Source organism: Streptomyces sp. JN8, assembly GCF_055808075.1.
This window is the reverse complement of record NZ_CM147852.1, coordinates 7944564-8002234: the sequence shown is the minus strand read 5'-3', so window position 1 is coordinate 8002234 and position 57671 is coordinate 7944564. Positions and strand designations below refer to the sequence as shown.

Genomic DNA, 57671 nt, shown 5'->3' with positions numbered 1-57671 from the left:
CACCAACCCCACCTGCACCGCCACAATCCCCACCTGCGCACACCTCGTCGAGTCGAGGAGGTGTGCCGATATGCCGAACAGCAGGTCCGTCAGCGGTACGTCGAGATGGCCGGCGAGCAGGGAGGCGCACTCGTCGAGTGCCGCCCGGAACACGGGCTCGGTCTTGTACAGGCCCTGGGCCATGCCCGCGTACTGCGAGCCCTGGCCGGTGAACATGAAGACCACCGGCGCCGACTTCCGACCGCTCCGGCGAGCCACCGGAGACGCTCCGGAGGCGATGTCCCGCAGCGCGACGGCGAGTTCACCCGCGTCGCCGCCCGAGACGACCGTGCCGAAGCGGTGCTCGGCGCGACCTGTGTTGGCGGTGTAGGCGAAGTCGCCGAGTCGGTCGTCGTCGACCTCGGCAAGCCGGTCGGCATAGGCGTCGGCGAGTGCGCGGACGGAGATCTCGTCCGCCGCGTCCACCCGCACCAGATACGACTCCTGCCCCACCACCTCACGAGCAGCAACCGCAGGGGCCTCCTCCAGGATGACGTGGGCGTTGACCCCACCCATCCCGAACGCGCTCACCGCACCCCGACGCGGACCATCCACCGGACGCGGCCACACAGACACCCGATCCGCCAGGAAGAACGGAGTCCCCTCGAAACGGATGTGATCATTCGGCCGCACCACATGCAACGACGGAGGAACCACACCCCGCTCCATCGACAACAACACCTTCACCAACCCCGCAAGACCCGCAGCCGGCTCCAGATGCCCCACATTCCCCTTCAACGAACCCAACGCACAGAACTGCGAACGAGACGTCACACCCCGCCACGCACGCGTCAAACCCTCCACCTCGATCGGATCACCCAGACTCGTCCCCGTCCCATGCGCCTCCACCAGACCGATCGACTCCACCGACACACCCGCATCCACCAACGCAGCCGAAATCACCGACTCCTGCGCAGCACTGCTCGGCACCGTCAAACCACTCGTACGACCCCCGTGATTCACCGCCGAACCCTTCACCACACCCCGCACCCGATCACCATCACGCAACGCCGCACGCAACGGCTTCAACACCACCGTCACCACCCCCTCCCCCGGCACGAACCCATCCGCACCCGCATCGAACGGCCGCAGGGCGTTGGACGGGGAGAAGGAGCGGAGGCGGGAGCCGAGCTGGAAGTACTGGGGGGACATGCCCAGGTGCACGCCGGCGACGACGGCCTGCTCGCACTCCCCGGAGCGGATGCTCCGCACCGCGGTGTGCAGCGCCACCAGCGACGACGAGCACAGCGTGTCGATCGTCATGCTCGGACCGTGCAGGTCCAGGAAGAAACTCACCCGGTTCGCCAGGATCGCGTTGTGGTTGCCCAGGCCGGCGGGTGTCTGGACGACGTCCCCGACCACGGTGTCGCGGTAGTGCTGGTAGCTGGCGCCCACGAACACGCCGGTGGTCGGCTGCGTCCTGCCCGCGATGCCCGCGTCCTCCAGGGCGCGCCAGGCCGACTGGACGAGGTGGCGCTGCTGCGGGTCGATCCACTCGGCCTCGGCGGGCGAGAGCCGGAAGAAGCCGGGGTCGAAGTCGGTGAGGCCGTCGACGAAGCCGGCGCGCCGCAGGTAGACGGTGCCGGGGGCGCCGTCCGTCCCGTAGTAGGCGTCGATGTCCCAGCGGGAGGCCGGGACCTCGGTCAGGCAGTCCTCGCCCTCCACCAAGACGCGCCACAGCTCGTCCAGGTTCGCGGCGTTGGGGAACACGCCGTCGATGCCGATGACGGCGATGTCGTGCGTGTCGTCGTCCGTGTCGTCGTCCGCGGCGGAAGCGACGGCGGTGGAAGCCGCGGGCACCGGGGCGGGAGCCGCGGGCACCGGGGCGGGAGCCGCGGGCGCGGGCCCGGTGGGGGCCGCCGCGGGAACCACGGGGACCGGCGGGGTGGACCCGTTCGGCTCGGGGGCCGGGGCCGGCGGGTGTGCCGGCCCTTCGCCCGTGACGGCCGGGCCTTCCGAGCCGCCCGACCCCGCGCCGGCCGGGAGGTCGGTCGCGTCGGCGGGCGGGGCCGTGACGCCGTACTCGTCCCGCAGTTCCTCCGCGAGGCGGTCGACCGTGCCGACCTCCAGGACGAGGGTCACCGGGATGTCGACGCCGAGCCGGGACCGGATGTCCTGGGCCAGGGAGACCGCGAGCATCGAGTCGAGGCCCTGCTCCTGGAGCGGGCGGTCGGTTTCCAGTTCGGCGGCGTCCAGCTCCAGGGCCTCGGCCACCCAGTCGGCCAGCGCCGCCTCGAGCGAGCGGCCCGGAAGGCCGCCGGGCAGGTGACCGTTGGAGGCGGGCACGGCCGCCGGGGCGCGCACCGGAGCCGGTGCGGGAACGGGGGCCGGGGACGCGGCCGGGGCCGGGCGGTGGCCGTGGCCCGTGTCACCGGCGGCGCCCGGACCGGACGGCGCCGAGGACAGCCGCTTCCAGGTGATGCCCCGCGCCTCCAGCACGGGCTCGTCGCCGTCGAGGACGACCAGGCTGGCGGTCAGCAGGCCGGCGTCCGGCCCCGCGTCCCGGTCACGCCGGGCGTACACACGGGCGGTGGCGGGAAGCCGGCCGAGGACGGTGAGCCGTTCGACGGTGAAGGGGACGTACAGCCCCTGCGCGCCGCAGGCCGCGAGCGCGATCTGGAAGGCGCCGTCCAGGAGACGGGCGTCCACGGTCCCGGCGGTGTCGCCGCGCAGGACTCCCAGCGCCTCCCCCGGGGCGACCGTCAGGGACGCCACGGTGCGGAAGCCGGTGCCGTAGTCCAGACCGGCGCGGGCGAACGCCGCGTACATCGCGTCCAGTCCGACCTCGCTGAAGCGGTGCGAGGCGGGCGGGACGGTGAGGGCCGGCTGCTCGGGCGTCGTCAGCGTCGTGGTGCACACCAGGGCGCCGGAGCCGTCGCGGAAGGCGAGGGCGTCGCCGTCGCGTGCGGCCGTGAGCGTCGCGGGGGCCTCGACGGCCGCCCGGAAGGTGAGGTCGCGCAGACCGAAGCGGTCCCGGCCGAGGAAGTCGGCGACCTTGGCCGGGTAACCGGCACCCGGCAGGGTGGGCCGGCCGAGGACGAGGTGCTCGGCCGCCTCCGGATGCTCCGTCCACGTGCTGCGGGTGCGCGTGGGAGCGGGCGGGGGCGTCTGCTCCTGCTGGGGTTCGAGCCACAGGTACTTCTCGGCGTGCGGGGCGGTCGGGAAGCGGACCCCGGCCCGGCGGCGCGGCCCGGCGGCGAGGTCGGTTCCCGCGACGAACGCCTCCGCCGCGGCGGCGAGTTCGCCGCGGCTCGCGGGCGCTGCGGTGGGCAGCCCGTGAGGACTCGCCGCGGTGGCCGCGACGCCCACGTGGAGGGAGCGCACCTCCTCGACGCCGGCCAGGAACAGCTGGAGCTTGTCCTGGAGTTGTTCGGCGCTGTCGGCGACGCACGCCAGTCGGTGCACGCCGGCCGGGCGCAGCCGGCTCGCCTCGGCCAGGGCCTCCAGGGAGGGGCAGTAGGCGGAGCGCAGCATGAGCACGAGTCGGCGGGCGAGGGTGCGCAGCGCGTCGTCGGAGCCGGCCGAGAGGACCAGCAGCTGGGGACCGGAGTCCGTGCCGTCCTGCTCCGTGCCCGGTGCGGCCTCGACCACGACGTGGGCGTTCGCGCCGCCGAAGCCGAAGCTGCTGACGCCCGCGACGCGCGGGCCGGGGCCCCACGGCAGGAGGCGGTCGGCCACGTACAGCGGGGAGCCCTCGAAGTCGAACGACCTGTTCGGCGTCTCGTAGTTCAGGGACGGCGGGATGTGGGCCGCCTGGAGCGCCAGCACCGTCTTGATGAGGCCGGCGATGCCCGCGGCGGGCTCCAGGTGGCCGAGGTTGGTCTTGACGGAGCCCACCGCGACCGGGGTGCGGCCGGCGGGCTCGCCGAGGACCGCGTGGAGGGCCTCCAGCTCGATGAGGTCGCCGAGCTGCGTCCCGGTGCCGTGCGCCTCGACGTAGCCGATGTCGGCGGCGGTGCGCCCGGAGCGGGCCAGGGCCCGGCGCAGTACGGCTTCCTGGGCGGGCCGGCTGGGCGCGGTGAGGAAGCCGGCGCTGCCGCCGGTGTGGTTCACGGCGGTGCCTCGGACGACGGCGAGGACCGGGTCCCCGTCGCGTTCGGCGTCGGACAGCCGCTTGAGGATGAGGGCGCCGGCGCCCTCGCCGCGCACGTAGCCGTCGGCGGCGTCGTCGAAGGCGCGGCAGGCGCCCTGCGGGGAGAGCATGCCGTTACGGGTGAAGGAGCGGGTCTTGGCCGGGGTGAGCACCAGGTTGGCGGCGGCCACGACGGCGGCGTCGATCTCGCCGGCCCGCAGGTGCATGGCGGCCTCGTGGAGGGCGACGAGGGACGACGAGCAGGCCGTGTCGACGGCGAAGCTCGGGCCGGACCAGTCGAAGACGTGGGAGAGGCGGTTGGCCACCATGGAGGGGGCGGTGCCGGTCGCCACGTGCGGGTCGGAGTGACCGATGCTCCGGGCGACGATCTCCGGGAAGTCGCTGGCGATGGCGCCGACGAAGACGCCGGTGTCGGCTCCGAGCGAGTGGTGGTCGCGTCCGGCGCTCTCCATGGCCTCGGAGGTGACGCTGAGCAGCATCCGCTGGAGCGGGTCCATGCGGCGCGCTTCGCGGTCGGTGAGGCCGAAGCGGGCGGCGTCGAAGTACTCGACGCCGTCGAGCCAGCCCATCCGCACGTCGTCGGAGGCCGCCTCGGACCACAGGTGGGCCCAGCCGCGCTTGCCCTCGGGGGCGGCGCCGATGCTGGACACGCCGGCGACGAGGTTCTGCCAGAGCTCGTCGGGGGTGCCGGCCCCGGGGAACCGGCACGCCATGCCGATGACGGCGAGGGCGCCGTCGTCGACGGGCCGCGCCGAGGAGGCCCCGGACGGGGTGGCGGCGGGTACGGCCGCGGCGGCCGGCGTGGCCGCGGGGCCGGGAGTGCCCGCGGCGGCGGGGGCGGGCGCGGTGCCGTGCGCGGCCGGCGCGGCAGCGGTGTCGGTCACCGCGTCCGCCGGTGCCGGTACGGTCCCGGCGACGGGGGCCGTGTCCTGGTCCCGCAGGGTGACGACGCCCTCGGCGCCCAGGAGGCGGGCCAGCTTGACGGGGGTGCCCGAGGCGAAGATGGCGGGGGCGGTCACCGAGGCGCCCAGCTCGCCGCCCAGGCGTGCGGCGGCGACGGTGACGTTCACCGAGTCGCCGCCCAGGTCGAAGTAGTTGGCGTGGACGTCGAAGTCGGGGTGGTCCAGGGTGGTGGCGAAGACGCGTGCGATGGACCGGGCCAGTTCGTCCTCGGTCATGCCGGCGTCGGCGGTCGCGCCGGACCCTGAGGGCACGGCGGTGTCCCCGTCCGTCGTCTCCGGAGCCGGCTCCGCGGCCGCCGCGAGGGTCGCGGGCTCGGGTGCCGCCGTACGGGGCTCGGCCTCGGGGCTCGTCGTCGGCTGGGCGGCGGCGGGCTCCTGCTCCTCACCGGAGCGCAGGATGGTGTCGCGCGTGGGCAGCGGGAGCGCGGCGCGGGCCACCTTGCCGTTGTCGGTGAGCGGCAGGACGTCGAGGTTCACGTAGGCGTCCGGCACCATGTAGGCGGGAAGGGCGGCGGCGACCAGTGCGTCGAGCCGCGCCTTGCCGGGCATGGCGTCGCCCACCAGATAGGCGGTGAGCCGCAGTTCGCCGCGGCCCTCGAAGCGCGCCGCGACGACGACGGCGGCCGTGACGCCGTCGATCCTCTCCAGGATCCGCTCGATCTCGGCGGGCTCGATGCGGTGGCCCCGCACCTTGACCTGGGCGTCGGACCGGCCGAGCCATTCGACCGCGCCCGTCTCGTGCAGGCGGACCTCGTCGCCGGTGCGGTAGAGCCGCGTGCCGGTGACGGGGTGCTCGACGAAGACCTCCCGCGTCAGGTCCGGGCGTCCGGCGTATCCGCGGGCCAGTCCGGTGCCGGAGAGGTACAGCTCGCCGGTGGTCCCGGGCTCGCTCGGGTTCAGGTCCGTGTCCAGGACGTGCAGTTCCATGTGCGGCAGGGGTTCGCCGAGCGGGAGGAACGTGCCGACGGACTCGACCCGGTGGGCCGCGGCCCAGATCGTCGCCTCGGTGGGGCCGTACAGGTTCCACAGGGCGCGGGCGGGCTCGTGCAGGCGCTCGGCGGTGGCGGGCGACAGGGCCTCGCCGCCGGAGAGGACGGTCAGCCCGGCGTGCGGGGTCCAGTCGGCCCCCAGCAGCAGGCGCCAGAGGCTGGGGGTTGCCTGGGCGACGGTGACGCCGCTCGCCACCTCGGCCAGCCGGTACGGGTCGGCCGCGGTCTCGCGGGAGGCGAGGACGACCGTGGCGCCGACCGTGAGCGGCAGCAGCAGCTCCAGGAGGGAGATGTCGAAGGCGACCGTGGTGTGGGCGAGGACGGTGTCGTCCGCGGTGACGCCGAGGCGTCCGCCGATGCCGGTGAGGAAGTCGGCGAGGGCTCCGTGACCGATCTCGACGCCCTTGGGGTCGCCGGTGGAGCCGCTGGTGAAGAGGGTGTACGCGAGGTCGTCGGCGGTCACCCGCGGAGGTACGGCCTGGGCCGCTCCGTCCGCGACGGGCACCTGTCGAGCGGGGCCCAGGGACGCGCCCAGCGCGTGGGTGCGGGCGTCGGTGAGGATGAGTTCGCAGCGCGAGACGTCCACGTACCGCCGCAGCCGGTCCTCGGGGTAGCCCGGGTCCAGGGGCAGGAACGACGCGCCGGCCCGCAGGATGCCGAGCATCGCGGGGAGCAGCGCGGTGTCGCGCTCCAGGAGGACGCCGACCACGGCGCCCTGCTCGACGCCCTCGTCGTGCAGGCGGGCCGCGACGGCGTCCGCCCAGGCGTCGAGACCGGCGTAGTCGAGCGTGCGCTTCCCGGCGCGGACGGCGACGGCTCCGGGCCGCTCCGCGGCCGCGGCGGCGAAAAGGTCGAGCACGGTCGGGCCGCCGGTCTGCTCGCCGGGCTCCCCGGCGTCGGCTTCCGCGCCGTCCCCGGTGGGCTCCCCCGGAGGGGCGGAGGAGGGCGCTGCGGTGCCGGAGTCGCCGGAGCGTGCGGAGTCGGTGGACTCGGTCGGCGGCTCGTCGCCCTGGAGCAGCGCGGCCATGGCCAGGTCCTCGACGCGCTCCACGAAGTCCAGCGCCTCGTCCTCGTCCATGGCGGTCTCCCGCACGAAGATCGTGGGCGGGCCGTCGTTCAGGCACAGCAGGGCGATCTCGGTGTGGGGGTCGGCGGAGGCCTCCTCGCCGGAGTCCCGTTCCAGCACCATGACGCGGGTGAAGCTCGGCTCGTCGGTGCCGAGGGGCCGTCCGGCGAGCCCGAGGCGGACTTCGAGGTCCCCGGCGTAGCCCTGGCGGGCGGCGGCCTCGTCGAGCCTCTGCCGCAGCGAGCGGGCGGTCCCGCCGTCGTAGCGGACGGGGAAGCGGGCGGCCGTCAGCCCGTGCGTGCGGTCCGCGAGGACGCGGGCGGTCGACGGGGACCAGGCGAAGTCGAAGACCTCGTCGCCGGCGCGTTCGGCGACGGCGGCGAGGAAGGCGCGGAGGACGGCGACGCTCTCGTCCCGCGAGGCGGGGACGTACGCCAGCTCGTAGTGCCCGTAGTGGGCGGTGGCCGCGGAGAAGTCGTCGGCCGCCAGCGGGACCGGGCGCACGTCCTCCAGGCGGGCGCGCCACCACGGCTCGTGGGGGCGCAGGCGCTTCTGGGCCTCGGCGATGTCGGCCAGGCGCTCTTCCGAGACGGCCGGGAGGGCGGCACCGGCGGCGATGCCGAGGCGCTGGGCGGCGGCCTGGCCGCTGAGCGTGCTGCCGTCGACGGCCCGCCAGTCGCTGAGGACGAGGTCGGCGTCGGGCGCGGCCAGGGTGATGGCCGTGGTGGTGACGGACAGGACGGTGGTCGCGGTGCGCGGTTCGTCGCGGGGGATCAGCCGGGCCTGCCGGGTGTAGACCGCGCCGAGTTCGGTGACGAGGGCGGGCACGCCGAGCGGGTTGGGGAAGGAGCCGTGGTCCAGGGCCCTGACGAGGCGTACGGCCTCGGCGGCGGTGGTGCCGGCGTGGATGACGCCGCCCCCCGCCATGCGCGCGGACCGGCGGTAGAAGCGGCGCTCGCGGCCGCTCGTGTCGAGGATCTCGGGCAGGGTCCGGCGGGCGATGTGCGGGACGAGGTCGGCGAACAGCTCGATGCCCGTCTCGGCGGCCTCGTACGTGAGGGAGAGGGCGGTGGCGTGGTCGCGTACCGGGAACCAGCGCTCCAGGAGCACACCGCCGGCGTCGACGGCCTCGGTCATCAGGTGCCAGGTGGCCGCGTGCCGCGGGGCTCCCTCGTACAGGGCCCAGGCGGGGACGTGGCTGCCGGAGTAGCGGGGCAGCGGGCCGTCGTGGAAGTTGATCGCGGCGATCTTCGGCAGGTCGAGGACGGCTCCGGGCAGGATCCGGAAGTTGACCATGCTGAACAGGTAGTCGAACGGCCGCTCCGACAGGAGCGCCGTGAGGTCGCCGGCCGGGTCGTGCACGGGCACGTCGTGGGCGTCGGCCCAGGCGACGACGGCGGGGTCGCGGCTGAGGACGCCCTCGATCGTCACACCGGCGTCGAGGAGTCGGGTGCCGCACTGGGTGAGGACGCGGGTGCCGCCGATCAGGTAGCAGTTGGCTGTCGTGCTCACCGCTCCGCCTTTCCGGATTCGGCGGCCTCGTCGTTCTCGGCGGCGGAGGGGGCGGCCGAGGCGGTCGCGGCGCCCCCGGCGCCGTCCTCGCTGCCGGCGCTCCCGGCCTCGGGTGCGTCGGCGGTCTCGCGGACGACCCAGGCGTCGATCTGGGCCACGACCTCCTCGTCGTACGAGAGCTGGCCGGGCGTCCACAGCGGGTTGGAGAGGCCGCGGTGGGTCCGCTCGCACATCTCCCAGTCCTCGTAGTTGGCCTTGTCCCACAGCGCGAAGACGTCCTCGTGCGAGAAGTCGCTCTTGGCGGTCTCGCTGGGGTGGAACAGCCAGAAGTGGCGGACGAAGCAGGTGCCGGGACTCTCCGGCCAGACCCACTGCATCATCACGTAGTCGGCGGTGAACCCGAAGAGCAGGTTGGGCAGGATGGTGATCCAGTTGATCTTCTGGAGGTCGCCCTCGGGGACGTTCGGCATCGGCGTACGCCCACTGCGTCCCGTGACGGAGACGGAGTTGTAGCCGGTACGGATCGACTGCCAGGCGCCGACGATGTCGCCCCGGAGGCCGTAGGTGCCCGCGTCGTCGAAGTCGGTGATGCGGTGCAGGTCCTTGTGGGCGGTCGGGAAGTGGAGGCTCTCGTTGACGTTGTGCGCGACGAGCTTCCAGTTCGAGGCGACCGGGTAGTCCTTGGCCTCGACGCACTCCAGGTCGGCGAGGTCGTAGACCTTGGCGAACTCCCCGAACTCGCCGAGCGACTCGTCGAGGTCCGGGGCGTCGTCGGAGAGCGCCACGAAGACCACGCCGAAGCGGACCTCGGTCCGCACGGGCAGCAGACCGTTCTTCTCCTTGTCGAAGAAGTGGTCCATGTACGTGCCGTTGAGGCTCTTGAGCTTGCCGTTCCGGTCGTAGACCCAGCAGTGGTACAGGCAGACGAGGCTCTGGCGCTTGCCGGTGGCCTCCTCGACGAGCTTGTAGCCGCGGTGCCGGCAGTAGTTGTGGTAGCCCTGGATCCCGTTGTCGCCGTGGATGAGCAGGATGGATCCGGAGCCGATGTTGAGGGTGCTGTAGGCGCCCTTCTCCTTCAGCCGGGAGACGTGGTCGACCGGGAGCCAGCGCCGGCCGTAGATGCGGGCCATCTCCCGGCGGAACTGCTCCTCGCCGGTGTAGAACGCGTGCGACCTGCCGATGCCGCCGGTCTCGAAGTAGGGCCTGTCCTCATCCTGGTCACTGATGAGGTCGAACATGCTGGACGCACGCGTCATCTGCGGGACTCCCTCGAAGGCAAAGCGCATGGAGTGGTGCCGTGCCGGCGCGGCCGTGGTCCGGGGCCCGTGAGGACGGGCCGCGCCGGGCCACGCGCGCCTGGACGGCGGGTGACGTGGGGTGCTGCTGGAGAAGGGGAAAGAGCGGTGGTCGTCCGGGCGTGGCCCGGGTCGCCCGGACGGGTACGGCGCACCGGGGCGAGGAGACGGGCCGGTCGTCGGTGCCCCCGTGGTCCGCGGGAGGCACCGACGCCGGAGGAACCCTCCGGCACGGGGGCACCGGAGGGGGCGGAGCGGTCGCGGGACACCGCCGCCGGTCGGGGTGGCGGTCACCGGTCCGGAGGGATCGGTGCGCGACGGGGCCGGCGCCTCGGGGCCGCGCAGGCGTCGGCGCGGAGGCGGCACGGAGCCGCGCCCGGCGCTCGACGGTGAGGCACTGCTCCGGGGCCCGTGACCGGTCGTCCGCGAGCGCCCGGCGTCGGGCGAGCCCCGGGGTGGTGTGGCGCCGGGTGCGGCGACCGGCGGCGGGCCGCGGTCAGCCGGCGGCGGGGTCGTAGATCCGCTCGGACTCCGGTACGCCGGCGTCGTCGTACAGCCGCTCCAGGGCGTCCGGTGCGTAGATCTCGTAGTCCGGGACGATGCCGCCGATCAGGCCCAGCATCTTGTTCGTCCACTCCTGGGACTTGCTCATCGCGCTCATCGTCGCCTTGAAGAACGGCGGCAGTTCGGTGAGTTCACCGAGCGTCGTCGTGAAGTCGTAGACGCCGGCGCTCTCCTCGTCGCGGAGCTTGTTGTACTCGGCCAGCGCCTCCTCCATGGGCCGCTCGCCCGCGAGGCCCTGGTGGATGCGCTCGGCGAGGAGCTCGCCGTGCAGGAAGGAGTCGGTGATGCCCCAGCCGGTGTAGGGGTCCTTGTGGTAGCCGGCGTCACCGACCAGCGCCCAGCCCGGGCCGTACGCGCGGCGGTAGTAGTTGTCCGGGTAGCGCATGGGGCGGAAGTCCTCCACGCGGGTGCCCAGGTCGCGCAGCTGCTCGCCCATCTCCGGGGAGACGTCGTCGATGACGGCCTGGAAGTTGGCCTCGACGTCCTGGCGGAACTCCTTGAGGTGCCGCTTGGCACCGATGATGGCGACCATGCTGACGTCGCCGTTGGTCGGCCAGGTGCCGAACCACTTCTCGTTGAAGCCGTTCTTGTGGTGCAGGCCCCACGACTCGAGGCCGCTGTAGTACGAGTAGTAGACGAACCCGGCAGCGGGGCGCACGTTGTACAGCTCCGCACCGACCTTCTTGGCCACGGTGGAGTGGAAGCCGTCGGCTCCGACGACGATCGTCGCGCTGAACTCGTTCTCCGGGCCGTCTCCTTCGCGGCCGCGGATGCCCGTGACGCGTCCCTCGGAGACGACCACGTCGGTCACGGTGAAGCCCTCGATGACCTCCGCGCCGGCGCGGCGGGCGGCGTTGACGAGTATCTCGTCCAGCACGGTGCGGCGGGGGCAGTAGACGGCGTCGACGCCGTCGACGGGCTCCGCGAAGCCGTTGAGCTCGATGCCCCGGTAGGAGTAGTGCATCTTGCGGAGGGCGGGCGTCTTGGCCGCGATGATCTCGTCGAGCAGACCCCACTCCTTCAGGCGCAGCAGTCCGGCCTGGTGGATGTAGTGGGTGGAGACCGTGTCGCTGGGGAAGGAGGCCCGGTCTACCACGAGGACCCGGTGGCCCTGGCGCGCCAGCTGCATGGCGAGCGGCGATCCTGCGCACCGGCCGCCCACAACGATGACGTCATACATAGATTCCCCCTGCTTGGTCGACTTAACGGCCTGAAGCTCGGCCTGGTCAGAACGCGAGCGCGAAACGGAGGCTATGCAAGGGGTAGATCCAGGTCAAGCGCGCACCACGGGAAGGTAATGCGAGAGGGTCGACATTCGGTCGCCGGAATTCAGCACTCCACGCCACTATGGGCTCGGATGGGCGATTTGACCGAAGCAAATGAGCCGAAAATGAAGCCTCCAGAGCACCCCAAGGAAGGGTAAAGAAGAAGCCATTCCGCTTATTCACATAACCGGATGCACACTGCATTAATTCCAGTCTGCACAACTATTGCGAGGAGGCTTCGCGCAGGGGGCTCTAAACCTCGCCGATACGGGCTTTTGATCGATCAAACCGAGCGCTCACCGGAACTACCGGGGCGGCGTGCCAGCCCGGACACCGCCCCGGGGCCCGGCCGCCCCGGGGAATCCGGACGCTCGGGCGCAGCCGGTCACCCGAAGCAGCGAGGAGGGTGTCCGCTCCAGAAGGACGTGCTGATCTCATCGAACGTCATCGACGCCCCCGCTCACACCGTCACGGCGGACCGGTCGGTCGATCTCTTCGGCGGAGGCGGCGGCGAGGCGGTGGATGCCGTGGAGGCTCGACGGCCGCATCAGGCGCCCGCCCTCGACGTGCTTGAGCCGTCGCTCCCCCGTGCGAGAGGTGTACGTCAACCGCTCCAGCAGTTCCCCGGGAACGACCGTGTCGAAGCTGAGCGGGGCTCCGGGAGGCCCGATGAGCACTTCGGTGACGCATCCCGCCTTCAACGGACGCCAGCCCAGCACCTTCACGTAGTCGTCGTCGTGAAGCGCCGACCCGGCACTCTCGTAGGGGACGCGACGTGCCACCTCCAGCGCCCCCAGCACAGAGAGGCTCGTGCGGTGAACCCGCACCGGATGGACGCGGTCGCCGGGCCGCACTCCCGCGTGCTCGAAGCTCGGCAGCGACCGATGCGGTCCGCCGAACAGCATCGTCAGCCGCTGCCCCGCGTAGCCGGACCGCTCAAGCTCCCGGCACAAGCCGTTGGTCCACGTCACCGTAAAGGAGTTCGACACAGGAGGACCGTAGCCGGGTCCACTGACAGCTTCCGGTGGTCGACGCCCTCACCGGACACCCCTTGGTACGACCTGCGGACTTGTCCACCTACCGAGTCCGCATCCGCGTCGTCCGGGCCCCGTGCCGACGGCGGGCCGCGACGGGCCGGCACACGTCCGGTGGCTCAAGGGGTACCTTGGTGGTAGCCGTTGGCGATTCCCGCGCCGCCGCGTCCCCCGTGGAGGGGGCGCTTCGGGTACGGACCTCCTCGACGCGCGGCCCCTCTGGCCGCGCACTTCCACTCCCTCGTACCGGAGTGGCGGAGGGCTCCGACCCCCAGGACGGGCACCCATGGAACTCCACCGCACGTCGGCAACCCCTGCTGAGCACAAAGCCGTTCAGACGCCGGAGGCGCCGGGGCTCAGCGTCCAGCTGCTTGCCGGGCCCCCGGGCACCCGCGTCCTCGTCCTGACGGGCGAGGCCGACAGCGACACCGCCCCGGTCCTCGCCCGCGCCCTGGACGCGGCCCTCGACGAGCCGCCCGCCCCGGAGGTCCTCGTCGTCGACTGCTCCGGCCTTCAGTTCTGCGCGTGCGCCGGACTCAACGAGTTCCTCCGAGCCCGCCTCTCCGCAGTCCGCGCCGAGATCCGCCTGGCGCTCGCGGCCCTCACTCCGCAGGTCGCCCGACTCCTCGACCTCACCGGCACCGACACCGTGTTCGAGATCCTGCCCGAGGCGCCGCCCGTGGCGGCCCCGAAGCCGCCCGTCGCGGCCCCCGTGCGGCCCTCCCTTCCCATCCCACCGCAGGCGACCGCGCCCACCGGTACGGGCATGGGCGCGCAGGCGGCCGCCCTCTCCGCGCAGGCCGAGCGGCAGACCAGCGCGGACGAATGGGACCTCTCCGCGGCCGGCGCGGCCCTGGCCCGGACAACGGCCACCCAGCTCGGTGAGACCGTCGGCCCCGCCCACGTGCAGGAGGCGCTTCCGGGGATCGAACGTCTGGAACGCCTGCGGGAGGCCCTCGCCGTCCTGACGATCGGCACGGCCCACACCCATGGGCAACTCGCCTGGTTCCTCTCCAGCGCCACCGTCGCACTGACCCCCGTGCTCCGATGGCGCGCCCTGGTCGCCGAGGACCGGCAGGCCTTCGGCACCGTCGTCCCGACGCAGGAGGAGTTCACGGACGCGGAGAACGCGGTCCGCCACCTGAGGACGGCTCTGACGCACATCACCGCGCGCGACCAGGAACTGGACCCCGTACTCCCCGAGGCCGCCGCACGAGACCTCCAGCGACCCGGTGAGAGAGAGGGGCGGGCCGGCCGGCGCTCACCCGCGAGAGGTGAGCGCCCGCCTCTCGGGGGGATGTAAGGCGGGCGCTCACGGGTACTTCCGCCGCGCGGCCCGGTCTGGATGCAGGGGTGTGCCGGTGATTCGCGGGCGGCTCGCCCGGGCGTGGGTCCTGGTGCGCACGCCTCGCGCAGTCGACTACCGGCGACGCAGTACGAGGCCGGCCATGCGGAGCCCCGGTACGGGTTCGTAGTCGGCGCCGCGGTCGAAGCCGAGCCTTCGGTAGAGCGTCAGCGCGGGCTGGTTGTCCGCGCCGGTGCTGACTCTCACGTCGCCGCTGTCGACGATATCGGTGAGCAGGTGGTTCAGCAGCCGGGACGCCAGGCCCCGGCGGAACCAGGCGGGGTCCACGCAGACCCGGTCGATGTCGGTCACCTGAGGGCTGGTGCCGGAGAGGGTCTGCCAGGCGACGAAGGCGACCACCCGACCGTCACCCGTCATCGCAGCCAGCCAGCGCGACGGCTGGGCCCGCATCTCCGCGAGGGACTCGTGGAGGGCGGGGATCCCGTCGAAGCCGATGAGGTCGGCCTCGACGGCGTAGGCGCGTCGGCCCACGTCCTGCACCATCGCCGCGATCGCCTCATCGCCCAGATCCAGCTCGCGAACGAGCAGGCCGGGCGGTGGCGTGACGGCGTCGGGACGGTGATCGTCGGGCATGGGCCGATGCTAACGGGCCGACCGGTCAGGGCGGTCAGCGCGAGCAGGCAGCGGCGTACGCGCCAGGTGAGCCTGCCCCGTTCGAGGCCGTACGCACGGATCCCGCCTACCGCAGGTCACCGGCACCGGCGCTGATCAGCCGCCTCGATTCCTCCCACGGCGGGCGCCCGCCGGCGCCCGCCGCCGGAGGCGCTCAACGGTGGTGTGCCGCGTCCGCCCCGCCGGGCCGTGCGATGACGACGTCCGGGTGCCGTCGCTGGGGCGGAGGCTTGCGGCGGGCCTCCCATTCCGGTGCCAGCCAGTCGAAGACCAGGTGGTTGTGCCGGCGGCCCTCCTTGCAGTCGACCTCGCGGAACAGGCCCTGCTGACTCATGCCGAGGCTGACGTAGAGGCGCCTCGCGCTCGTGTTGTCCTCCCGGCACATGCACCAGAACCGGTGCCGCCCCAGGTCCTCGAAGCAGAAGGCCGCCGTGAGCCGGGCCGCGTCCGCGCCGGCGAGGGCCAGGTTGCGTGCCCGTGGGTGCAGGACCAGCGAATGGACGTACGCGCTGCTCCCGCCCTCCAGGTTCACGGCCACGCTGCCGACGAGGACGCCGTCGTGCTGGGCGATCGCCAGGTGGTAGGTCCTGCGGTCGGGCGCGACGGCCGAGAGCCGGGCCCGGCGGAGGGCTTCCGCGGCCTGCTGCCTGGTCATGGGGTCCGCGGTGAGGAAGCGGGTGGCGTCGGGATCGCCCCACATCTCCGCCGCACGGTCCAGGTCGTCCTGCGCCAACTCCCGGAGCACGACGAACCGTCCGCGCCGGTGCACGGCCGCCCTACCCACGGGCAGCCGGCCCGGGGAGGCACGGGGGTGGCGTCATGTGAGCTGCTCCCGCCGTTCGGACGCGTCGAGCGGGCGGCAGTGCGGGACGGCCTCGTCGCGGTCGCTCAGGTGGGAGGCCACGATCTCCCCGTACAGGTCGGGGCGTTCTACGTGGATCATGTGGCCCGCGTCCTCGACGACGGCGAACCTGCCCTGCGGGTAGCTCATGGCCAGCCGGTGGGCCTCGCCGGGCGGCGTCAGGATGTCGTCGACCCCGGTGAAGACCAGGACCGGCCCCTCGGGCGGGGACGGTGTCCCGAGGTCCGTCGGGAACCACTGGCGGTAGAGGTGGCTCCTGAGGTCCTCCAGGACGGCGGGGTCGAGTGATCCGATCCTGTCCCTGAACTGCGGTACGGGGCCCTGGTCCGCCGTCGCGCCGGCGTCCGCCGCCGAGCCGAAGAACAGACGGGTCGCCACGTCGAGGAGCGTGGCGCGGTCGCCGCGGTCGCTGGCGACCTCGGCGCTCTGGAGCCGAGCCTTCAGCTGCGGGCCGGGCCAGGGGCCCGCGCACACTCCGGAGAGGACGACCCGGCGGACCTCCGGCCTGGCCCGTCGCAGCATGTGCTGGACGACGAAGCCGCCGAGGCACTGTCCCACCAGGTCGTACCGCGCGAAGCCGAGACGGTCCACCGCGCGCCAGGCCGCTCCCGCGAGGAAGGAGGCGTCGTAGGCCGGGGGCAGCGGGTCGGCCGCGCCGAAGCCCGGCAGGTCCACGGTGACGACCGTGGTGCGGGGTGGGAGGGCCTTCTCCAGTCTCCGGGCCCAGCCGTGGTTGCGGTGCAGCGCGCCGCCGAAGAGGAACACCGGTGGGGCGGCGGGGTCGGGCTCGCCGTTGACTCGGCAGGAGTAGCGGAAGCCCTCGTGCTCCAGCCGTAGGGTCTCCTCGCTCACCGGGCCTCCCCCGGGACGGGCGGTACGGCGGTGACGGCGGCCGGCGCGTGGCGTCGGTCCGTCGGTTCCCAGGATGCGGCCGCCTCTGCGGAGCGGCAGTGCCGTGTGGGCACGCGGGTGACGCTGGGGACGTTCATGCAGCGCCAACGAACGTGATCCACAAAGGGATACGGGCGGTCGTTGTCCAGTCCTCGCCACGCTCGGCGGCGGTGCCGCGGCTGACGGGCGGGAGCGCCGCCGTCAGGCCGGGTCGGGGGCTCCGGTCAGGGACAGGCGGACGGTGATGCGCTTGCCGTCCGGTCTCGGCTCTATGGACAGGTGGTCGGCGAGGGCCTGGATGATCTCCATTCCGTGCTGACCGATCCGGCCCGGGTCGACACCCCGCACCGCGGGGACCGCGGACCGGCTGTCGCACACGCTCACCTCCACGCTGCCGGCATGGATCCGGAGCTCCATGCGGACGGGGCCGGGGGCGTACTTGTGGGCGTTGGTGACGAGTTCGCTCACGACCAGGGCGGTGAGGTCGCGCACGCGCTGCGTGATCGGCGGACGGTGCGCGGTGCGGTCCTCGCCGAGGAAGGCCGCCGCGTGGCGGCGGGCCTCCGAGATGCATCCCGGGTGGTTCCCGTCGAGCGCGTGGGAGGCGAAGGGGACACGTCTGTCCTCGTGCGTGAGCTGCACGGTGTCGTCCGTGCCGTCGAGGGGTTCCACTCGCCTTCTCCGTCCTCTTTCCCGTCCGGGCGCGCCGCCGCGGCCCGTCGGTCCGGCCGCCAGGCGGCGGCCCGCTTCTCGGGGGATCGTCCTGGTGTACGCGGCCCGCGCCTGTGGGGCAGAATCACCGGCGGGCCCACGCCCCGGAGGGTAAGAGTAGGCGCTGTGAGGGAGATGATGACCAGCAACGAGCAAGCGGACCGGACCGGCCGGCTGTCCGTACAGCACCGTGTGGCCGATGGGGTCCGTGTGGTCAGTCTGACGGGGGAGATCGACCACACCACCAAGGACGTCGTCCGGGACGCTCTTCAGGCGCAGCAGGAGACGTCGCGTGTCGTGGCGGATCTGGCGCGTGTGACCTTCCTGGACTCCAGCGGCATCAACGTCCTGATCTATGTGAACCAGCATCTGTCGGACCTGGGCGGATGGCTGCGGGTCGCCGCGGCGACGCCGGCCGTGAACCGTGTGATCGAGCTCGTCGGCATCGACGCCGTCATCCCCTGTCACCCCACCGTGGAAGAGGCCCTGGACAGCTGACGCACCCGGGCGGGGCCGGGGCTCAGAAGGCGTAGCGGACCCGCAGCCACGGTGTGTGCTCCTGGATCAGGCGGATCAGCGTGTCGACGGCCTCGGCCTTGGTGGCGGTGCGGTAGCGGACGTTCCAGCTGCCGTTCTCGGAGCGTTTGGGCTGCTGGATGTCCGGCCGCCACAGGACGTCCTCCGCGCGCGGGTGCCAGCCGAGGTTGACCTGGTGCAGGTCCTGGTTGTGGGTGAGCAGGATGATCTCCGCCGCCGCCTGGTCCTTCACCCGCCGTGCGAGCACGTCGTCCATGGTCGTGAGCAGCTCGGCCCAGGCCTGTTCCCAGCCGGGTCGGATGACCACTGGGGAGAGGTTGAAGTGGACCTCGTACCCGGCGTCCAGGAAGTCCGCGGCGGCGGCGAGGCGGTCCGCGACGGGACTGGTCCGGATGTCGAGGAGGCGGGAGTCGTCGGGCGGCATCACGGAGAACCGGATCCGGGTGCGGCCCCGGGGGTCGAGCCGCAGCAGGTCCGGGTTGACGAACTTGGTGGCGAACGACGCCTTGGCCGTGGGCCACCTCCGGAACGCTCGGACGAGGTCCGCGGTGTTGTCGCTGATGAGATCGTCGACGGAGCAGTCGCCGTTCTCCCCGACGTCGTAGACCCAGGCGTGGTCGTCGCACTGGTTCGGGGTGTCCTTGCGGCCCGCCTTCGCGATGTGACGGCCGACGGCGGCCAGCACGCGGTCGACGTTGGTGAACACGGTGATCGGGTTGGCGAACCCCTTGCGCCGGGGGACGTAGCAGTACGCGCACGCCATCGCGCAGCCGTTGGAGAGGCCGGGGGCGATCCAGTCGGCGGAGCGCCCGTTGGGGCGGATGCCGAAGGACTTCCGCTCGCCCAGGACCAGGGTCTCCCGCTTGACCCTCACCCACCGCTCGACCTGGCCCTCGTTTCCGTGCAGGTGCGGAATGCGCCAGTGGGACTCGGTCTCGACGACTCGGGCCGAGGGGAACCGTGCGATGATCTGCCGTCCCCGCAGCGAGTCCGCGGCGGCGGGCTCGGCGTAGATCCGCTCCACGTCGAGCAGCCTCCGCGCCTGCGGTTCCTCGCGGAACCGACGCCCGGTGGCGGCTTCCTCCGGCGCGGCGGCGGCCGCGAGGTCATCCATGCCGAACAATCCGTCGGGCTCGCCACCCGGGCCTTCGCCACCCTGCCGCATCCCGCTCCACTGCCCTCGTCCCGACCACCGCCGTCCGGGCGATCGCCCGGATGCGGCCGTCGCCCGGTCGTGTGATCCCACCCTACGGAAGACGGGCACCTATCTGCGTGGCCACCGCTCACCGAGCGTGGCGCCCCGACCGGATCCGGAATGGCTCCCCGTCGGTGTGCTGAATGTCTCCGTCTCCCCGTCTGGCCCACGTGACGTCTCCGGTGGAGCGCGGAGCGGGCCCACGGCAACGGTCGGCACTTCTCCCCCACGTCGTGACATCACCGCGCCGATCCCGGGTAGAGACGCGATCGGCCGGTGGGACGGCGCCCGGCGCGGCGGCCTCCCCGGCCGGGCGCCGACGGCTCCGCGGGCCGGGGAGGGCGGGGGCGGAGGCGTAGCCTCAGCTGGGCTTTCGGTGCCGTATTGTCAGCCGGGATATTTGATGCTTTGTGGATGCGGAGGGGTACTGGGATGGACAGCGCGGATGCAAAGCGACTGCTGGACCTGATGTCGTCACGTCGTGCCGAATTGCTCGCGCAGTGGGAGGAGCACGTCGCGCGTTCCCTGCACGGCCGGCTGAGCACCGTCGAGCTGGGCCGCGAGCTGGGCGAGCTGTACGACGCGATCACCGACGCCCTGGCGACCGGCGGGTTCTCCGGTCGGGGCGAGGGCTACACGGTCGTCCGCAGCCTGCTCGTCGAGCTGTCGCGCAACCGCGCCCGCCAGGGCTTCACGCCCTCCGAGACCGCGGTGAGCGTCTTCGCCCTCAAGCGGGTCGTGGAGTCCCTGCTCGTCGACGGTTCCGCCGACGAGGTCCGCGGCTACCTCGAGTTCGCGCGCCTGATGGACGACCTCGGTCTGTTCACCATGGAGGAGTACGCGCGGACGCGCGAGGAGATCATCTCCGCACAGTCCCAGCAGCTGCTGGAGCTGTCCACCCCGGTGGTGAAGCTGTGGGACGGGGTGGTGGGCGTGCCGCTCGTCGGAACCCTGGACTCGGCCCGTACCCAGGTGGTGATGGAGAAGCTGCTCCAGGCCCTCCTCGACTCCAACTCCGCGCACGCGATCATCGACATCACCGGTGTCCCCGCCGTCGACACCCAGGTCGCGCAGCACCTCCTGAAGACCGTCGTGGCCGCGCGGATGATGGGCGCGGAGTGCGTCATCTCCGGCATCCGGCCGCAGATCGCGCAGACCATCGTGGGCCTCGGCATCGAGTTCGGCGACATTCCCACCAAGGCCACCCTGGCCGACGCCCTGCGTCACGCCCTCGTGGAGATCGACAAGGCCGCCGCGACCCGTGCGGAAGGCCTGCTGTGAGCGATCGCGTACCGGTCCTGAAGATCGGGGACGTCCTCCTCGTCTCGATCCAGCTCGACCTCGAGGACCAGATGGTCCTGGACCTGCAGGACGACCTGTCCCAGCAGATCGTGACCCACTCCGCGCGCGGGGTGATCATCGACATCTCCGCACTGGAGATCGTCGACTCCTTCGTCGGCCGCATGCTGGCCACCACCGCCGCGATCTCCCGGGTCCTGGGCGCGGAGACGGTCGTCGTGGGCATGCGTCCCGCGGTGGCCATGACCCTGGTGGAGCTCGGGCTGTCCCTCAAGGGCGTCCGGACGGCTCTCAACCTCGAACTGGGCCTGGGGTACCTGCGTCGTTCCCAGGCGTCACGGCCGGAACGCCGGTGAGGGAGTATCCGGCCGACGCGGCCTCCCGGGAAGAAGTGCTGATCCAAGCCAGTGGTGATGTGGTCAAGGCGCGTCAGACCGTGCGGCTCCTGGCCCAGCAGGCCGGCCTGTCGCTCGTCAACCAGACCAAGCTGGTCACCGCGGCGAGTGAACTCGGCCGCAACACGCTGATCTACGGCGGCGGCGGCCAGGCGCACGCGGCCGTCGTCCGCGACATGGCGCGGGTCGGGGTGTGGGTGCGGTTCGTCGACACCGGCCCCGGCATCGACGACGTGGAACTGGCGCTGACCGACGGCTGGACCTCGGGCAGCGGGATGGGCCTGGGGCTCAGCGGGGCGCGTCGCCTGGTCGACGAGTTCGAGCTGGTCTCGGTGCCGGGTGTCGGTACGACGGTGACCGTGCTCAAGTGGGCACGGTGAACCCGCCTGCCGTCGGTGCGACGATCGAGGCGGAGGACGTGGTGTGGCTGCGTCTCGACACCGCCCTGGGGGCCGTGGCGCGACGGGAGGCCGCTCGCCTGGCGCACCGCGTCGGCATGTCCGCCGATCGCGTCGCGGAGGTCGAGCTGGCGGTGACGGAGGCGGCCACCAACCTGCAGAAGCACGCCCGGGACGGGGCGCTCGCGCTGCGGGTGGTGACCCTTCCCGACCGCGCCGCCGTCGAACTGCTGTCCCTCGACAGCGGTCCCGGCATATCCGACCTGCGGAGCGCCCTGCTCGACGGCATGTCGAGCAGCGGCACCCTCGGGGTCGGTATGGGGGCGATCGCGCGGTCCGCCGACGCGTTCGACGTGTACTCGGTGCCGGGCAGCGGGACGACGCTTCTGGCCCGCTTCTGGTCGGGGCGTGAGGACGACGGGTCGGACGGGCCCGAGCCCGCCGTGGCCGGGCTGACGCGGCCGATCAGCGGGGAGACGGTCTGCGGGGACAGCTGGTCCGCGCGTACCGACCTGGGTGAGGGCGGACTCGTCGTCACCGCGATGCTCTCCGACGGCCTCGGGCACGGGCCCCTGGCGGCCCTGGCCAGCGAGCGGGCGCGGGCCGCGTTCCGCGCCCATGCCCACCGGTCGCCGGAGGAGATCCTGCGGGCCGTGCACCTGCAGCTGAAGGGGACGCGGGGCGCGGCGGTCGCGGTGGCCCGGGCCGACTTCGCCCGTGGCACCGTCGAGAACTGCGGCGTGGGGAACATCACCGTCTGCGTGGTGAACGGCGACAAGCGGCAGGGCCTGCTGTCCCTGCCGGGCATCGTCGGTCACCAGATGCCGGCGGCCCTGCGGAGCTTCCAGGGGCGCCTCGCTCCGGGTGCCGTGCTCGTCCTCCACTCGGACGGGTTGAGCGACCGCTGGTCGCCCGCCGACTTCCCCGGCGTGTTCCGGAGACGTCCCTCGGTGATCGCCGGGCACGTCCTGGGCCAGGCAGGCGTACGACGGGACGACGCCGGAATCCTGGTCGCCAGGGCGGCCACCCCGTGAGACCGGTCGAACCATACGACGTGGGCGCGTGCGCGCTGTCCGTCGACAGAGACGTGTTTGAACTCCGGCGTCAGGGACAGCTGCTGAGCAGAGCCCTGGGACTGGAGGGGCACGAACGAGTCCGCGTGGTGACGGTACTGAGCGAGGTGGCACGTGATCTGCTGGGATCTCCGGAGTTCCGGGTCCTCCTGCGAGCGGCGCCCGGCCACCGGCAGGCCCCGCACCTGCTCGCCCGTTTCACCTGGTCCGGCGAGCGCCGGCCCGACGCCTCGACGCTGCGGGCCGCCGAGCGGCTGCTCGACCAGTGCACGTACACCACCTCGGAGGAAGGAAACACGCTGACGGTGGGACAGCGACTGCCTTCCTCAGAGGACCTCACGCGCGAGCGTCTGGACCGGATCCGCGAGCAGCTCAACGGCCCGGCCGAGTTCAGCATGACCGAGGAGCTGCGGTCGCAGAACCGGCAGCTCCTGCAGGCCCTGGAGGAGTCCAGGGCGCAGAAGGAGGAGCTGCAGCGACTCAACGCCGAACTGGAGGAGACCAACAAGGGCGTGGTCGCCCTCTACAGAGAGCTGTCGGCGGAGCTGGAGGAGACCAACACGGGCGTCGTCGCGCTCTACGCCGAGCTGGAGGACAAGTCGCGTCAGCTGCGGCTGGCCAGCGAGGCGAAGACGCGGTTCTGGGCGAACGTGAGCCACGAGCTGCGGGCCCCGGTGAACTCCGTCATCGCGCTGGCCCGGCTGCTCCTGGCACCCGACGCCGATCCCACGACCGAGGAGCAACGTCAGCAGCTCTCCCTGATCGCCAGCTCCGGGAGCACGCTCCTAGCGCTCGTCGAGGAGCTGCTGGACGTGGCCAAGGCCGAGTCGGGGCGCCTCGAACCGTCCGCCGTGGACACGGATCTGCGGACGATGCTGCACCAGCTCCGGGGAACGCTGGGAGGCATGGCGCACGAGGGTGTCCGTCTCGACATCCCCGATCTCACCGATCCCCCGTGCCTGGTCACCGACGACGTGATGCTGACCCGCGTCCTGCGCAACGTGCTGTCCAACGGCCTCAAGTTCACCACCTCGGGCGAGGTCCGGCTCACCGTCGAGCGCGAGGAGCGGGACGGGGGGAGCTGGCTCGTCTTCACCACCACGGACACCGGCATCGGCATTCCGCTGGATCAGCAGGAGCAGGTGTTCGAGGAGTTCTACCAGGTCCGGGGGACGCATCAGCGCGGGCAGTCGGGCACCGGGCTCGGGCTGCCCTACGCGCGCAAGCTCACCGCGATCCTCGGCGGAACGCTCACGCTCAGCAGCGCACCGGGCGAGGGAACCGTCGTCCGGGTGGAGATCCCCGCCCGGCTCGACGCCCAGAGCGTGGAGCCGGCCGGACGTCAGGACGGCACGGCCGGAGCACCCGCGACCCTGGGCTCGCTGCTGGTCGTCGACGACGACGCGACCTTCCTCGACCTGCTGCGCCCGACCCTGGCGAGCCTGGCCGACGACGTCACCGAGGTCACGGAGAGCTCCCGCGTGCTCGACCTCGTCCGCGGCTCCCCGCCCGACGCGATCCTCGTCGACCTCGTGATGCCCCCTCCCGACGGGTACGCGCTGCTCACGGCCCTCGCCCGGGATCCGCTGACCGCCCGCGTCCCCGTCGTGGTGCTGACCTCCAGCGATCCCAGCGAGGTCGACCGGACGCGGCTCACGCATGCGCGGTCCGTCCTGAGCAAGACGCACCTGACCCGTGAGCGCATCCTGCTCGCCCTGGGCCTCGACCCGTCCTCCGCCGGCCACCCGGCCCCGGTGACCGACGCCGCCCCCGAGAGATGAAAGACCACCGCGTGATCCCCGATCCGTCCAGTCCGGACTACTCGGACAACTCGACCGCGACCGTGCTCGTCGTCGACGACAACCCGACGAACCGCTACGTGCTGCGGACGACCCTGTCCCGCGCGGGACACGAGGTCGTCGAGGCCGAGGACGGCACCCAGGCGCTCGCGATGCTCCGCACCGGCGCGTCCCTGCCGGAGGTGACCATCGTCGACGTCCGCCTGCCCGACATGACCGGCTTCGACGTGTGCGAGCGGATCAAGGGCGACCCGGCGACCGCGGCGCTGCCCGTCATCCACGTCTCGGCGTCCGCGATCACCACCACCGACCGGACCCAGGGCCTCAACCGCGGCGCGGACGCCTATCTGACCGAGCCGATAGCGCCCGACGAGCTCCTCGCGACGGTCGGGGCCACCCTGCGCTACGCCCGCGCCCGCCGCCGGGCCGAACGCCTCGCCGACCGTCTGCTGCACCTCAACAAGGCCACGCTCCAGCTCTACAGCGCGGAGGACGCCGCGGAGGTCGCCCGGGCGGCGGCCCAGGGGGCGGCCGTCGTGCTGGGCACCACCGCCGTCGCGGCGCTCGTCTCCCCGCACGGCGACCCGATCTCGGCGACCGGGAAGGGCGCCCCGGGTCGGGCCGCGGCGGTCGTTCCGTCCGTCGACCACGACGGGGGTTCGGCCCCGGAGGGCGACGTCCTCGTCGACGTAAGGAAGCTGACCCTGTCGAAGGCGCTCGGCGACCGCGCCGGCTCGCACCTCTTCTCGATGGAGGGCGACGCCTGGCCGGGGCTCCCCGCCGGGCTCGCGGGCAGCGGGCTCGTCGTGGCCGCGGCGCGGGCGAAGCCGGGCCGGCCGCCGGTCTGCCTCGTGGTGCCCGCCGACGCGGTCACGACGCCCGACGACTCCCAGCTGCTGACCCAGCTGGCGCAGGCCTGCGCACTCGCCCTGGAGGCCCTGCGCAGCTACACCCAGGAACACGACCTGGCCCTGACCCTCCAGCGGAGCTTCCTTCCGGACTCGCTGCCGCAGTCCGCCCTGGCCGAACTCGCGGTGCGCTATCTGCCCGCCAGTGAACACGCGGAGATCGGCGGCGACTTCTACGAGGCCCTTCCCACCCGGGGCGGGCTGCTGCTGGCCGTCGGGGACGTCGCGGGGCACTCCCTGGACGCGGCCATGCTGATGGGGCAGGTCCGGCACGCCCTGCGCGCCTACGCCATCGAGGGGCACTCGCCGCAGGCGATCCTCGAACGGGTGGAGAACCTGCTCGGCGCGGTGGAGGCCCGCCTCACGCTCACCCTCTGCATCGTCTTCATCGACGAGAGCACCGGGACGCTCCACATCTCCAACGCCGGTCATCTGCCGCCGCTCCTGCGCTCCCCCGAAGGCGGTGTGCGCTTCGTCGAGGACCACGGCCCGCTCCTGGGCCTGGGGCTTCCGCAGCCGCCCCCGGTCCAGGTGGCGGTCGAGCCGGGGTCCGTGCTCGTCATGACCACGGACGGGCTGATCGAGCGCCGTCACGAGGACATCGAGGAGTCCCTGAAGCGTCTGGCCGGCGCCCTCGGCGACCTGCCCACCGACGTCGAGAAGATCTGCGAGGGGCTGCTGGCCGCCTTCCCTCCGGATGGCGAGGACGACGTCGCCCTCATGGCGGCGCGCGTGACGGGCCCGTCCTGCTGACGGGTCGGCCGCGGTGACCGGCGAACCGACGGCGTACGGCGCGGCACGGGGCACCCGTGTGCCGCGGAGCCGCCCCGGTGAGCAGGTGTCGTCAGGAGGTGGGCCTGCCGAGAGCCTCGTCCAGGGTCGGCACGAGTGTGAAGACCTGGTCCAGGCCCATGATCCGGAAGACGCGCGACAGGTCTTCGTTCACCCCGGCGAGTTCGATCCCGCACCCGGCGGCCCGCGCCCGCTGGTAGGCGCTGAGCATGACGGTGATCCCCGTGGAATCGCAGTACATCAGCCGGGTCAGATCGAGTACGTACCGCGTTCCTGGAGCGAACCCCTGCTCCTCGAAGGCGCCGGAGAGGACGGAAGCCGAGTGGTAGTCGAGATCCCCGCTCACGACGAGGACGCGGGCACCCGAAGCGTCGTCCTGCGGGCTGACGGTGAGGGCGTGGTCGGTCACCGGATCTCCTGTGCGGCTCGGGGCGTACGGATGGCGCGGGTGCGGCACCGCCTGCGCGTCGGCAGGAGGAACTCTGCCACGCGAACCGTGTACCCGCCCCGGTCTGTGCAATTGCAGACTTATCCTACGGATCACGCGGACATCCCGGGGCGCCGGGCCCCGGCGGCACGCCGCACCGGGGCATCGCGTCACCACGCGGTACGGCACGGCCCGGGCGCGCACCCGTCCCAAGCCGTGATCCCCGCGGTCCGAGAAGCAGGAGCGTGCCTGTCGGCACCCAGGAGGTCGGCCACCCGTGAGCGGTGACAGCGACGAGGCCCTGACCCCCCGGGCCCCCGTGCACGAGGTGTTCGCGGCCGACGAGGTGATCGGCCGGGACCTGTCGGCGGTGGACTGGGAGGCCACGCCCCTGGGCGCGCCGGAGACCTGGCCGCAGAGTCTGCGGACCGCGGTGAGCATCCTGCTGTCGTCGCGCTTCGCGATGTGGATGGCCTGGGGTCCGCAGCTGACGTTCTTCTGCAACGCGGCCTACCGCCGCGACACGCTGGGCGGCAAGTACCCCTGGGCGCTGGGCCGCCCGGTGAGCGAGGTGTGGGCCGAGGTGTGGCAGGACGTCCGCCACCGGGTCGAGCACGTCCTCGCCGGCGGCGAGGCGACGTGGGACGAGGGGCTGCTGCTGTTCCTGGAGCGCTCCGGGTTCGCCGAGGAGAGCTACCACACCTTCTCGTACAGCCCGCTCCGCGACGACGAGGCCCGGGTGGCCGGCGTGCTCTGCGTGGTCAGCGAGGAGACCGACCGGATCATCGCCGAGCGCCGCATGAGCACGCTGCGCGACCTCGGCTCGGACCCCCGCGCGCTGCTGACCGAGCGCGAGATGGTCGCCTTCGCCGGGCGGCAACTGGAACTCAACGACAAGGACCTGCCCTTCACCCTCACGTACCTCTTCGAGGACGACGGCTCGGCCCGGCTGGCGGCGGCCACCGGCGTCGCGGCCGGACACCCCGCCGCTCCCCCGCTGCTGGACGCCGGCGACGCGTCGGCGCCGTGGCCGCCGCGAGGGCCCGGGCAGGGCACTCCCGACCTGGTCGCGCTGGACGGTCCGACGCACACGGACCTGCCCTCCGGAGCCTGGTCCGCCCCGCCGACGCAGGCCCTGCTGCTCCCCCTGCTCGGGCAGGGCACCGCCCCGTACGGCTTCCTGGTCGTCGGCCTGAACCGCTACCGGCCGCTCGACGACACCTACCGGGCCTTCCTGGAACTCGTCGCGGGGTACCTCGCCGCCGGGATCTCCCACGCCCGGAGCTACCGCGCCGAGCGGCAGCGGGCGGAGCAGCTCGCCGAACTCGACCGCGCCAAGACGGCCTTTTTCGCCAACATCAGCCACGAGTTCCGGACCCCGCTGACCCTGATCATGGGCCCCGTCGAGGAGCTGCGCTCCCTCGCCCACGACGCCGGGACCGCCATGAGCGCCGAACTCGACATGGTCCACCGCAACGGCTTGCGCCTGGGCAGGCTCGTCAACACCCTGCTGGACTTCTCCCGCATCGAGGCGGGCCGCATGCAGGCCCGCTACGAGCCGGTGGATCTGGGGACGGTCACGGCCGACCTCGCCAGCGTGTTCCGCTCCGCCGTCGAGCGGGCGGGGCTCGGCCTCCGCGTCGACTGCCGCCCGCTGGACGCCGCGGTGTACATCGACCGCGACATGTGGGAGAAGGTGGTGCTCAACCTGTTGTCCAACGCGTTGAAGTTCACCTTCGAGGGGACGATCGCCGTGAGCGTACGGGCCGACGGCGAGGAGGCGGTGGTGAGCGTCACCGACACCGGCGTGGGTGTGCCCGCCCATGAACTGCCCCGCCTGTTCGAGCGTTTCCACCGCGTCGAGAACAGCCGCGCGCGCTCCGGCGAGGGCAGTGGCATCGGGCTCGCGCTCGCCCGGGAACTGGTGGCCCTGCACGGCGGTTCGCTGGACGCGCGGTCCGTCGAGGGACGCGGCAGCAGCTTCACGATCCGCCTCCCCCTCGGCAGCGCCCACCTGCCCGCCGACGCGGTCGTCCTCCCCGACGCACCCGCACGGCCTTCGGACTCGGCGGGCGCACCGGTCGCGGCAGGCGTACGGCCGCCGGGGCCGCTCCGGACCGAGGCGACCAGGAGTGCGGCGGAGCCGTACGTCCAGGAGGCCCTGCGCTGGCTCGACGAGACGCCGGCGTCCGCGCCGGCTCTGCGCGGATCCGCCGGATCCACCGCCCGGCGGGCGGAGACGGCGGGCCCGGCGGCGCCCCTCGTCCCGAACGTCCTCGTCGCCGACGACAACGCCGACATGCGCGAGTACCTCGTGCGGTTGCTGTCCGGCGCCGGCTACGAGGTCCGGACGGCGAACGACGGCCTGGCGGCGCTCGCGGCGATCCGCACCCGCACGCCCGACCTGGTCGTCAGCGACGTGATGATGCCCCGCCTGGACGGGCTGGGACTCGTCGGCGCCCTGCGCGCCGACCCGCGCACCGCGGCGGTCCCCGTCCTCCTCCTGTCCGCCCGCGCCGGCCAGGAGGCGTCCGTCGAGGGGCTCGGAGCGGGCGCCGACGACTACCTCGTGAAGCCCTTCGCCGCGGGAGAACTGCTGGCCCGCGTGCACGCCCACGTGGAGCTCGGACGGCTGCGCAACCAGCACGCCCGCTGGCGTACCGCGCTCGTCGACTCCCTCCAGGAGGCGTTCTTCGTCTGCGACGAGACCGGCGCGGTCGTGGAGCTCAACGCCGCCTTCACCGACATCCTCGGGTACGGGCCGGAAGAGCTCCCCTACCCCTCCGCTCCCCCGTGGTGGCCCGACGCGCAGGCCGCCCCGGAAGAGCGGCGCGAGGTCGAGACCGCCTTCGCCCACCTGACGACGGCACCGGACCGTCCCCCGGGTCCTTCGACCCTGCCCCTCACCCACCGCGACGGGCACCGGGTCTGGGTGAGCGTCGCGGGCACGCGGCTCCAGGACCCCGACACCGGCCGCCGCGTCTTCGTGGGCACCTTCCGCGACGTCACCGCGGACCACCACGCCGCCCGGCGCGAGCGCGCCCTGGCCGACGTCACCGCCCGCACGGCCGAGGCCGTCAGCCCGACCGACGTCCTGAGCCGCGCACTCGGCGGACTCAGGGATCTGTGGCAGGCGCGCCGCGTCACGGCCGTCGTGTTCACCGACGAGGGCGTGCCCACGGTCGTCATGGAGGAGAAGGACGACGAGGAGGGCGACGCGGCGGAGCCCACCGTCGGGACGCGTCGCCTCCTGCGCGACCTGCGCGACCAGCCGCCCCTGACCCCGCTCACGACCGATGCGGGGGCGGGCATCCTGCTGGAGCACCCCGAAGGCCTGCTGCTCCTGCGTGTCGCCCCCGCTCCGGGCCGTCCGTTCACCGGCGAGGACGAGCTGACCCTGTCCCTCCTGGGCGGACACCTCGCCCAGTCGCTGACGCGCGCCCACCAGATCGACCAGGAGCGCCGGACCGCGATCGCCCTTCAGCAGGCCATCCTCGGCCCCTCGCGGGTACCCGAGGGTTTCGCGGTCCGCTACGAGCCGGCGAGCCGGCCGCTGAAGGTCGGCGGCGACTGGTACGACACCTTCCCGCTGCGGGACGGCCGGACCGGCATCGTCGTCGGGGACTGCGTCGGGCGGGGTCTCGAAGCCGCCACGGTGATGGGGCAGCTGCGCAGCGCGTGCCGCGCGCTGCTCATGCAGAGCGCGGAGCCCGCCCAGGCGTTGTCGGCTCTGGACGAGTTCTCGGTCGGCATCCCGGGGGCCTTCTGCAGCACCGTGTTCTGCGGCGTCCTGGACCGTGCGGGGAACCTGACCTACTCCAGTGCCGGCCACCCTCCGGGGCTCCTGACCCTCCCCGACGGCACCACGCGCCTGCTGGACCAGGGCCGCTGCCGCCCGGTCGGCGTCACGGTGGGCCGGCCCCGTCCGTCGGCCGTGTGCGCGATCCCGGCCCGCTCCACCGTGCTGCTGTACACCGACGGCCTCGTCGAACGCCGCGGCACCCCGCTGACCCGGGGCATCGACCGGGCCGGACGCACCCTGCGCGAGGGCCGGGACGAGAGCCTCGACCAGCTGGCGGGCGGCCTGATGCGGCATCTGGCACCGCGGGACGGCTACGACGACGACGTCGCCCTGCTGCTCTACCGCCGCCCCGTCCCGCTGAGCATGACGTTCCCCGCCGAGTCCGCGCAGCTCGCGCCGGTGCGGCAGGCGCTGCGCAGCTGGCTCCAGGAGTGCGACCTGCCCGCGGAGACCGCGCAGAACGTACTGGTGGCGGCGGGCGAGGCGTGCGCGAACGCGATCGAGCACGGCCACCGCGACGCACCCGGTGACGCCGTGCACCTGCGCGCGGAGGCCACGGCGAGCACGCTGCGGCTGACGGTCACCGACACGGGCCGCTGGAAGACGCCGGCACCCGAGGCGCATCCGCTGCGCGGCCGGGGAGTGAAGCTCATGCGGGCCCTGATGCACCAGGTCACCATCGTCCCGGGACCGACCGGGACCACAGCCGAGATGTATACGAGGATCACCTCATGACCACGCCCCTCAGCCTCACGTCGAGACAGCGGCCGGACGCCACCGCCGTGCTGAAAGCGGTCGGTGAGATCGACATGAGCAACTCCGATGCCCTGGCATCCGCCCTGGACGCCCTCCCGGACCGGGTCGTGGTCGACCTCACCGAGGTCGCGTACCTCGACAGTGCGGCCCTGAGCGTCTTCTTCGCGCACGCCGGGCAGGTCGAACTGCTGGCGACCGATCTCCTGTTGCCCGTCCTGGAGATCTCCGGCCTCACGGGTCTCGTCACGGTCCGCGAGGTCCCCTCCCCGACGGGTCCCGACGACCGGCACGGGGCTCCGGAGGCATGACGGGCAGCCGCGGCCCGGACGGGACGACGGGGAGCGGCGGTCCGGACGGGACGACGGCGGCGTGCGGGGCTGCGGGCGAGGCCCCCGTCACCGTCCTCACGGACCGGTCCCGCGGGTCAGCGCGATGAGGGCGATGTCGTCGCCGGTGTCGTGCGTCCACTGCGCGAGGCCGCCCATCAGGTGCGCGATCAGGTCGCGCGGCCGCCTCGTCGGTGCCGTGAGCAGGCGCGGGACGACGGGATAGAACGCGCCGGCGGCGTTGCGGGCCTCGCTGAGGCCGTCGGTGTGCAGGAGCAGAACGGTGTCGTCGGCGAGGTCCAGGCGTACGGGGGACGGAACCGTGTGGGGGGCGAGGCCGCCGAAGCCCAGCGGGAGGAGGGCGGGCAGCCGCACTTCGCGGACCTCGTGGTCGGGGCCCACGCTCAGGGGAGGCAGGTGGCCGCAGTTCAGCACGTCGAGGTGGTCGCTGCCGTCGCGGTGTTCCAGCAGGAGCGCGGTGGCGAAGAGTTCGCCGTCCTGCCGGGAGGACGCGGCGCGGGCCAGGTGCCGGTCGAGACGTGCCGCGAGTTCGGTGAGGCCGCTCGTCTCGTGGGCCTGACTGCGGAAGCAGCCCAGGACGTCGGCGACCGTCTGCACCGCCTGGAGCCCCTTGCCGCGGACGTCGCCGATCAGGATGCGCGTACCGAACGGGGTCCGCGCCACGTCGTAGAAGTCTCCCCCGATGCCGGTGTCGGCGGTGGCGGGCCGGTACAGGCCGGCCGTCTCCAGCTCCCCGGTCCGGTCCGGCAGGGGCCGCAGAACCGCCTGCTGCAGGGCGGTCGCGGCGGCGAGCGCCCGGGCCAGCCGTTCGTTCTGGCGACCGCGGGTCCAGACGGCGAGCCCCACGATGACCCCGGTCCCGGCGAACGCGGCCAGGGAGATCGGGCGTTGCGCGTACCGTTCCTCGCTGACCACGGTCACCAGCACGTACTGGGCCACGGCCCCGCCCGCCACGGCGATGGCGAGGGCGGATCTCCCCAGCAGGACGGCGCCCAGCGCGAGGACGGTGACCGTGATCCACAGCAGCTCCAGGATGCCGTCGCGGGTCGCGGGCGAGATCACCGCTTCGTAGGGGATCCCGGTGACGGCGGCCCCGCCGAGGACCACGGAGGCCGGATAGGCCGTGGCCGTCACGCCGCGCCCCGACGAGGGCAGCCCCACGAGGTAGCGGGTGACGACGGGGACCTGGGGCAGGACGACCCCGAATCCGACCAGCACCGAGAGCAGGGCCGCGAGCACGGTGGCGACCGTGCTGTGCCCGTGCGGAAGGACCGGCAGGACGGCCACGCAGACGGCCGCGAGGGTGAGTCCGAGGGCCGCCGCCGGTCGCACCGTGATCCCGCTGCGGGCCGCGTACAGGCCGGCGGCGGCGAACCCGACGCCGAAGCCCGCCCACGCCACCAGGGCCTCCCCCTGGGCACCGCCCCGGTCGGTCAGCAGCACCAGCAGCACCGTCGCGAGCGCCGACTGCCCGAACCCCCAGACGCCTCCCGCCAGCACGGCCGCGGCGACGCGGGAGCCCGACTCCGCGCGTGCGCGCCCCTCCTCCTGCCCCGGGCGCGGCCGGTCCCGGAAGGGAGCTCGGCCGGGCGAGCAGCAGAGCACGAGGACCGCCAGTGTCACCGCGAGGAAGGTCACCACGCCGGCGTCCAGCCAGCTGCGCAGCGGAGCGGCCTGGAGGAGCCCTCCGAGGAGTACCACGACGGGGCAGCCGACCTTGAAGGCGGTGGAGACCCGTGGCGGGGGCCGTGTCGGCAGCCGTTCGTCCACCATGGTCCGGAACGCCGGAAGGAGGAGGCCCGCCGCGATCAGGGGCGGGAGCGCCTCCGCCATGCGCCAGTTCCCGGCCGCGTTGGCGGCGAGCACCAGGGCGACGCCCGAGGCGAGCGCGAGCGCCAGGGCCGCGAAGGAGACACCGACGACCCGGCCGAGGCGCCCGGTCAGGTGGAGTACGGGGACCGAGGCCACGTATCCGGCCACCACGCCCATGATCGCGGCGCTCTCCACGACCAGCCCCACGCCGTACGCGAGGGGGCTCGCCGCCGTCACCAGCAGCAGACCGCCGCCGCAGGTGCCGGGCAGGGACCACAGCACGACGCGGCGTGCGCCGTGCACGTCGACGGCCCGTCCCGCCCAGAACAGGCCTGCCAGGGAGGCGCAGACGACGAGGACCTGGGCGAGGTCCTGTCCCCGGACGTCGATGCCGAGGTCGGCGGCGGCGCGGGGCAGGGTGGCGTTGTGCAGGGTCGGCGCCAGCACCCCCAGGGTGAATCCCGTGACGAGGACGGCCCAGGCCAGGCCGGTTCCGCCGCCGTCGCGCCCGCTGCCCGCCCTGCGGGCGTCGTCCCCTGCTCGAGTCGGTCTCACCCTGGAGATCCTGGCTCACGACCCCCGGCGGAAGCGTGCAGGGCACACCGACGACGGCGAGGTCGATGGCGACGCCCGGGCCCGGCGGCCGCGTGCCGTCACACGTCCCGGCCTCGACCCGACGGGATCGTCGCGACCGTCACCTGTCCGTCCATGAGGCATTCGACGAGCGTCGATCCACCCCACGGATGGATCCAGAAGTGCGGCCCCGCGTCCAGGATGTCCCGCGCGCGCCGCGCCGCGACCTCGGCCGGCAGGGTCACGGCCGGCATGAGGTGGTTGCCCCAGATCACGGCGACCCGCCCACCCCGGCGTACGTACGGGGCGAGCAGGGCCGCGGCCGTCCTCGACCAGTCCTCCTCATCGTCCCACCAGGGACGCTCGTCGAACGGGACGGCCTCGAAGTCGATCACGTCGCCGGAAGCGGCCGGAAACCTGCTCAGCGTCCTGGCCGCCAGGGCGCGGTTCTCGGCGAGGTCCAGTCGCACCACCTGCCGCCCGTCCTCGTCACGGGGGTCGTTCATGAACGCGGGCAGGTAGTCCGGACGACTCCCGTAGGAACTGCCGGTGGTCATGGCCCCCCTCGATCGGATCGATGCGCTCCCGCCCGCGAACCCCGAGGCTCCGGGTCGCCGCGGGCCGAGGCACCACCGACGGGAGCGCGAGCGGGACGGGTCGACCGTACCCCGGAAAAATGCCCGTCCCAGCCCACGGGGGGCGGACCGCCCCCGCCGGGAGCCGCTCGGGCTCGTGGACGGTCGGCACACGGCACCTCCGCACGCCGTCGCCGCCGTCCACGCGCCCTAAGCGCCTCCGTCCGGCTGTCCGATCCCCGTACGGTCAGCGCCGGATGCCCGCGTACGGCGAGGGGGAGACGCCGCCGTCCGCTCCCGCGGCGCCGCCGACGGTCCAGACCCGTCCTGCCTCGTCGGTCGCGGCGCCGTAGAGGAATCCGGCTCCGCGCGGGTTCTCCGTACGCTTCAGGCGGCCGTCCGGCCCGAGCGTCAACACGTAGTTCCCGGCCGGGTTGACCTCGGGGTTCATGGTCTCCCCCACGATCACGGGGCGGCCGGAGCCGTCGAAGGCGAGGTCGAACAGCTGGCCCGTCTCGGCGGGCGTGCGGACGACGGACCAGGCCTGGCCGTCGAAGCGGATGACGACGGGACGGCGCCACAGGTTCTCGTCCCGGATGTGACCGACGGCCCAGATCTCGTTCCCCGACCGCCGCTCGATCCCGTCGTACATCGCGCCGTCGAGCTCGCTCGGCAGCTTCTGCTTCGTCCACGCTGTGCCGTCGAAGCGGGAGACGCCGTCCCCGATGGCGAGGACGACGCCGCCCGGGCCCGCCTCCAGCTGGGAGACCCAGGCGAGCCCGGTGTCGGCGGGCAGCCGGGTCCAGCCGCCGCTGCCGTCGGCCCTGCCACGGAAGAGAGCCGGGAGGTACTCGCCCGACGCGTCGGCGTACGCGCCGTGCACCCAGACCGCGCCGCGCGCGTCCACGTCGACGGCGGACAGCGACGTCCCCTCAGCACCCTCCGGGAAGGGAAGCTCGACCGCGCGCCAGGCCTTGCCGTTCCAGTGCTGGAGCAGTGCGCGCCCCCGGTCCCAGTCGTCCTCGCCGACCTCTTCGTTCCGGGTGCCCACGGCCCACACCTGGTCGGGCCCACCGACCGAGAGGTCCTCCAGGCGGCCGTGCTCGGCGGGCTGCGGGGGCGCCTGCCAGCGGGTGCCGGTCCAGCGCAGCGCGACGGGGGCGAAGGGGCGGGTGGTCGCGTCGCTGCGGCTGCCGACGGCCCAGGTCGCGCCGCCGGCGGTCTCGACGTCGAACAGCACGCTGCCGTCGCTGTCGGACGGGCTGACGTTCCGCCACTGGTGTGTCTCCGCGGCGGCGGGGGCCGCGGAGACGGCGACGAAGGAGGCGAGGCCGACGGCGACGGCGGTGGCCGCACGGGGCAGGGAGAGGTTCATGAGGTGATTCCTCGCGGGGAGTCGGGTGTCGTAGGTGCTCTCACCTCTTTGACGCGCCGACCCGCGGAGGATGTTTCATGATTCCGTGCAACGATTCACGGGCGGTTCGATGAGGGGGCCTCACGGCAACTCCGCTGCTCGCCAGTGCCCCTGACGTATGGTCACCGTGGGCTCGCCCTTCCCGCCGGCTCCCCCCGGCCGCCGTGCTTCGACGCGTCAGAGGTCGCTGTCCATCCCGGTGACGGCCGGCGGCGCGAGCGCCGCGTCGGACTCGGCGATGCCCACCTCCCGGAGCGCGGCCGAGACGAGCCTCGTCGCGTCCAGTTTCGCCTCGTAGCGGTCGGCGGACTCGACTTCGAGCCGGACGGCGAACGTGCCGTCCTCGTTCACCGTCAGCAGGTTCACGCCCTCGCTCTCGCTCACGTCCGTGTGCTGGGGGGAGAGCTGCCGTTCGAGGGCGGCGCGCTCGGTGTCGGTGATGGCCGACGTGAACGTGCCGGGAACGGTGATGACGAAGGTGGTCATGGGGGCTCCTCGCGTAGGACGGAGTGTGAGCGTCGCGGTGCTTCCCTCATCCTCCGTGATGGGCGTGCTCCGGAGGGCTTCTGACATGGCATCCGGGCCCGGTGAAGACGGGGTTCGTGGTGGTGCGGGTCTCAGGGCCGACCCGGCACGGGTCGACCGGGTGTCACGAGGCGGCGTGATGGGTGCGTGCCTGCCCCAGGGCCGCGGCCGGCCGCGTACGTGAGCGGCCGGAGGCCGCGTGGTGCGCGGGCCTGCGGCCCTGGGCGGCCTTGAGGCTTCGCAGCCAGACGGCGGCCGTGACGAGCAGTCCGGCGAACACTCCCAGGAGGAGGAGCGCGACCCACATCTGGCGGGTGCCGGGATGGGTCCATCCCGTCCAGACCGCGGCTGCCGCCCACAGGAGCACGCCGGCCGAGTAGAAGTCGCGGACCCGGCGCAGTTGACGGACGGCCCGCAGGGACTTGAGGCGTTCAGTCTTCGTCGACATGAGCGACCGTGTACCCCGATCTTCGCGGTCCATCAGCGGCGGTCGGAAGCTGTTCTTCGGCCGACGACCAGGCAGACGCGGGAGACGGGGAATCGCACGGGCGCGCGGGCCGTTGCCCCTGCGTGAACTCCGTACCGGAAACCCCCGAGGTCCTGCACTACACCGCCTTCTCCGACGATCCCGCGGGAGGGAACCCCGCCGGGATCGTCCTCGACGCCGCGGGGCTCAGCGACGAGGAGATGCTGGCGATCGCCGCCGACGTCGGCTACAGCGAGAGCGCGTTCCTGACGCAGGCCCCGCCCGCCGCCGCGTCGTCCCCCTCGCGTCCCTCTGCTCCGGCCGCTTCCTCGCCTCCGTCCGCTCCGTCCGGCGGTGCGGGCGGCAGTGCCGCGGAGTCCGGTGACGCGACGGAAGCCGGGCGTCCGTACACCATCCGCTACTTCAGCCCGAAGGCGGAGGTGCCCTTCTGCGGGCACGCCACCGTCGCGACGGCCGTCGCCCTCGGAGAGCGCCTCGGTCCGGGGAACCTGGTGTTCACCACGCGCGCCGGGATCGTGCCGGTCACCGTGACGGAGCAGGACGGCGCACTGCGGGCCACGCTCACCAGCGTCGAGCCGCACGTCGAGGAGATCGCGCCCGGGGACCTGGCCGAGGCGCTCGCCGCCCTGGACTGGCCGGCCGGCGACCTCGACCCCGCGTTCCCTCCCCGGGTCGCCTTCGCCGGCGCGCGTCATCTCGTCCTGGCCGCCGCGACCCGGGAACGGCTGGCCGACCTGGCGTACGACTTCGCGCGCCTGGAGGCCCTGATGCACCGGCTCGACCTGACGACGGTGCAGTTGGTGTGGCGTGCCGACGCGGAGACCTTCCACGTGCGCGACCCGTTCCCCGTGGGAGGGGTGGTGGAGGACCCCGCGACCGGAGCCGCGGCCGCCGCACTGGGCGGGTACCTCCGCGAGCTGGGGCTCGTGCCGGAGGCGACCGTCCTCACCCTGCATCAGGGCGAGGACATGGGACGCCCCGGGGTGCTCACGGTGGAGCTGCGGGCGGGTGACCGGCGGATCCGGGTCAGCGGGGCGGGCGCGCGCATCCCGGTCTGATCCGCGGGGACCTGCCGGGGGCGTCGACTCCTGCCGCCCCCGCATGTCTCCACACCTCCCCGCACCTCCCCACGGCTCCACCGAGCTCCTCCCAGCTCCACCTAGCTGCCCTACTCACTGGAACGACTACTCACTTTCTTGAGTACGATGCGCTTGCGGGTGCGGCGCGTGTCGCCGCGGGAGGAACGGGTGGAGCATGGACAACGGGCAGTACGTGCGATACGTCGCGCTGGGCGACAGCCAGACGGAGGGGGTCGGCGACGGGGACGACGTCACCGGGCTGCGCGGCTTCGCCGACCGTCTCGCAGAGCGGATCGCGACGGTGAGCCCCGAGGTCCGGTACGCCAACCTGGCCGTCCGGGGTCGGCTCGCCGGTCAGGTGCGTGCGGAGCAGCTCGGCCCCGCACTCGCCCTGCGACCGGATGTCGCCACGGTGCTCGCCGGGGTCAACGACCTGCTGCGGCCCCGCTTCGACCCGGACGAGACGGCTGCCCACGTCGAGGCGATGTTCGCCGCGCTCACCGCTGCGGGCGCACGCGTCGCGACCGTCACGATCCCCGACATCACCCGTGTCGTGCCCATCGCCCGCCCCGTCGCACCCCGTATCGCCGCCCTCAACGACCGGATACGCCGGGCCGCGGCCCGGCACGGTGTCGCGCTCGCCGAGGCCGCTTCGCACTCCGCCGCCACGGATCCGCGCTTCTGGGCCGCCGACCGGCTGCACGCGAGCCCGCTGGGGCACGACCGGATCTCCGCCGCCCTCGCCCAGGCGCTGGGCCTTCCCGGCAGCGACGACTCGTGGACGCTGGATCTGGCGCCCGACGCGGCCGCGGCGGCCGGCGGGGTACGGGCGGCGGCCGCCGAGCTGCGCTGGGCCGGGGGGTTCCTGGGCCCCTGGCTGGGCCGCCGCCTGCGCGGCCGCTCCTCCGGCGACGGCCGCTCCGCCCGACGGCCGGAGCTGCTGCCCGTGGGGATTCCTCCGGTCGCCCGGTGAACGGAAGGGTGTGGCCCGCGGCCACTGTGCGACGAGCGACGCCCTGAAGAAAAGGTCCACGTCTCAGGACGGTTGCGGTGCCGACGGGATTCGAACCCGCGAGACAGACAGGGGCAAGGCCACCCCGTCTCCGTCAGTCGCCGTGGAGGGGCCCTCCCCCACGGCGATCGCATTGGACCGCTCTGCCACGGCACGCAACCTGTGGAACCACGCGCGGCCCCAGTGCCGCTCAGCATAGGGATGTCGTCCGGCGCAGACGACCGGTTTCCCGGCTCAGGCGGCCTCCCGACGCCGACGGGACGACTGACGACGGCATGTCGATACGACGGGCGGGGTGCGCGACCGCCGGCATGTCCGTCCGTACAACCGACCCGCTGGGCGCCCGCGGCGCCCGACGGCGGGCCGGATCTTAGCCGGTGACCCTGCCGAACAGGTGGGTGGCAGGAGCGTGCGGGTCGTCGCCGTAGAAGAACTCCGTGACCGCCCGGTGGAACTCGGCCCGGTCCAGCGCACCGGAGCCGTCCAGGTCCAGAGCGGTGAACACCGCGGCGCTGTCCTCGCTGGGGACTGCCGCGACCGCGTCGAACATCAGCTGGAACTCGGCCCGGTCGATCCTGCCGTCGCCGTTGAGGTCGACCAGGTCGAAGAAGCAGTCGGTGACGGGCTCGATCTGCTGCGGGTACAGGGCGGCGTCGGTCAGGGCCCGCTTGAAGCCCTCGGTCATCTCCCGCAGGTCGACCTTCCCGTCGCCGTCCTGGTCCATGGGGGCGATGACCTGGGTCCAGAAGCCGTCCATCCTCTCGACGAGCGTCAGGGCGGTCGTCGAGTCGGGCGCGGCTCCGCGGGCGCCGATGTAGCGCTCGCTCATCATGCGCACGTCCCGGTGGGTGATGAACCCGTCGCCGTCGACGTCGGCGCCCCTGAACCACTGGCCGTACTTGAGGTCTTGAAGTGCAGTCACGACCACGTACGGTATTCAGTCCGTCACTCGGGCACAAACGCGCTCGTGGAAGGACCCCCGCCGACCGGGGGCGCATGCCGCGCGGATCACTGCGGCGTCCCGTCCCCGGCCTGCCCCCGAAGGGCCGCCGCACTGCAGGCTCCCTCCTCGATGGCCGGCGGCGCGAACGCCCGTACCTCGGGGAGAGGGGCGTCGTAGCGCTCGACCTCGACCAGCGCGCTGAGCGCGCTCGGTCCCTGGGACAGGCGCGAGCAGGGGCGGTCCGCCGTGAGGGCGTTCGGATTGCCGTGGCGGTCCAGTGTTCCGCTGAGGCCCGCCCGGACGGGGTCCCACCACGCTCCCGTGGACAGCTGCACGACGCCCGGCATGACGTCGTCCGACAGGATCGCGCCCGCCAGACAGCTTCCGCGATCGTTGTGGAGGCGTACGACCATGCCGTTCTCGATACCGCGTGCGGCCGCGTCCGAGGGGTTGAGCGTCACGGGCTCGCGGTCGCGGATCTTCGAACGAAGGCTGTGGCCCCCGTTGTCGTACTGACTGTGCAGGCGTGAGGCGGGCTGGTTCGAGATCAGGTGCAGCGGGAACCGCTCCGCCAGGCCGGCGTGCAGCCACTCCACGGGCTCGTACCAGGTCGGGTGCCCGGCGCAGTCGTCGTAGCCGAAGGAGTCGATGGTCTCGGAGAAGATCTCGATCCGTCCCGAAGGGGTCGGCAGCGGGAAGCGCCGTGGATCCGAGCGGAGTGCCTCGAAGCTCCCGGGGAACGGTCCGGTCAGCCTCGGCAGCTCGGCGGTGGAGTTCCTCCAGAAGGCGTCGAAGTCCGGCAGGTCGGCGGCGTCGCCCAGCTCCGCTCTCGTCTGCTCGTAGAGGTGCCGGACCCATGCGCGTTCGGTGCGCGACTGCGTGAAGTCCTTGCCGTAGCCCAGCCGGGCGGCGAGGGCGGCGAAGATCGCGTGGTCGGTACGCGACTCGCCCTCCGGCTCCCGGACCTTCGGCATCGCGACGAGGTGGGGATCGGAGAAGCCGGCGGCGAAGTCGTCGCGCTCCAGGGTGGTGGCGACGGGCAGGACGATGTCGGCGAACTTGGCCGTGGTGTTCCACCAGGCTTCGTGGACCACCACCGTGTCAGGCGTCTGCCAGGCCCGGCTCAACCGGTGCAGGTCCTGGTGATGGTGGAACGGGTTGCCTCCGCACCAGTAGACCAGGTGGAGTTCGGGCAGGGTGAGGCGCCGGCCGTCGTAGTCGATGGTCTTCCCCGGGTGCAGCAGGGTGTCGGCGATCCGCGCGACGGGGATGAAGTCCGCGACGGCGTTGGGCACCGTGGGCAGGCCCGCCACGGAGGGCCGGCCCGGGGCGACGCCGGTCGCGTCCATCGTCGCGTACCCCGCGCCCCAGCCGCCGCCGGGGCGGCCCATCGAGCCCGTCATGGCGGCCAGGACGACGGACATCCAGATCGGCTGTTCGCCGTGGTCCGCGCGCTGCACCGCGTAGTTGACCATGACGAGCGAACGCCGGGTGGCCAGGTCGTGGGCCAGGTCGGTGATCGCGTCGCGGCTGATGCCGGTGATCTCCGCGGCCCAGGCGGCGTCCTTGGGGACGCCGTCCGCGTCGCCGCGGAGGTAGGAGGCGAAGCGGTCGAAGCCGACGCAGCACCGGCGGAGGAAGTCCTCGTCGTGCCATCCGTTGACCAGCAGGGTGTGGGCGATGCCGAGCATCGCGGCGGTGTCGGTGTTGGGGACGACGGGCAGCCACTCGGCGTCGAGGAACCCGGCGACGTCGCTGCGGAGGGGGCTGACGTTGACGAACCGGACCCCCGCCTCCCGGCAGCGGCGCTGCAGATCCCGCGTCTGGTGCCGGGCCAGCCCGCCGGGATTGATCTGGCTGTTCTTGAGGGCGAGCCCGCCGAACGCCACGACGAGCTCGCAGTGCTCGGCGATCTCGTCCCACATCGGCATCCGGGACTGGTAACTCCATGGCGCCCCACCGATCACATGGGGAAGGACGACCTCCAGGGCCGCGGTGCTGTAGGTGTTGCGCGAGTCGGTGTACCCGCCGCCCAGGGCGAGGAACCGCTGTAACTGGGCCTGCGCGTTGTGGAATCCGCCCGCACTCGCCCAGCCGTAGGAGCCGCCGAACACGGCGCTGTCGCCGTACTGCGTGCGCACGCGGTGCAGTTCGTCGCTCACCAGGGTGATCGCGTCGTCCCAGCTCACCTCGACGAAGGCGTCCGCGCCCCGGGCCGTGTCGTCGACGCGCGGCAGACCGTTCAGCCAGCCTCTGCGCACCGCGGGCCGCAGCACACGGGCGCTGTCGTCGGCGGCCTGGAGCATTCCGGTACCGATGGGCGACGGCGCGGGGTCGTCGGACCGCGGCTCGATGCGCACCAGCCGACCGGAGTCGACGACCGCGTCGTACGTGCCCCAGTGCGTGGCCATGGACGTGCGTCGTTCCATGTGCATCGACTCCGTCTCTGAAGTTTCAGCTGTTCCCGGACAAGGGACAACGGACGGCGGTGCACGGACGGGGTCGACGGTCCGCGGCACAGAGACTTCCCCCAGGGCCCGCGTCACAATCCTGCCGCCACGTGCGATCGCCGAGGGGAGCGGTCTGCGTCTCCCGCCTCGCACGTTCCTTCTCCAGTGACTCGGACCGAAGGGGGCCGCGCATGGCGAGCGTCGTGGATCTGATACGCCCGCCCCGCTCCCCGAGGCGGCGGCGATGGGGCGGCTCGCCCGCATGCCGAGGACGACGCGCGCCGCATCACCGTCGGCGGCACGGAGCTGGGCTTCGCCAAGCTCGCGGTGCGCTGCGCGGTCACGCTGGTCGAGCAGGAAGCCGGAGTGCGGCAAGGGCCCGAGCCCTTGCGCACGCCGGCCGGCTACCGGAGGGCGCCGAGCGGGGGCGTGGTGTTCGGCGCGAAGTTCTCCGTGGTGACTCCGGGGAAGCTGTCGGTGGGCGACGAAGCGGTGGTCCGCGAGTGGGGCGAGAGCGACGTGTGAGCCGCGTCGGAGGTTTTCCGGGGGGATCCGGAAACAAGCGGCCTAGAGGTGGTGGCTCTCGTGGTACATCCGGGCGTGCCACCAGGCATCGCCCGGGTGCCACGGCCGGCGGTGTGCGAAGGGGTCGGGGAGGGTTCTGCGGCGTAGTTCCGCGTCCAGTCCGGCCACCAGGACCGAGAGCTCCCGGCGGACGTGGCGCGGAACCCTGGACAGGGTGAGGCCGAGGACGTCCCGTGCGGCGGCCGGGTTCGATCCCCGCTCGCACTCCGCACAACCACACGCGGTCCTCTCCGGGTACAGATACCGGCCCGGGCGGGCCAGGAACCTCCGGATGCACAGCAGGGCGGCAGCGGTGTCGCCGGGGCGGAGGCCTTCGTCAGGTGAACGGCTCGCCTCCGCTCGCAGGACCGCGGCGACCGACGGTCCCGAGAGCCCGTACCTGCGAAGCGCGCGCCGAGCGAGGGTCGTCGAGTACGGACCGTCCGGACCCCACAGGTCCCTGAGGGCCGAGTTCCGCGCGCGAAGCGCTCTGGGCCGTCTACGCGGCATGAGCCTTTCGGAGGTTCGCCATACGGCGATCATGCCACGCGGCTGACGCCTCGCGCCGCGGGGGACGACGCCCGGATCCGCACCGCTGCGCACGCTGAGACCCGCGGCGCACCCTGAGATCTGCTCTCCCCCTCACACGTCGGACGACGCCCGACCCCGCCGGTCCTCTCCCTCCCCTCACCTCACATGTTTCGGTCCCCCGTGCAGGGACAAACGGTCGATCGACGTGTGATCGAGGGAGGGGTTCCAATGAACGCGACCAGCTGGGACAGAGATCCGGCCAGAAGGGGCCAGGGCATCGTCTGGCGCGACCTGGTCCTCGCCGTCGGGCTCGTGGGGATATGTGTCGCCGGTCTGATGCTGTTCTTCAAGGCGGCGCAGACAGCCGGCAGCCGTGGTTCGGGAGTCGTCGCCGCCGTCCTCGTGGCGCTCGGCGCCCTCGCGGTGCTGTCGGTGGGCTTCTCGGCCGCCAAGCGGAGCCTGGCGTCCTTCTGGGTCCGCGGTCAGGAGCGCATCCATCCGCGGCACGCTCCGGACATCGCACCGGCCTCTCCCGACATCGACGGGGAGGCCCTGGACCACACCGCCGTCGACGCGGACGGCTTCGAGCACACGGTGGCCGCGCTGTGCGCCAGGGACGGCTGCACCCCCGTGGAAGTGGTCGGAGGCGCCGGCGATCTGGGCGCGGACGTCATCGCGGTCACCACGGACGGACGCCGTGTCGTCCTCCAGTGCAAGCACTACGGACCGGACAACCGCGTGGGTTCCCAGGACCTGCAGCGCTTCGGCGGCACCTGCTTCACCATCCACGAGGCCGACGTCGCGGTGATGGTGACGACGAGCTCCTTCACCGCACCAGCCGTCGACTACGCCGCCACATGCGGGATCATCTGCATCGACGGCGAGGCGCTGGCCGCGTGGACCGACCAGATCACGCCCGCGCCCTGGGACCTCGCAGCGGCGGCGCACGAGCCGGAACCCACCCTGGTCGCCGACACCCTCGACCTCAGCCGCTGACTCCCCGAACCGCGCGGAACGACGCGGAAGACCCCTGAGACCCCGTCCGACTCCTGAACCGCCCGCCCCCTCACGCCCAGGCCCCATGAGACGCCTGGCAGAGTGTGGGACGGGCGGTTCGGCCTTCTGGGGAGGGTGGGAACGCCGCGCCCACAGCGTCTGCTCCTCTTCCACGGCCGACCGGTGGGACAACACGCCCCAAGGACACTCAGGAAGGGACCCGGGAATGTCCGATCACGTCATCGAGGACCTGGTCGCGGACTCGGTCAGGGTCCTGGACCGGCACGGCCCGGGCGACGAGTCCCGTCTCCGCGACCAGATCGCCGTCCTGTACGACTTCGAGAGCGGATTCGACTGCTCGTTCACCAAGTTCCGCGTGATGGACATCCTGCTGCGCTGCGGGTCCACGTACCGGTTCCCGCTGGACCGACACCCCGACTACGGGAAACGGGCCGCGTACTTCGACGCCTTGACGGAGTTCACCGGTCTGCGCGCGTTCGACGAGGAGTCTCCCGACTTCGCCGGCTACGACTCGTGGCTGGAGGACGGCTACGTTCAGCCGCCTCTCCTGTACTGCGACGCCGGCACCGACCTGTGGCGACGCATGGTCGACGGGGGTGAACTGCGCGGGCCCGACGCCTCCCCGCTCCGACCCGTCCCCCTGATCGACGTGGTCCGCGACGTCGCCGTCGCCGCGGAGAAGGAGCAGGACCGGGACCTCATCGCCCTGTGGTACTCGTTCGGCTGCGAGACCCTTCTCGGCGGCCCCGCGGGCTGCCCGTTCCACATCGACGAGCTCGCCGCCATGCCCTCGGTGCGAGACCTGCACGCCGTCGTCCGCCGCACGGACACCCTGTCCCTCGCGAGCCGCTCCACCTACGCGGCGCCGGTGGAGTACGCCGACGCCGAGGACCTCGAAACGTGGTGGTGGCTGCATCCCGCCCAAGGCGCAGCCGGACAGGTGTGAGACCGACGGGCAACGCCCGCAGGTGGGACGATTCACGACGTGATCGGATGGATGCACCACACTCCGCGCTGGGCAGTCGCATCGACCTGCGGCATCGCGGCCGTCCTGCTCCTCGTCGGGGCCGTCGCACACCTCACGGACCTCCTCAATCACGGAGTGCACCCCTACGGCTGGGCTCCGCGCTGGTTCAACCTCTACTGGTCGTCACTGGCGCTGTTCGACACGCTCGCCGCCGTGCTCCTGCTCAGGGGCCGTCGCCGGGGGCTCGACCTCGCCTGCGCCATCATGGTGACCGACCTCGCAGCCAACTGGTACGCCGTCTACGGGATCCAGCACAGCGACCTGGGCGCGCAACCCGGCCTTCAACGGCTGACCGTCTTCGCCGCGCTCGTCCTGGGAACGGCCCCGTTCCTCCGACGTCACCTGACCGCCTGAGGGCCCTGCCAAGCGACGGTCGCCCTCGTGTCCGTCCTGAGCTGAGCCTGGTCGAACAGAGCTCTTCGCCCCTCCCACCGAACGCATCACGCGTCGGCGAGACCGTCACATGGGCAGGGACAGGAGGCGGACGGATCCCGACGGCCATGCCGCGCCCGCGCCCGACTGTGTGTCTGTGTCTGTGTCTGTGTGCAGCGGAATGACCATCGTACGGAGCGGCATCACGACCAGTCGTGACTCGGGTTGTTCGACGAGAACGTCGCCGGCGAGGACGTGCCAGCCAAGACGGCGGTACAGCGCCTCCAGGGCCGGTCGGCAGAACAGCAGAGCGTGCCGCGGGCCCATCGTGCGGGCGTGGTCCAGGGCGGCGGAGACGACCTGACGGGCGAGGCCGCTGCCACGGAGATCGGCGGCCACGGCCACCCCGCCGACACCCACGACCTCGGTCGGCGTGTCGTCGATCATGAGCGGTAGCCGCACCAGGCCTGCGTGCGCGACGAGGCGCGTGCCGCGCCGGATGCCGAAGTGCTCGTCCTTGCCTCGCCATGTGAGACCGGTCTCCATGACGCCGAAGGGGTCCTCCCCCTCACCCAGGATCTCGCTCTGCTCGACTCGGGTGTAGCGCTCCATGCGTAACACGGTGAACGCGGCAGGGCTCGTGTTCTCGTTCATCCTCCCATCGTGATTCACATGACCGCGGACAGGAAGCAGCACGAGGGCCGGAGGAGCCGGTCGTCGGTAAATCGCTCGACATGGCGGCTGTGATCAGGGACGCTTCGCGCGATGACAAGGATCAACGACACACCGCCTGCGTGGGACGAGCGCACCCAGCTCACCACGTTTCTCGACTACACACGTGGCACCGCTCTCGCCAAGTGCGAAGGCGTCTCCGCGGAGAACGCCCGCAAGGCGCTTCTGCCGGGCTCACCGCTGATGACGATGAGCGGGGTGATCAACCACCTCCGCTGGGTCGAGTACTACTGGTTCCAGGTGATCCTCCTCGGCGAGGAGGACCTGGCACCGATGACCGACGAGGATCCCGACCGCGAGATGCGGATCGCCGTCGACTTCCCGCTCACACAGCTGCTCGACGAGTACGCCGAGCAGAGCGCCCGCTACCGCGAACTGGTCGCCGAGACCGACCTCGACACGAAGGCCCGGGGAACCATCCGCAACGGGCTCCATGTCGACCTGCGCTGGATCCTGCATCACCTCATCGAGGAAACGGCCCGCCACAACGGCCACTTGGACATCCTGCGCGAGCTGCTCGACGGGACGACGGGGCACTAGGCTGTGGCTGTATGCCCAAAGTGGATCTTGCTCTGTGGATGGTCACGGTCCATGGGTCGGGGAGATCTCACGGGCGAGCAGTGGGCGGTGCTGGAGCCGTTGTTGCCGAGGGGCACGAAGACGGGGCGACCGCCGGTTTGGCCGCGGCAGCTGATCGACGGGATGGGGTTCCGGGTCCGGACCGGCGCGCCGTGAGAGGTCCCCGCCGAGTACGGACCGTGGAGCCGGGTCTACGACCTGTTCCGCCGCCTCAAGAGGAACCGAGCTGTCGCCGCGCGGCACGACAAGCTCGCTGTCCGCTACGAGGCGACAGTCCTGGTCACGGCGATCAACGAGTGGCTGTCATCCTTCACTGGAAGGGCTGCCCAGACGTCCACAACCTCCCAAGGCGCACTACAGGTAGGCTCGTCGGCATGGGAATTGACTGGGAGAACATACTCGACGCAAGCGGCAACGGCCTCGACGATGCCTACGACAACGCGGTATCCGCGGTCATGTACAGCGATGACCCGGGGTACGACCTTCAGCCGCTCCCAGTCGGCGAAGAGCTCGACGACACAGACGGCTTGCGCTGAACTCAGCGCACGGACGAGACGCCCCGGCATGCCGCAGGCGTTTCGCTGCCTCGGAGAACGTGTCAGGTCAGGGGCAGTCAAGAGGTGCCTCCTGACCGACACCGCCGACAGTAAGGCGCACATGCGAGGGGTCAACGACGGCATCGGCTGAAGACCCTCGCACACAACACACCCGTATCAGCTCGACCTTTAGCAGAGAGCGGACGGGCCGGACCGGGACTACACCCCCGCGCGGCCTGTCCGTGCTTTCGATAGGAAGGCCGGTTCCTCGCCGGCCCCGCACCGCTTCACCTCGACCCCGCCGTGGCCGCACGCCCGCGCCAACCACGGATCGTCGGTCCTCCAGTCCGCAGCACCTTCTTCGGCCTCCGCACGCCCTCCCGCCACGATGGCGAGGATCCGGTAGTCGCAGCCGAAGGAGTCCTCCCCCGCGGCGTCCGTGGGGAGTCCGGCGCCCGCCAAGACCTCCTCGATCAGCGGGGGTTCGAACTTCGTGGGCGTCAACCACGTCGACATGAGCCGTTCCTTCATGCGTACGCGCAGGCAGCCTCCACCGCTGCTGCCGGTCATCAGTGTGCCGGGCGACCAACCACGATCCGGCGAGCAGCAGGGCGTCTGGAGACCAGGGTCAGGCCGACTGACGTCTGATCCGGTCCAGGAGCCGGACGATCCGCTGTTCCTCGACTTCGTCGGCTCCGTCGGCTCCGCTCCGGAGGCGAGGGGTCGGCTCGGCCGGCAGGGCGTACGGACGGGATCGGGCCGCCGCGCGGTCGCGGTGCGCGCCGACCGCCGCGCCGATGATCCAGGAACCGGCCACCGGGGCCCGTACGGCCTCTGCGGGGCGGGCCGGCGCGAGGTACGGGGCCGCCGGAGCGGGCGGGGGCGTCGGGGCGTGAGGGATCTGGATGACGTACGTGAGACCGGGGCCCCGGGGATGCTCCCGCGACGTGAGGTATCCGCCGTGGGCCTCGATGATCCTGCGCGCGACGAGGACGTGTGCGGGGTCGTTCACGGCCCGGGGGCCGGAGATCTCGATGCGCAGGTGATCGCTGCGGAGCGCGGCCGTGATGATGACGGTGGTGTCGGCCCGGGACGAGGCATGGGCCGTCGGGTTGGCCCCGCCCGCGGAGGCGACTCCGGAGGCGTCGGCGATCAGGTGGGCCAGGGCGGTCGACGCCCGTGCCGGGTCGAGGGTGACGACGACGGGCGGGGCGTGCACGGCGAACTGGGTCCGGTGCGGGCCGGTGAGGGTGGCCGCCTTGTCGATGCCGACGGTCACGAGGGTGCCCAGGGTGGTGGGGTGCCGGGTGACGGTGGCCGCCGACGGCTCCGAGGTCCGGGAGCGCGCATCGAGTTCGGGGCTCGCACCGGCCGGGTGCGGCAGAGAGCCGTCGGGCGGGCCGGCCTCGGCGAGTACGGCGGTCAGTTCGGCGTAGCGGGAGGCGAGGGCGGCGTACCGCTCGGCCTGTTCCTCGCGTTCGGCGGTGTGGCGCGCGACCAGCTCCTCGTAGGGTCTGCGGTCGGTGAACGTCATGACGGCGCCGACGAGCCGGTCCCCGTCCCGTACGGGCGCGGTGGTGAGGTCGACGGGGACGCGGTCGCCGCCCTTGGACCACAGGACCTGGCCCCGCACCCGGTGCTTCCGGCCGGACTTGAGGGTGTCCGCGAGCGGGGACTCCTCGTACGGGAACGGCGTGCCGTCCGCGCGCCGGGCGAGGATCAGCGGATGCAGCTCGGCGCCGTCCAGTTCGTCGGTGCGGTAGCCGAGGATCCCGGCGAAGGCGCGGTTCACGAGGACGACGCGGCCTTCGAGGTCCGTGCCGACCACGCCTTCGGAGGCGGCCCGCAGAATCATCTCGGTCTGTCGTCGCGAGCGGGCCAGCTCGGCTTCGGTGTCGAGGGTTCCGGTGAGGTCGCGGACGACCAGCACGAGTGTCCCGTCCCCGCCGTGCCCGCTCCCCTGTCCGCACCTCTCGTGCCCGTCCTCCAGGGCTGCTCCGGTCACCTCGACGGGGAACCCGCCGCCGTCCGTTCGCCGGGCGGTCGTCCGCAGGGGCACGGTCGGGAGCGGTTCGCCCTCCGGCCCCCGGCGCGCCCTGCCCGGATCAAGCCGCGGATCGAGGGTCGGCAGGAGGTCCGGGAGCCTGCGCCCGACCAGCCCGGTGTCCGGCGCCCCGAACATTCCCAGGGCACTGGCGTTGGCGTGGGCGACCGTGCCGTCGCGCTGGACGAGCACGACACCGTCGGGGAGGGCGTCGAGAAAGGCAGCGAGGCGAGCAGCGCTTCGCGGGAGGGGCAGGACCATGGGCACGATTCCTTTCCGGGCCTTGGAACCGGGCAGGGCGTCAGGGTGCCGGGCGACGGAGACGCCCGAACCTGCTCGGCGAGGGGGGATGGGGCCCGCCGACCGTGGGGTGGGCCACTGCAGACCTAACCACCCGGTGATGGCATCTGTGCGGCGTGAGAAAGCCGGGCAGTGATTTTTAAGGGTTCCTTCAGGTCATGATCAGGCGCAGATGAGGCGGGGATGACGCCCGGTCGAAGGCGCTCCGCCTCCTCTGCGGGGAGGCGCGCGCGTCGTCCGTGTCCTGCTCCCGTCCCCCGGCGGCAGCGCTCCTGACGCGGTGTCGGCCGACCGCAGGCCGATGTGTCATATCCCGCGTCACACATGGCACATGAGCCACAGGCATGTGCCATACTTCTGCTGCACGCCAGAGGACATCCGGCATCACCCGGACACCTCCGCCCAGCCCCGCGTCCCCCGCTTGTGAACAGGGCGTCACCGGCGCGCATTCCGCACGGCGCGGATGTCACGGTCTCCCCCGTCCGGTCGTCCGCGCCGTGCTCCGCTCCGCTCCCCCGCCCCTCTGCTACGAATGCGTCGTGGCCGATCGGTGGCGACCGGTCGGCCGGAGGAGTACGTCGGCGGGCGCGGGGGGGGCGTCGGCGCCGGCCTCCTCCTGGACCACCGAGGGCAGTTCCAGGACGTAGGTGCTGCCGCTGACGCCCGGCGCTCGATGCGTGCGGAGCGTCCCACCGTGAGCGGTGGCGATGCCCTGGACGATGTCGTGGTGATCCCGTGCGCCGCCGTTGAAGGGGCCCCCGCACCTCGATGCGCAGCAGGCCCCGCTGCTGGAGGGCCGCGACGAAGACGTGGTGCGGCCCGCGGCCGGTCGTGTCGTCGTCGGGGTGGACGACGTCGGCGATCAGCCGGCCGACGGCCGTCGTCATGTCGTCATGTCGTCGGGGTCGACGTGGACGAGGAACCGCGGCGTGTGGACCGAGAACCGGACCCGGCTCGGTCCCGCGAAGGCCGCCGCGGCCCGGACCCCCGCCTGCACCAGGTCGTCGATGAGCACCGTACGCCGCTGAGGACCCACGGGAGTGTCGTCGTGCGGGTAGGGCAGGGACCGGCTGTCCATCAGGGCCATCGTCATGCGCACGTCCGCCGCCAGGGCTTCGAGGGCGACGGTCGCCTCGGGCCACAGGGGGCGTGAGCTGTCGTCCGCGAGCCGGAGCATCTCGCTGTGCAGGTGCCGCAGCGCCCCTGCCAGGGGGCCCGAGAGGAACTCGCCGAGCTCGCGGGTGTGGGCCACCGCATGGTCGGTGCGCCGCTGCTGCCGCTGGAGTTCGGCGGTGTGGTTGCGGAGGCAGCGGGTCTGCGCGGCGACGTAGTCGTCCGCCAGCCGCTCGTACGGACGGCGGTCGGTGAGCGCGACGACGGTGCCGACGGTCCGGCCCTCGACGGTGACGGGCCGGACGGCGACGTCGGCGGTCAGGCGGGTGCCGGCGCTCGTCCGCAGCTCCTGTGCGGGCAGCCGGATCGCGCGCCCGGTCCGCAGCACCTCGGCCGGAGGGGCGTCCTCGGCGTCGAGCGGCTCGCCCTCGTGTCCGAGGAACGTGAGCAAGGAGAGCAGCCGGCGTCCCCCGAGCTCGGAGGCCTTCTCGCCCAGCAGGCGTGCCGCCGCCGGATTGACCAGGTCGATCCGCCCTTCGGCATCGATCCCTATCAGCGCCTCACTCGCCGTACGGAGGACGGTCTCGGCCTGGAGGAGGGAGCGCGACAGCGCCGCTCGGGCGTCCTCGTCCGGCGTGACGTCCCTCAGGGAGACGGCCAGGGAGGAGCCGTGGGGCATGCTCGGGTGAAGGGTGTGCCGGTCCAGTCGTACGGTGCCGACCTCGACCGCGAAGGTCTCCCCGTCGGCCGTCAGGGCCGTGGTCCTGAGCCGAGCCGTGTACAGGGTCTCGGCGTCCTCGGGGCCCTTCGGCGGGTGGGTCAGGTTCCAGTCGAAGGCCGGCAGGAAGTCCAGTACTCCCCGGCCCTCGACCATGGGTCGCTCGCGTCCGAGGAGTGCGGCGGCCGCCGGATTGGCCCGCACCACGGTTCCGTTGCCGTCGACGATCAGCACCGCGTCGGGAAGGAAGTCCCACACTTCGCGGTGAGGCCTCGGAGCGTGCCCTGTGAGCCCTTCGGGGGACATCACCGCATGGCTGTTCTCGAAATTCACTGCTGACTTCATCCTGCCTGTCAGGCCGTCCGTGGACGTTCGTTCGTCTCCGCGCCGGGAACGGGGGGCGGCGGGCATTCCGCCCGCGTACGCCGGACCCCGCCCGGCCCGTGCCGTGGTCCGGCCACTGCCGACCATGTGCCCCGCACCTCTGCGTCATGTAAACACAGCCGGAACGGTCTCCCATGTGTTCATACCTGGGCTTAGGAGTTCGTTAAGGAAGGTGCTCGGTATGGCGTCCGTACGATGCCGGACTCGTCTGCCGGGATCCGTGGAGGGAGGCGTGCCCGGCAGCGAACTCGCTCTTCCCGGCGCATTCGTGCTCACCCGCGGCAGGGAGTCTTCCCTCCTCGATACGACCGGAAGATGCGGGAGTGCGCCGGGACATCAGCCGCCCTTCACCCCATGGTCCGCATCGGCTTCGCACGGGAGCCGGTAATGCGTCGTTCTCTTGTCCGGCGACTGCCGGAGAATTCCGACACGACGCCCTTTGCATCACGCATTCATCGTATGCACGGAGCGGAGGCGCATTTCTTCGAGTGATCGAATTCGAGTGCTCGGGAGCGGATGCCGACCGAGCCGGCCCGAACGTCGCCCCTGGCACTTCCACGGGGGCCGCGTCGTCACCGGCCGGAAGGGGTATCCCCGTACGGCAGGACGCCTCATCTGTCGTTCTCCCGGACACTCGGCGTCTGTGCCGTCCCGAGCGCGGAGGGTCCACCAGCGGCCGCTTCATGATTCGATTCGGGGGCTTTTGTTTACTTCACCATTCCTGCACGGAAATTGGTCACTCGACCAATAGTGATTGCCCATGCCATGTCGCTACCCAAAGCCGGGTATGTGTGGTCGATGCCTTACAGTGGGCGTCGGCTTACACAGCCGGCTATGCGCCATGCGCCGCCCGGTGCACCCGGAATCCGCCACTACACCGTGGCATCCGCGGCGCGACCGCGAGTGCGAAAGGAGCGCGTTCCATCAGCAGACACGACGACGTGTCCCGGCCCCGCGCCCTCGCGTCCACGCCGCCCTGTGGAGCACTGGACGAGGCCGTCACCCCGCACCACTGAGGTGCGGCTCGTCGGGACGTCGGGCGACGCGACGTGCGTTCAGCACGGGGCGGCCGGTGCGCCCGGCCGAGGTGAAAGAGGAAGACGACGGGACGACGCCACGCACGTCCCACCCGATTCGACGGAGAGAGAGCCATGCTGGGAGAAACGGAACTCACGTCCGCGTACAGCAGCAAGGTCGCCGATGACCTCGAGCGCAATGTGGCGGAGCAGGAGCGCGTCCGCTCCGAAGTCGCCCGGCTGACGGCCGAACTCGACGAGCTGATGCACGACCACGGCGTTCTCCTCAATCTCCAGCAGGCCCTCCAGGCGGGTTCTCCCGAATCCGGCTCGCGGATCCCGCGGCAGAAGGCCGCGAAGGCCGGGAGGAGTTCCGGCGCCGGCAAGACCACGCTCGTCGAACTCATCCGCAACCACCTGACCGCGAGCAGCGCTCCCTGTTCCGCGTCCGAGGTGACGACCCTCCTCAGCGAGCAGCACCAGGACCGTCGCATCCAGACCACCGTCGTCCGGACCTCCTTGGAGAATCTCGTCGCCAAGGGGCAGGCACGCCGCACCAAGCAGGGGTCCTCGGTCTTCTACACCGCGACCGAACCGGCGTCGTAGCGGCTCGGTTCTCCCACCCGTCTCTTCCTGCCGTCCGCAACCGTCCTGACACCGCAGGACTCCCCACGCCGACGAAGCCCCCGGCCGCACTGTCGACACACAGGACATCGTAGGAGAACACGCGCCCGCGAGGCGTTAACGTCGGCTTTCCGATGCCCAAAGGATCCTTAACCGCGCAGGTGCGCGATCCCGAACGAGCGGATACGCGAGCCGATGCCCGGCTGCCTGGTCTCGCCCCCGGTCGGCTCGACAGAATATGCCATGCAAGTCCGCATGTCCGACAGCGGCCCCCGGCATCTCCACACATATGTGTGTCACGTACGGTGCCGCGCATGCCGAAAGTGCTCCTCGTCGACGACGACCCGTCCGTTCGCTCCGCCCTCCACCGGCGTCTCTCGGAAGCCTCGTACACCGTGCGGGAGTGCGGGACGGCCCTGGGCGCGCTCCGCGCCGTCCTGAACGAACCCTTCGACGTGATGGTGCTCGACCTGAGCCTGCCCGACCTCGACGGTCTGGAGATGCTCAAGATGCTCCGTACCGTCTCGGCCCTCCCCGTGGTGGTCGTGGGCGCTCGCCGGGACGAACGGGAGACCGTACGGGTGCTGGGCAGCGGCGCCGACGACTGCCTCGTCGGACCCTTCTCCGTGGAGCACCTCATCGCCCGGATGACCGCGGTGCTTCGGCGGGCAGCGTCCGGCACCGGAAGCCTGCGCCCGGACGTCGCGCAGGTCGGCGGACTCACGGTCGACGCGGCGCGCCGCCTGGTCGCCCTCGACGGCGCTCCCCTGGACCTGACGCGCAAGGAGTTCGACCTCCTGGAGTTCCTGGCCTGGCGCCCCGGGGTCGTCGTGCCGCGGCATGAGCTGTTCCGCCAGGTGTGGCTGCGGGAGTACCGCGGGGAGCGCACCGTGGACGTACATCTCTCCTGGCTGCGAAGGAAGTTGGGCGAGTCGGCGGTCGAGCCGCGCTATCTGCACACGGTCCGCAACGCGGGCGTCAAACTGGAGGCCCCGCCGGCGTCGGCCTGAGGGGCGGCGGGGCGGCGTGCCACGGGATTCCGCCGCCCGTCAGCCTACGAGCGCTTTCGGCTTTCCCTGACTGCGCGGGCGTTCTTCGACGAGCTTGCCCCACACGATCATGCGGTAGGTGCTGGTGAACTCGGGGGTGCAGGTGGTGAGGGTGAGATAGCGGCCGGGCTCGGTGAAGCCGGAGCCCTTGGGCACCGGGTCGATGACGGAGACGTTCGAGGGGGCGGTCTGCGGCAGGATGCTCGCCATCTCGTAGGTGTAGTAGGCGTTGCGGGTCTCGACGACGATGGGGTCGCCGGGCTGGAGACGGTTGATGTAGCGGAACGGTTCGCCGTGGGTGTTGCGGTGGCCGGCGACGGCGAAGTTGCCCTGCTTGTCGGAGGGCATGGCCGTCTTGAGCTTGCCCTCGGCGTAGTGGCCGACCATGCCCTTGTCGAGGACCTTCGCCTTGTTGATGCCCTCGGCGACGGGGACGACGACGTCCAGCTTGGGGATGTACATGATGGCGAAGCCCTCGCCCGGCTCGAACACGCCCGGCTTGCTGTCGTCCTTCTCCGCTCCGTCCTTCGCCCAGGTGTCCTCGATCCGCTCCTTGGCCCGGTCCGTCTCCTGACCGGCCAGAACGTTCGTCCACCACAACTGGTAGGCGACGAACAGCAGCATGACCACACCGAAGGTGATGAAGAGTTCCCCCACGAACGCGCCGACGTCCTCGACGCCCGCCTTCGCCTCCCGGGCAGCACGACGCGCCTCGACTCGGGAGAGGGGTCGCCCATCGGTGCCGCCCACTCCGCCCTTGTGCGACGTGGGTGCCTTCCTGCGGCTTCCACCCCGCCCCTGCCGGGCCGCGGCGCGGCGGCGTTCGGCACGTCCCGGTCCGGGCAGGGCCGCGGAGGAGGTCCCGGCGAGCGGTTCGGGGGTCGTCTTGGCAGCCGCCTCAACGGTGCCGGCGTGACGGCCGGTGCGCTGAGGCGCGCCGGCCGAAGGCATCCCGCCGGGCGCGGGTCGGGGCGGTTGCGTGCCGCGACGCCGTCTGCGCCGCGCTCCACCGCGCGTGCCGTCCCGGCCGGGGTCGGCGTGCGATGGCATGTGCCGCCGCCTGCTGTTGTTCCATGGCATGGACCGGAACTGTATATGCATGCCTAGGGCTGCTCCCGGCCCGGGAAGTCACGTGCCAGGAGCGCTGTCTGGTGCCATGTCACTCCCATGAGGAGCAGCACGAGTGACATGCGTCACTTGTTAAGGGTTGTTTAAGAATCAACGTCGAGAGCGTCCCGTTTTGGACGACCTGTCCACAGTTGACGGTCGTCTTGAGTGACGGTCAAAGTCTCCTCTACTTCCCCGGCTTGCCCTCACAGCTTCACCACATACGGAGCACCCGCATGCCCAACAGGACTGCCGCAGCAGTCACATCCGCCGCTCCCGCATCGGACCCGAGCCCCACCCCCGGCGACGAGGACTTCGGGAAGGTCGCGCTGCCCGGCCAGGGATCACCGAACGCCCTCGCGCAAGACCTCCAACTCTTCGACGCCACTCCGCCGGGTCCTCCTGCGGAATCCGGAACCGCGGGCCCTCGCGCCCGCCATCGAGCCGGCAAGCCCCGCTACGTACGGAGGTCCCCGCGCCCGAGGAGGGCCGCGCCGGCGCCGAAGCGCGAGTGGCGGAGCGGAATGTCGATGCCGCTGCTGATCACGGGTGCGCTCGCCGCGGGATTCGGACTGTCGGTGGGACTGACCTCCGGGATGGAACGGGAGCCCGCGGACCAGCTGACCGTGACGATGCCCGATCTCCCGCCGCACGAGGACGCCACGGATGCCCAGCCGTCCTCCACCGCCTCGGCACCGACGCCCACTCCCCCGGCCACCGCTCGGAAGGCCACCGGCACGGCCCGGCCCCCCGTCACCGTCGCGCCGACGGCGACCGTACGCCCGACGAGGTCCGCGTCGCCCGGAACCACGTCACGGTCCTCCGCACCACCGACGCGCGCCGCCGCCCCGCGGGCCGAACCCACCCCGTCTCCGAGCCGGACGACCCCGCCGGCGCGGGAGGAGCAGCCGGACGGCCCACTCCTCCGGAGAGGCAGCACAGGACCTGAGGTCGAGGAGCTCCAGCGCCGACTCAGACGACTTCACGTGTACCGCGGATCGACGGACGGGGTGTTCGGCCCCCGCCTGGAGGCGGCCCTGAGCCTCTTCCAGAGCCTCCACGACATCCCTGAGGAACGCGGCGTGTACGGGCCGAAGACCCGTGCTGCCCTGCGGTCCGAGACGGGCCGCCGCGGCAGGGGCGATGACCGGGGACCACCGCTCCCGGGCCGGATAGTGTCCTTGAGCTCTGTCGGTCCGACGTATCGATATGCGCGCGCTCGCCTGCTCACCTCAGCCAACCTAGTGCCGGATCGGGCAACGTGAGCCCGCGGCAGGAAGAGTGGGTTCACGGACCGGCCATGACAGGGCTCCCGGCAGTGCGGGCCCCTGTCTCCGTCGTCGGCGGGGTCGTGGTGGGGCCTACGGTTCGACGTAGTCGACCGTCTGCATCATGCCGAGGTCCTCGTGCTGGAGCTGGTGGCAGTGGGCGATCGTGCGGCCCGTGAAGTCCTCGTACGCGACCAGGAAGGTGACCGAGTCGCCCGGGGCTCCGCCGGCCAGGCCGATCGTGTCGTGCCAGACCGGTGGGTCGAGGCGGCGGCCGTTGCGGTGGGTGAGGAGCATCGGGTTGGTGTGCAGGTGGAACGGGTGGCTGTGGGCCGGCAGCGTCTCGTCGGTGCGGACGGTCCACCGTTCGACCGTGCCCAGCGGCAGGGTGTGGTTGACCACGTCCGGGTCGAACAGGCCGTACGCGGGGTCGCGCGTCGGGTCGCCGTTCGGGTCGGCCGGAGGTGTCGCGCCCTCCCCCAGGATGCGGAAGGCGTTCGGGAAGGGAGCCGGAAAGACGCGCGCGTCGGAGTGGAAGACCACCTCCCGGTCCGGTCCGCCGGTGTCCACGGCGCTCTCGTCGAGGAAGGGACGGCCCTGCGGCAGGAAGCTCGGCAGGGCCATCGGCGGGTCGACTGGGGCTCCCGTGACCTCGAGCGTCATCAGCGGTCCGGGCACCGACGCGGCGCGCAGTTCGTAGCGCCCGGGACTGCCGCCGCGTACCAGGACGTCCGCTCGGTTCCCCATGGCCAGGTCGATCCGGTCCTGCGCGACGGTCCGGGGGAACGTGATGCCGTCCTGCGCGATCTGGTGCATCGTCAGGCCGCCGCT

Annotated in this window: 43 protein-coding genes, 1 tRNA gene and 3 pseudogenes (2 of these 47 cut by a window edge); 22 read left to right on the top strand and 25 right to left on the bottom strand. The window is 72.3% G+C overall.

What is annotated here, in order from left to right:
* From ACY0MR_RS35145 to ACY0MR_RS35130, 4 genes are all read right to left on the bottom strand, one after another.
* Window positions 1-8661: the 5' portion of an amino acid adenylation domain-containing protein gene (locus ACY0MR_RS35145; RefSeq protein ID WP_473557647.1), read on the bottom strand. The gene continues 912 nt to the left of window position 1, outside the view; 8661 of the gene's 9573 nt are visible here — the first part of the coding sequence; the start codon lies at window positions 8659-8661; its stop codon lies off the left edge, out of view.
* On the bottom strand, window positions 8658-9917 hold the full coding sequence (locus ACY0MR_RS35140) for an aromatic ring-hydroxylating oxygenase subunit alpha (RefSeq protein ID WP_388804056.1): 1260 nt from the start codon (window positions 9915-9917) through the stop codon (window positions 8658-8660). Before ACY0MR_RS35140 ends, ACY0MR_RS35145 begins: the two co-directional genes overlap by 4 nt.
* 535 nt (window positions 9918-10452) lie before the next feature.
* Window positions 10453-11700 (bottom strand): NAD(P)/FAD-dependent oxidoreductase, encoded by a 1248-nt coding sequence (locus tag ACY0MR_RS35135; RefSeq protein WP_361846876.1) that lies wholly within the window; start codon window positions 11698-11700, stop codon window positions 10453-10455.
* Window positions 11701-12219: 519 nt separating this feature from the next.
* Window positions 12220-12774: a hypothetical protein gene (locus ACY0MR_RS35130; RefSeq protein ID WP_473557644.1), complete on the bottom strand. Its 555-nt coding sequence runs from the start codon at window positions 12772-12774 to the stop codon at window positions 12220-12222.
* A 331-nt stretch (window positions 12775-13105) separates the two neighbouring features.
* Between ACY0MR_RS35130 and ACY0MR_RS35125 the strand changes: the two genes are divergently transcribed.
* A complete protein-coding gene (locus ACY0MR_RS35125) occupies window positions 13106-14122 on the top strand; it encodes an STAS domain-containing protein (RefSeq protein ID WP_473557642.1) in 1017 nt (338 codons plus the stop codon).
* A 117-nt stretch (window positions 14123-14239) separates the two neighbouring features.
* Here ACY0MR_RS35125 and ACY0MR_RS35120 read toward each other — a convergent pair whose 3' ends face one another.
* The 4 genes from ACY0MR_RS35120 to ACY0MR_RS35105 form a co-directional block, all read right to left on the bottom strand.
* Entirely contained in the window at window positions 14240-14758 is a 519-nt protein-coding gene (locus ACY0MR_RS35120; protein ID WP_404084612.1) for a GNAT family N-acetyltransferase, read from the bottom strand.
* Window positions 14759-14951: 193 nt separating this feature from the next.
* Entirely contained in the window at window positions 14952-15542 is a 591-nt protein-coding gene (locus ACY0MR_RS35115; RefSeq protein ID WP_473557640.1) for a GNAT family N-acetyltransferase, read from the bottom strand.
* A gap of 72 nt (window positions 15543-15614) precedes the next feature.
* Window positions 15615-16511, bottom strand: coding sequence for an alpha/beta fold hydrolase (locus ACY0MR_RS35110; protein ID WP_451059089.1), 897 nt, complete (start codon window positions 16509-16511; stop codon window positions 15615-15617).
* A 240-nt stretch (window positions 16512-16751) separates the two neighbouring features.
* A complete protein-coding gene (locus ACY0MR_RS35105) occupies window positions 16752-17222 on the bottom strand; it encodes an ATP-binding protein (RefSeq protein ID WP_473557637.1) in 471 nt (156 codons plus the stop codon).
* Window positions 17223-17396: 174 nt separating this feature from the next.
* On the opposite strand from ACY0MR_RS35105, the gene ACY0MR_RS35100 reads away from it, so the two are divergent.
* A complete protein-coding gene (locus tag ACY0MR_RS35100) occupies window positions 17397-17759 on the top strand; it encodes an STAS domain-containing protein (RefSeq protein ID WP_451059088.1) in 363 nt (120 codons plus the stop codon).
* Between the two features lie 22 nt (window positions 17760-17781).
* Here the strand turns inward: ACY0MR_RS35100 and ACY0MR_RS35095 are convergent, their stop codons facing one another.
* Entirely contained in the window at window positions 17782-18963 is a 1182-nt protein-coding gene (locus ACY0MR_RS35095) for a spore photoproduct lyase family protein (RefSeq protein WP_404084618.1), read from the bottom strand.
* 462 nt (window positions 18964-19425) lie between these two features.
* Between ACY0MR_RS35095 and ACY0MR_RS35090 the strand changes: the two genes are divergently transcribed.
* The 6 genes from ACY0MR_RS35090 to ACY0MR_RS35065 all read left to right on the top strand — a co-directional run bounded on the left by ACY0MR_RS35090 (window position 19426) and on the right by ACY0MR_RS35065 (window position 25618).
* Window positions 19426-20274 carry an STAS domain-containing protein gene (locus ACY0MR_RS35090; RefSeq protein ID WP_473557634.1) on the top strand — a complete coding sequence of 283 codons (849 nt, stop codon included), beginning with the start codon at window positions 19426-19428 and terminating at the stop codon, window positions 20272-20274.
* Window positions 20271-20648, top strand: a complete 378-nt coding sequence (locus ACY0MR_RS35085; protein WP_361846850.1) for an STAS domain-containing protein — start codon at window positions 20271-20273, stop codon at window positions 20646-20648. The genes ACY0MR_RS35090 and ACY0MR_RS35085 overlap by 4 nt, the downstream gene beginning before the upstream one ends.
* Window positions 20645-21067: an ATP-binding protein gene (locus ACY0MR_RS35080; RefSeq protein ID WP_404084622.1), complete on the top strand. Its 423-nt coding sequence runs from the start codon at window positions 20645-20647 to the stop codon at window positions 21065-21067. Before ACY0MR_RS35085 ends, ACY0MR_RS35080 begins: the two co-directional genes overlap by 4 nt.
* Complete coding sequence (locus ACY0MR_RS35075; RefSeq protein ID WP_473557631.1) at window positions 21064-22119, top strand: ATP-binding SpoIIE family protein phosphatase; 1056 nt, start codon at window positions 21064-21066, stop codon at window positions 22117-22119. The genes ACY0MR_RS35080 and ACY0MR_RS35075 overlap by 4 nt, the downstream gene beginning before the upstream one ends.
* 125 nt (window positions 22120-22244) lie before the next feature.
* Window positions 22245-23939, top strand: a complete 1695-nt coding sequence (locus tag ACY0MR_RS35070) for an ATP-binding response regulator (protein ID WP_473557628.1) — start codon at window positions 22245-22247, stop codon at window positions 23937-23939.
* A gap of 11 nt (window positions 23940-23950) precedes the next feature.
* Window positions 23951-25618 carry a SpoIIE family protein phosphatase gene (locus tag ACY0MR_RS35065; protein ID WP_404084626.1) on the top strand — a complete coding sequence of 556 codons (1668 nt, stop codon included), beginning with the start codon at window positions 23951-23953 and terminating at the stop codon, window positions 25616-25618.
* A 91-nt stretch (window positions 25619-25709) separates the two neighbouring features.
* On the opposite strand, the gene ACY0MR_RS35060 is transcribed toward ACY0MR_RS35065, so the two are convergent.
* The gene (locus ACY0MR_RS35060; RefSeq protein ID WP_361846837.1) at window positions 25710-26066 is read right to left on the bottom strand and encodes an STAS domain-containing protein; all 357 of its coding nucleotides are present in this window, start codon (window positions 26064-26066) and stop codon (window positions 25710-25712) included.
* A 295-nt stretch (window positions 26067-26361) separates the two neighbouring features.
* On the opposite strand from ACY0MR_RS35060, the gene ACY0MR_RS35055 reads away from it, so the two are divergent.
* Both ACY0MR_RS35055 and ACY0MR_RS35050 read left to right on the top strand, forming a co-directional pair.
* On the top strand, window positions 26362-30621 hold the full coding sequence (locus ACY0MR_RS35055; RefSeq protein ID WP_473557626.1) for a SpoIIE family protein phosphatase: 4260 nt from the start codon (window positions 26362-26364) through the stop codon (window positions 30619-30621).
* The gene (locus tag ACY0MR_RS35050; RefSeq protein ID WP_473557623.1) at window positions 30618-30950 is read left to right on the top strand and encodes an STAS domain-containing protein; all 333 of its coding nucleotides are present in this window, start codon (window positions 30618-30620) and stop codon (window positions 30948-30950) included. The genes ACY0MR_RS35055 and ACY0MR_RS35050 overlap by 4 nt, the downstream gene beginning before the upstream one ends.
* Window positions 30951-31046: 96 nt before the next feature.
* Here ACY0MR_RS35050 and ACY0MR_RS35045 read toward each other — a convergent pair whose 3' ends face one another.
* The 5 genes from ACY0MR_RS35045 to ACY0MR_RS35025 form a co-directional block, all read right to left on the bottom strand.
* The gene (locus ACY0MR_RS35045) at window positions 31047-33356 is read right to left on the bottom strand and encodes a SpoIIE family protein phosphatase (protein ID WP_473557621.1); all 2310 of its coding nucleotides are present in this window, start codon (window positions 33354-33356) and stop codon (window positions 31047-31049) included.
* A 98-nt stretch (window positions 33357-33454) separates the two neighbouring features.
* Window positions 33455-33931, bottom strand: coding sequence for a hypothetical protein (locus tag ACY0MR_RS35040; RefSeq protein ID WP_473557618.1), 477 nt, complete (start codon window positions 33929-33931; stop codon window positions 33455-33457).
* Between the two features lie 265 nt (window positions 33932-34196).
* Entirely contained in the window at window positions 34197-35324 is a 1128-nt protein-coding gene (locus ACY0MR_RS35035; RefSeq protein WP_473557616.1) for an NHL repeat-containing protein, read from the bottom strand.
* Window positions 35325-35540: 216 nt separating this feature from the next.
* Window positions 35541-35849 (bottom strand): hypothetical protein, encoded by a 309-nt coding sequence (locus ACY0MR_RS35030; protein ID WP_388804116.1) that lies wholly within the window; start codon window positions 35847-35849, stop codon window positions 35541-35543.
* 163 nt (window positions 35850-36012) lie between these two features.
* A complete protein-coding gene (locus tag ACY0MR_RS35025; protein ID WP_388804119.1) occupies window positions 36013-36336 on the bottom strand; it encodes a hypothetical protein in 324 nt (107 codons plus the stop codon).
* A gap of 122 nt (window positions 36337-36458) precedes the next feature.
* On the opposite strand from ACY0MR_RS35025, the gene ACY0MR_RS35020 reads away from it, so the two are divergent.
* Both ACY0MR_RS35020 and ACY0MR_RS35015 read left to right on the top strand, forming a co-directional pair.
* A complete protein-coding gene (locus ACY0MR_RS35020; protein ID WP_404084635.1) occupies window positions 36459-37433 on the top strand; it encodes a PhzF family phenazine biosynthesis protein in 975 nt (324 codons plus the stop codon).
* Window positions 37434-37629: 196 nt separating this feature from the next.
* Complete coding sequence (locus ACY0MR_RS35015) at window positions 37630-38427, top strand: SGNH/GDSL hydrolase family protein (RefSeq protein WP_473557612.1); 798 nt, start codon at window positions 37630-37632, stop codon at window positions 38425-38427.
* A gap of 75 nt (window positions 38428-38502) precedes the next feature.
* On the opposite strand, the gene ACY0MR_RS35010 is transcribed toward ACY0MR_RS35015, so the two are convergent.
* From ACY0MR_RS35010 to ACY0MR_RS35000, 3 genes are all read right to left on the bottom strand, one after another.
* Window positions 38503-38621: transfer RNA gene (locus tag ACY0MR_RS35010), tRNA-Arg, on the bottom strand.
* Window positions 38622-38836: 215 nt separating this feature from the next.
* A complete protein-coding gene (locus ACY0MR_RS35005; RefSeq protein ID WP_473557609.1) occupies window positions 38837-39388 on the bottom strand; it encodes an EF-hand domain-containing protein in 552 nt (183 codons plus the stop codon).
* Between the two features lie 86 nt (window positions 39389-39474).
* Window positions 39475-41838, bottom strand: coding sequence for a molybdopterin-dependent oxidoreductase (locus ACY0MR_RS35000; protein WP_473557607.1), 2364 nt, complete (start codon window positions 41836-41838; stop codon window positions 39475-39477).
* 258 nt (window positions 41839-42096) lie between these two features.
* Here ACY0MR_RS35000 and ACY0MR_RS34995 point away from each other — a divergent pair.
* From ACY0MR_RS34995 to ACY0MR_RS34980, 4 genes and pseudogenes are all read left to right on the top strand, one after another.
* Window positions 42097-42384, top strand: a pseudogene (locus tag ACY0MR_RS34995) (MOSC domain-containing protein); the annotation flags it as partial.
* A gap of 798 nt (window positions 42385-43182) precedes the next feature.
* Window positions 43183-43950, top strand: a complete 768-nt coding sequence (locus ACY0MR_RS34990) for a restriction endonuclease (protein WP_388804134.1) — start codon at window positions 43183-43185, stop codon at window positions 43948-43950.
* Between the two features lie 226 nt (window positions 43951-44176).
* On the top strand, window positions 44177-44917 hold the full coding sequence (locus ACY0MR_RS34985; RefSeq protein WP_473557604.1) for a hypothetical protein: 741 nt from the start codon (window positions 44177-44179) through the stop codon (window positions 44915-44917).
* 39 nt (window positions 44918-44956) lie between these two features.
* Entirely contained in the window at window positions 44957-45352 is a 396-nt protein-coding gene (locus ACY0MR_RS34980; protein ID WP_473557601.1) for a hypothetical protein, read from the top strand.
* 105 nt (window positions 45353-45457) lie between these two features.
* On the opposite strand, the gene ACY0MR_RS34975 is transcribed toward ACY0MR_RS34980, so the two are convergent.
* The gene (locus ACY0MR_RS34975; protein WP_473557598.1) at window positions 45458-46024 is read right to left on the bottom strand and encodes a GNAT family N-acetyltransferase; all 567 of its coding nucleotides are present in this window, start codon (window positions 46022-46024) and stop codon (window positions 45458-45460) included.
* 111 nt (window positions 46025-46135) lie between these two features.
* Between ACY0MR_RS34975 and ACY0MR_RS34970 the strand changes: the two genes are divergently transcribed.
* The 3 genes from ACY0MR_RS34970 (at window position 46136) to ACY0MR_RS34960 (ending at window position 47217) form a co-directional block, all read left to right on the top strand.
* Complete coding sequence (locus ACY0MR_RS34970) at window positions 46136-46642, top strand: DinB family protein (protein WP_388804146.1); 507 nt, start codon at window positions 46136-46138, stop codon at window positions 46640-46642.
* Window positions 46643-46693: 51 nt separating this feature from the next.
* Window positions 46694-46837 carry a transposase gene (locus tag ACY0MR_RS34965; protein WP_473557596.1) on the top strand — a complete coding sequence of 48 codons (144 nt, stop codon included), beginning with the start codon at window positions 46694-46696 and terminating at the stop codon, window positions 46835-46837.
* A gap of 218 nt (window positions 46838-47055) precedes the next feature.
* Window positions 47056-47217, top strand: coding sequence for a hypothetical protein (locus tag ACY0MR_RS34960; protein ID WP_388804149.1), 162 nt, complete (start codon window positions 47056-47058; stop codon window positions 47215-47217).
* Window positions 47218-47436: 219 nt separating this feature from the next.
* On the opposite strand, the gene ACY0MR_RS34955 is transcribed toward ACY0MR_RS34960, so the two are convergent.
* The 3 genes and pseudogenes from ACY0MR_RS34955 to ACY0MR_RS34945 form a co-directional block, all read right to left on the bottom strand.
* Entirely contained in the window at window positions 47437-47733 is a 297-nt protein-coding gene (locus tag ACY0MR_RS34955; RefSeq protein ID WP_473557593.1) for a hypothetical protein, read from the bottom strand.
* Window positions 47734-48217: 484 nt separating this feature from the next.
* Window positions 48218-49522, bottom strand: a pseudogene (locus ACY0MR_RS34950) (PAS domain-containing protein); the annotation flags it as partial.
* A gap of 922 nt (window positions 49523-50444) precedes the next feature.
* Window positions 50445-51650, bottom strand: coding sequence for a PAS domain S-box protein (locus ACY0MR_RS34945; protein ID WP_473557591.1), 1206 nt, complete (start codon window positions 51648-51650; stop codon window positions 50445-50447).
* Between the two features lie 1277 nt (window positions 51651-52927).
* Here ACY0MR_RS34945 and ACY0MR_RS34940 point away from each other — a divergent pair.
* Both ACY0MR_RS34940 and ACY0MR_RS34935 read left to right on the top strand, forming a co-directional pair.
* Window positions 52928-53398, top strand: a complete 471-nt coding sequence (locus ACY0MR_RS34940; RefSeq protein WP_473557588.1) for a hypothetical protein — start codon at window positions 52928-52930, stop codon at window positions 53396-53398.
* Window positions 53399-53730: 332 nt separating this feature from the next.
* Window positions 53731-54426 (top strand): response regulator transcription factor, encoded by a 696-nt coding sequence (locus tag ACY0MR_RS34935; protein WP_473557586.1) that lies wholly within the window; start codon window positions 53731-53733, stop codon window positions 54424-54426.
* Between the two features lie 39 nt (window positions 54427-54465).
* On the opposite strand, the gene ACY0MR_RS34930 is transcribed toward ACY0MR_RS34935, so the two are convergent.
* Together ACY0MR_RS34930 and ACY0MR_RS34925 are read right to left on the bottom strand one after the other, a co-directional pair.
* Window positions 54466-55545 carry a class E sortase gene (locus ACY0MR_RS34930; protein WP_473557584.1) on the bottom strand — a complete coding sequence of 360 codons (1080 nt, stop codon included), beginning with the start codon at window positions 55543-55545 and terminating at the stop codon, window positions 54466-54468.
* A 484-nt stretch (window positions 55546-56029) separates the two neighbouring features.
* Complete coding sequence (locus tag ACY0MR_RS34925; RefSeq protein WP_403311826.1) at window positions 56030-56383, bottom strand: hypothetical protein; 354 nt, start codon at window positions 56381-56383, stop codon at window positions 56030-56032.
* 139 nt (window positions 56384-56522) lie between these two features.
* Here ACY0MR_RS34925 and ACY0MR_RS34920 point away from each other — a divergent pair.
* A pseudogene (locus ACY0MR_RS34920) lies at window positions 56523-56837 on the top strand (peptidoglycan-binding domain-containing protein); the annotation flags it as partial.
* Window positions 56838-56933: 96 nt separating this feature from the next.
* Here ACY0MR_RS34920 and ACY0MR_RS34915 read toward each other — a convergent pair.
* A protein-coding gene (locus ACY0MR_RS34915) for a multicopper oxidase family protein (RefSeq protein ID WP_451060718.1) crosses the window boundary here: on the bottom strand, window positions 56934-57671 show its 3' portion. The gene runs 696 nt beyond the window's last position; only the last 738 of its 1434 coding nucleotides appear in the window; its start codon lies off the right edge, out of view; the stop codon is at window positions 56934-56936.

Bases quoted from the DNA above. Each gene is read 5' to 3' on its own strand.
- ACY0MR_RS35140 (WP_388804056.1), bottom strand. From the start codon at position 9,917: ATGACGCGTGCGTCCAGCATGTTCGACCTCATCAGTGACCAGGATGAG.
- ACY0MR_RS35135 (WP_361846876.1), bottom strand. From the start codon at position 11,700: ATGTATGACGTCATCGTTGTGGGCGGCCGGTGCGCAGGATCGCCGCTC.
- ACY0MR_RS35125 (WP_473557642.1), top strand. From the start codon at position 13,106: ATGGAACTCCACCGCACGTCGGCAACCCCTGCTGAGCACAAAGCCGTT.
- ACY0MR_RS35120 (WP_404084612.1), bottom strand. From the start codon at position 14,758: ATGCCCGACGATCACCGTCCCGACGCCGTCACGCCACCGCCCGGCCTG.
- ACY0MR_RS35100 (WP_451059088.1), top strand. From the start codon at position 17,397: ATGATGACCAGCAACGAGCAAGCGGACCGGACCGGCCGGCTGTCCGTA.
- ACY0MR_RS35095 (WP_404084618.1), bottom strand. From the start codon at position 18,963: ATGCGGCAGGGTGGCGAAGGCCCGGGTGGCGAGCCCGACGGATTGTTC.
- ACY0MR_RS35090 (WP_473557634.1), top strand. From the start codon at position 19,426: ATGGACAGCGCGGATGCAAAGCGACTGCTGGACCTGATGTCGTCACGT.
- ACY0MR_RS35050 (WP_473557623.1), top strand. From the start codon at position 30,618: ATGACCACGCCCCTCAGCCTCACGTCGAGACAGCGGCCGGACGCCACC.
- ACY0MR_RS35040 (WP_473557618.1), bottom strand. From the start codon at position 33,931: ATGACCACCGGCAGTTCCTACGGGAGTCGTCCGGACTACCTGCCCGCG.
- ACY0MR_RS35035 (WP_473557616.1), bottom strand. From the start codon at position 35,324: ATGAACCTCTCCCTGCCCCGTGCGGCCACCGCCGTCGCCGTCGGCCTC.
- ACY0MR_RS35030 (WP_388804116.1), bottom strand. From the start codon at position 35,849: ATGACCACCTTCGTCATCACCGTTCCCGGCACGTTCACGTCGGCCATC.
- ACY0MR_RS35025 (WP_388804119.1), bottom strand. From the start codon at position 36,336: ATGTCGACGAAGACTGAACGCCTCAAGTCCCTGCGGGCCGTCCGTCAA.
- ACY0MR_RS35015 (WP_473557612.1), top strand. From the start codon at position 37,630: ATGGACAACGGGCAGTACGTGCGATACGTCGCGCTGGGCGACAGCCAG.
- ACY0MR_RS35000 (WP_473557607.1), bottom strand. From the start codon at position 41,838: ATGGAACGACGCACGTCCATGGCCACGCACTGGGGCACGTACGACGCG.
- ACY0MR_RS34990 (WP_388804134.1), top strand. From the start codon at position 43,183: ATGAACGCGACCAGCTGGGACAGAGATCCGGCCAGAAGGGGCCAGGGC.
- ACY0MR_RS34985 (WP_473557604.1), top strand. From the start codon at position 44,177: ATGTCCGATCACGTCATCGAGGACCTGGTCGCGGACTCGGTCAGGGTC.
- ACY0MR_RS34975 (WP_473557598.1), bottom strand. From the start codon at position 46,024: ATGAACGAGAACACGAGCCCTGCCGCGTTCACCGTGTTACGCATGGAG.
- ACY0MR_RS34970 (WP_388804146.1), top strand. From the start codon at position 46,136: ATGACAAGGATCAACGACACACCGCCTGCGTGGGACGAGCGCACCCAG.
- ACY0MR_RS34965 (WP_473557596.1), top strand. From the start codon at position 46,694: ATGGGTCGGGGAGATCTCACGGGCGAGCAGTGGGCGGTGCTGGAGCCG.
- ACY0MR_RS34960 (WP_388804149.1), top strand. From the start codon at position 47,056: ATGGGAATTGACTGGGAGAACATACTCGACGCAAGCGGCAACGGCCTC.
- ACY0MR_RS34955 (WP_473557593.1), bottom strand. From the start codon at position 47,733: ATGTCGACGTGGTTGACGCCCACGAAGTTCGAACCCCCGCTGATCGAG.
- ACY0MR_RS34940 (WP_473557588.1), top strand. From the start codon at position 52,928: ATGCTGGGAGAAACGGAACTCACGTCCGCGTACAGCAGCAAGGTCGCC.
- ACY0MR_RS34935 (WP_473557586.1), top strand. From the start codon at position 53,731: ATGCCGAAAGTGCTCCTCGTCGACGACGACCCGTCCGTTCGCTCCGCC.
- ACY0MR_RS34930 (WP_473557584.1), bottom strand. From the start codon at position 55,545: ATGCCATGGAACAACAGCAGGCGGCGGCACATGCCATCGCACGCCGAC.